Source organism: Mesoflavibacter sp. CH_XMU1404-2 (genome assembly GCF_037029465.1).
Lineage (GTDB): Bacteria > Bacteroidota > Bacteroidia > Flavobacteriales > Flavobacteriaceae > Mesoflavibacter.
On record NZ_JAYMEM010000004.1, the window covers coordinates 1 to 57,671 of the forward strand.

Annotated in this window: 46 protein-coding genes; 26 read left to right on the forward strand and 20 right to left on the reverse strand. The window is 32.6% G+C overall.

The genetic code is table 11. The features are described 5' to 3' along the window. The 4 genes from WA327_RS03000 to WA327_RS03015 form a co-directional block, all read right to left on the reverse strand. The coding region (locus WA327_RS03000) for a fibronectin type III domain-containing protein (RefSeq protein WP_336066327.1) at nt 1-873 on the reverse strand (873 nt) is incomplete at its 3' end. 145 nt (nt 874-1,018) lie between these two features. Continuing rightward, nucleotides 1,019-2,056 carry an aldo/keto reductase gene (locus WA327_RS03005; protein ID WP_336066330.1) on the reverse strand — a complete coding sequence of 346 codons (1,038 nt, stop codon included), beginning with the start codon at nt 2,054-2,056 and terminating at the stop codon, nt 1,019-1,021. Nucleotides 2,057-2,354: 298 nt separating this feature from the next. Continuing rightward, the gene (locus tag WA327_RS03010) at nt 2,355-3,311 is read right to left on the reverse strand and encodes an OmpA family protein (protein WP_336066332.1); all 957 of its coding nucleotides are present in this window, start codon (nt 3,309-3,311) and stop codon (nt 2,355-2,357) included. Between the two features lie 28 nt (nt 3,312-3,339). Then, entirely contained in the window at nt 3,340-4,101 is a 762-nt protein-coding gene (locus WA327_RS03015) for an exodeoxyribonuclease III (protein ID WP_336066335.1), read from the reverse strand. A gap of 118 nt (nt 4,102-4,219) precedes the next feature. Between WA327_RS03015 and WA327_RS03020 the strand changes: the two genes are divergently transcribed. The 5 genes from WA327_RS03020 (at nt 4,220) to WA327_RS03040 (ending at nt 14,988) form a co-directional block, all read left to right on the forward strand. Next, nucleotides 4,220-7,663, forward strand: coding sequence for a hypothetical protein (locus tag WA327_RS03020; protein ID WP_336066338.1), 3,444 nt, complete (start codon nt 4,220-4,222; stop codon nt 7,661-7,663). 81 nt (nt 7,664-7,744) lie between these two features. Further along, nucleotides 7,745-8,779, forward strand: coding sequence for an NAD(P)/FAD-dependent oxidoreductase (locus WA327_RS03025; protein WP_336066341.1), 1,035 nt, complete (start codon nt 7,745-7,747; stop codon nt 8,777-8,779). A gap of 93 nt (nt 8,780-8,872) precedes the next feature. Next, the gene (locus WA327_RS03030) at nt 8,873-9,262 is read left to right on the forward strand and encodes a hypothetical protein (protein WP_336066344.1); all 390 of its coding nucleotides are present in this window, start codon (nt 8,873-8,875) and stop codon (nt 9,260-9,262) included. Nucleotides 9,263-9,330: 68 nt separating this feature from the next. Continuing rightward, nucleotides 9,331-13,650, forward strand: a complete 4,320-nt coding sequence (locus tag WA327_RS03035; protein WP_336066347.1) for a CusA/CzcA family heavy metal efflux RND transporter — start codon at nt 9,331-9,333, stop codon at nt 13,648-13,650. A gap of 189 nt (nt 13,651-13,839) precedes the next feature. Further along, nucleotides 13,840-14,988, forward strand: coding sequence for an efflux RND transporter periplasmic adaptor subunit (locus WA327_RS03040; RefSeq protein ID WP_336066349.1), 1,149 nt, complete (start codon nt 13,840-13,842; stop codon nt 14,986-14,988). A gap of 69 nt (nt 14,989-15,057) precedes the next feature. Here the strand turns inward: WA327_RS03040 and WA327_RS03045 are convergent, their stop codons facing one another. Both WA327_RS03045 and WA327_RS03050 read right to left on the reverse strand, forming a co-directional pair. Then, a complete protein-coding gene (locus tag WA327_RS03045; RefSeq protein ID WP_336066352.1) occupies nt 15,058-16,602 on the reverse strand; it encodes a glycine--tRNA ligase in 1,545 nt (514 codons plus the stop codon). A 90-nt stretch (nt 16,603-16,692) separates the two neighbouring features. Then, nucleotides 16,693-17,598: a hypothetical protein gene (locus tag WA327_RS03050; protein ID WP_336066355.1), complete on the reverse strand. Its 906-nt coding sequence runs from the start codon at nt 17,596-17,598 to the stop codon at nt 16,693-16,695. Nucleotides 17,599-17,801: 203 nt separating this feature from the next. Between WA327_RS03050 and WA327_RS03055 the strand changes: the two genes are divergently transcribed. Together WA327_RS03055 and WA327_RS03060 are read left to right on the forward strand one after the other, a co-directional pair. Next, nucleotides 17,802-18,491, forward strand: coding sequence for a phosphoribosyltransferase family protein (locus tag WA327_RS03055; protein ID WP_336066357.1), 690 nt, complete (start codon nt 17,802-17,804; stop codon nt 18,489-18,491). Nucleotides 18,492-18,548: 57 nt separating this feature from the next. Continuing rightward, nucleotides 18,549-20,159: an Ig-like domain-containing domain gene (locus tag WA327_RS03060; RefSeq protein ID WP_336066359.1), complete on the forward strand. Its 1,611-nt coding sequence runs from the start codon at nt 18,549-18,551 to the stop codon at nt 20,157-20,159. On the opposite strand, the gene WA327_RS03065 is transcribed toward WA327_RS03060, so the two are convergent. Beyond that, the gene (locus WA327_RS03065) at nt 20,146-20,931 is read right to left on the reverse strand and encodes an amidohydrolase (protein ID WP_336066361.1); all 786 of its coding nucleotides are present in this window, start codon (nt 20,929-20,931) and stop codon (nt 20,146-20,148) included. The two genes, WA327_RS03060 and WA327_RS03065, sit on opposite strands and share 14 nt — an antisense overlap. Continuing rightward, nucleotides 20,931-21,452 carry a hypothetical protein gene (locus WA327_RS03070; RefSeq protein WP_336066363.1) on the reverse strand — a complete coding sequence of 174 codons (522 nt, stop codon included), beginning with the start codon at nt 21,450-21,452 and terminating at the stop codon, nt 20,931-20,933. The genes WA327_RS03065 and WA327_RS03070 overlap by 1 nt, the downstream gene beginning before the upstream one ends. 98 nt (nt 21,453-21,550) lie before the next feature. On the opposite strand from WA327_RS03070, the gene WA327_RS03075 reads away from it, so the two are divergent. Beyond that, complete coding sequence (locus tag WA327_RS03075) at nt 21,551-23,638, forward strand: S46 family peptidase (RefSeq protein WP_336066365.1); 2,088 nt, start codon at nt 21,551-21,553, stop codon at nt 23,636-23,638. A 239-nt stretch (nt 23,639-23,877) separates the two neighbouring features. Here WA327_RS03075 and WA327_RS03080 read toward each other — a convergent pair whose 3' ends face one another. The 8 genes from WA327_RS03080 to WA327_RS03115 all read right to left on the reverse strand — a co-directional run bounded on the left by WA327_RS03080 (nt 23,878) and on the right by WA327_RS03115 (nt 35,263). Further along, on the reverse strand, nt 23,878-24,606 hold the full coding sequence (locus WA327_RS03080) for a response regulator (protein ID WP_336066367.1): 729 nt from the start codon (nt 24,604-24,606) through the stop codon (nt 23,878-23,880). Between the two features lie 91 nt (nt 24,607-24,697). After that, the gene (locus WA327_RS03085) at nt 24,698-26,626 is read right to left on the reverse strand and encodes a sensor histidine kinase (protein WP_336066369.1); all 1,929 of its coding nucleotides are present in this window, start codon (nt 26,624-26,626) and stop codon (nt 24,698-24,700) included. A 2-nt stretch (nt 26,627-26,628) separates the two neighbouring features. After that, nucleotides 26,629-28,398 (reverse strand): MutS-related protein, encoded by a 1,770-nt coding sequence (locus tag WA327_RS03090; RefSeq protein ID WP_336066371.1) that lies wholly within the window; start codon nt 28,396-28,398, stop codon nt 26,629-26,631. Nucleotides 28,399-28,482: 84 nt separating this feature from the next. Beyond that, nucleotides 28,483-29,229, reverse strand: a complete 747-nt coding sequence (locus WA327_RS03095; protein ID WP_336066373.1) for a succinate dehydrogenase/fumarate reductase iron-sulfur subunit — start codon at nt 29,227-29,229, stop codon at nt 28,483-28,485. 21 nt (nt 29,230-29,250) lie between these two features. Beyond that, nucleotides 29,251-29,604 carry a hypothetical protein gene (locus tag WA327_RS03100; protein WP_336066376.1) on the reverse strand — a complete coding sequence of 118 codons (354 nt, stop codon included), beginning with the start codon at nt 29,602-29,604 and terminating at the stop codon, nt 29,251-29,253. A 5-nt stretch (nt 29,605-29,609) separates the two neighbouring features. Next, nucleotides 29,610-31,622 (reverse strand): fumarate reductase/succinate dehydrogenase flavoprotein subunit, encoded by a 2,013-nt coding sequence (locus WA327_RS03105; RefSeq protein ID WP_336066377.1) that lies wholly within the window; start codon nt 31,620-31,622, stop codon nt 29,610-29,612. A gap of 13 nt (nt 31,623-31,635) precedes the next feature. After that, entirely contained in the window at nt 31,636-32,310 is a 675-nt protein-coding gene (locus WA327_RS03110) for a succinate dehydrogenase cytochrome b subunit (RefSeq protein ID WP_336066379.1), read from the reverse strand. 109 nt (nt 32,311-32,419) lie between these two features. Beyond that, nucleotides 32,420-35,263 carry a VPS10 domain-containing protein gene (locus WA327_RS03115; RefSeq protein WP_336066382.1) on the reverse strand — a complete coding sequence of 948 codons (2,844 nt, stop codon included), beginning with the start codon at nt 35,261-35,263 and terminating at the stop codon, nt 32,420-32,422. Between the two features lie 100 nt (nt 35,264-35,363). On the opposite strand from WA327_RS03115, the gene WA327_RS03120 reads away from it, so the two are divergent. Next, nucleotides 35,364-36,656 (forward strand): aminopeptidase P family protein, encoded by a 1,293-nt coding sequence (locus tag WA327_RS03120; RefSeq protein WP_336066385.1) that lies wholly within the window; start codon nt 35,364-35,366, stop codon nt 36,654-36,656. A 59-nt stretch (nt 36,657-36,715) separates the two neighbouring features. Here the strand turns inward: WA327_RS03120 and WA327_RS03125 are convergent, their stop codons facing one another. Next, entirely contained in the window at nt 36,716-38,041 is a 1,326-nt protein-coding gene (locus WA327_RS03125) for an aspartate kinase (RefSeq protein ID WP_336066388.1), read from the reverse strand. A gap of 102 nt (nt 38,042-38,143) precedes the next feature. Between WA327_RS03125 and WA327_RS03130 the strand changes: the two genes are divergently transcribed. Beyond that, a complete protein-coding gene (locus tag WA327_RS03130; protein WP_304141073.1) occupies nt 38,144-38,800 on the forward strand; it encodes a hypothetical protein in 657 nt (218 codons plus the stop codon). 176 nt (nt 38,801-38,976) lie between these two features. Here WA327_RS03130 and WA327_RS03135 read toward each other — a convergent pair whose 3' ends face one another. Further along, on the reverse strand, nt 38,977-39,507 hold the full coding sequence (locus tag WA327_RS03135) for a hypothetical protein (RefSeq protein WP_336066392.1): 531 nt from the start codon (nt 39,505-39,507) through the stop codon (nt 38,977-38,979). A 139-nt stretch (nt 39,508-39,646) separates the two neighbouring features. After that, a complete protein-coding gene (locus WA327_RS03140) occupies nt 39,647-41,197 on the reverse strand; it encodes a serine hydrolase (protein ID WP_336066395.1) in 1,551 nt (516 codons plus the stop codon). A gap of 82 nt (nt 41,198-41,279) precedes the next feature. Here WA327_RS03140 and WA327_RS03145 point away from each other — a divergent pair, with 82 nt between their 5' ends. Together WA327_RS03145 and WA327_RS03150 are read left to right on the forward strand one after the other, a co-directional pair. Beyond that, nucleotides 41,280-42,059 (forward strand): alpha/beta hydrolase, encoded by a 780-nt coding sequence (locus WA327_RS03145; protein WP_336066398.1) that lies wholly within the window; start codon nt 41,280-41,282, stop codon nt 42,057-42,059. Nucleotides 42,060-42,159: 100 nt separating this feature from the next. Then, nucleotides 42,160-42,438 (forward strand): hypothetical protein, encoded by a 279-nt coding sequence (locus tag WA327_RS03150; RefSeq protein ID WP_336066400.1) that lies wholly within the window; start codon nt 42,160-42,162, stop codon nt 42,436-42,438. Here the strand turns inward: WA327_RS03150 and thiL are convergent. Further along, nucleotides 42,435-43,490 carry a thiamine-phosphate kinase gene (gene thiL, locus WA327_RS03155; RefSeq protein ID WP_336066402.1) on the reverse strand — a complete coding sequence of 352 codons (1,056 nt, stop codon included), beginning with the start codon at nt 43,488-43,490 and terminating at the stop codon, nt 42,435-42,437. The genes WA327_RS03150 and thiL overlap by 4 nt on opposite strands. A gap of 157 nt (nt 43,491-43,647) precedes the next feature. Between thiL and WA327_RS03160 the strand changes: the two genes are divergently transcribed. From WA327_RS03160 to WA327_RS03225, 14 genes are all read left to right on the forward strand, one after another. Continuing rightward, on the forward strand, nt 43,648-45,195 hold the full coding sequence (locus tag WA327_RS03160; RefSeq protein WP_336066404.1) for a choice-of-anchor B family protein: 1,548 nt from the start codon (nt 43,648-43,650) through the stop codon (nt 45,193-45,195). 9 nt (nt 45,196-45,204) lie between these two features. Then, nucleotides 45,205-46,476 carry a choice-of-anchor B family protein gene (locus WA327_RS03165; RefSeq protein WP_336066406.1) on the forward strand — a complete coding sequence of 424 codons (1,272 nt, stop codon included), beginning with the start codon at nt 45,205-45,207 and terminating at the stop codon, nt 46,474-46,476. After that, nucleotides 46,477-47,832: a hypothetical protein gene (locus tag WA327_RS03170; protein ID WP_336066408.1), complete on the forward strand. Its 1,356-nt coding sequence runs from the start codon at nt 46,477-46,479 to the stop codon at nt 47,830-47,832. A 1-nt stretch (nt 47,833) separates the two neighbouring features. Beyond that, on the forward strand, nt 47,834-48,607 hold the full coding sequence (locus tag WA327_RS03175; protein ID WP_336066410.1) for an MbnP family protein: 774 nt from the start codon (nt 47,834-47,836) through the stop codon (nt 48,605-48,607). A 3-nt stretch (nt 48,608-48,610) separates the two neighbouring features. Beyond that, the gene (locus tag WA327_RS03180) at nt 48,611-49,687 is read left to right on the forward strand and encodes a cytochrome c peroxidase (protein WP_336066412.1); all 1,077 of its coding nucleotides are present in this window, start codon (nt 48,611-48,613) and stop codon (nt 49,685-49,687) included. Between the two features lie 105 nt (nt 49,688-49,792). Then, nucleotides 49,793-50,122: an iron-sulfur cluster assembly accessory protein gene (locus WA327_RS03185; RefSeq protein WP_336066415.1), complete on the forward strand. Its 330-nt coding sequence runs from the start codon at nt 49,793-49,795 to the stop codon at nt 50,120-50,122. Between the two features lie 39 nt (nt 50,123-50,161). Further along, a complete protein-coding gene (locus WA327_RS03190) occupies nt 50,162-50,533 on the forward strand; it encodes a four helix bundle protein (protein ID WP_336066418.1) in 372 nt (123 codons plus the stop codon). Between the two features lie 30 nt (nt 50,534-50,563). Further along, nucleotides 50,564-52,012 (forward strand): Fe-S cluster assembly protein SufB, encoded by a 1,449-nt coding sequence (gene sufB, locus WA327_RS03195; protein ID WP_336066421.1) that lies wholly within the window; start codon nt 50,564-50,566, stop codon nt 52,010-52,012. Nucleotides 52,013-52,025: 13 nt separating this feature from the next. After that, the gene (locus WA327_RS03200; RefSeq protein WP_336066423.1) at nt 52,026-52,898 is read left to right on the forward strand and encodes an N-acyl homoserine lactonase family protein; all 873 of its coding nucleotides are present in this window, start codon (nt 52,026-52,028) and stop codon (nt 52,896-52,898) included. Between the two features lie 6 nt (nt 52,899-52,904). Further along, on the forward strand, nt 52,905-53,291 hold the full coding sequence (locus WA327_RS03205) for a hypothetical protein (RefSeq protein WP_336066425.1): 387 nt from the start codon (nt 52,905-52,907) through the stop codon (nt 53,289-53,291). A 5-nt stretch (nt 53,292-53,296) separates the two neighbouring features. Further along, entirely contained in the window at nt 53,297-54,049 is a 753-nt protein-coding gene (gene sufC, locus WA327_RS03210) for a Fe-S cluster assembly ATPase SufC (protein ID WP_336066427.1), read from the forward strand. A 90-nt stretch (nt 54,050-54,139) separates the two neighbouring features. Then, nucleotides 54,140-55,453, forward strand: coding sequence for a Fe-S cluster assembly protein SufD (gene sufD, locus WA327_RS03215; RefSeq protein ID WP_336066428.1), 1,314 nt, complete (start codon nt 54,140-54,142; stop codon nt 55,451-55,453). Nucleotides 55,454-55,564: 111 nt separating this feature from the next. Further along, nucleotides 55,565-56,374: a hypothetical protein gene (locus WA327_RS03220; RefSeq protein WP_336066430.1), complete on the forward strand. Its 810-nt coding sequence runs from the start codon at nt 55,565-55,567 to the stop codon at nt 56,372-56,374. A gap of 57 nt (nt 56,375-56,431) precedes the next feature. Beyond that, nucleotides 56,432-57,646, forward strand: a complete 1,215-nt coding sequence (locus WA327_RS03225) for a cysteine desulfurase (RefSeq protein ID WP_336066434.1) — start codon at nt 56,432-56,434, stop codon at nt 57,644-57,646. The last annotated feature ends 25 nt before the right edge of the window (nt 57,647-57,671 follow it).

Here is a 57,671-nt window from a genome sequence, read left to right on the forward strand (position 1 = left end):
CCAATTGCTAAATCCATCTGCATTACAATTTGCTCTTACATATACTTCGTAAGCTGTACTTGGTGTTAAACCTGTTGCTGGGTAAGGATCATTAGTTGAAGTTACAACACCATCTGTGGTTGGTACTCCTGTTCCTGCTGGTTGTACCCAAATTTGCCACTCTGTCTCTGATCCGCCTGCTAACCATGTTATATCTGCTGCATTTTCACTAAGCGTAGTTGCTGTTAAATTTAAAGGATCTGGACATGTAACTTCAAAAATTGAAACATCATCAAATGCAAATCCTTCATCTTGTACAGACCCATCAGATCCAAATGCTATTCTAAATTGCACACTACTCTGACCTGCTAATCCTACTAAAGCATGACGCGCAATTACCCATCCGTTAGAACCGGAACCATCTCTTCCTGTCCATCCTTCTTGTTGTCCTCCTGGCGCGCCATTAATGGTTGTATCTGTATACCAGTTGTTGGGATCTCCAAATGCTCCTACATTTTGCCATGTTGCTCCTCCATCTATTGATGATTGTAAAACTGTTCCGTCCCAACTAAATTCTGATTCCCACCATATACTCATCTCAATACTTGGGGCTGTCAAAGCTGATAAATCAAATATTGGACTTGTTACAAAAGAGTCTTCGTTATTGTTGTAGTTTCCTGTTAGGTTGGTTGCCCATGAGTTAACACCTGATGCAGCACTATTTATAACTGTTGCTGCTGGTGTACCTAAAGCCCATGTACCTGTACCGCTTGCTGTCCAGCCTCCATCACCAGATTCGAAATCTTCTGAGTAAGGATAACTGGTAATTTGTGAAAATGATTGTATGCTCGAAAATAAAGCAATCAAACAAATTAGTAGAGTAGTTTTTTTCATATTAATTAATGAGATGTTTAGTTTTAGAAACATCTAAGCTATTAAAAAAAACCTACTACTACTTGCCCTAAATAGTTAATATAGATAAAATGTTTTAATTTATCGTTTAAAAGAAAACAGCGACTAATCCTTTAATGACTATCGATTAAGGGGCAGGATTAGGTGTTACGGAATGAATTTGATTTATTTTTTCTAAAATTTCTGAAGATAATTCAATATTAATGCTTGAAATATTTTCTTTAAGTTGCTCTAAATTAGTTGCTCCAATAATATTACTAGTTATAAATGGTCTTTGATTAACAAAAGCCAATGCCATTTGCGCTAAGCTAAGATTATTAGCTTCTGCTAGCTCTAGATATTTTTTTGTTGCAATTGTTGAATTTTCACTACTGTATCTAGCAAATCTTGGAAACAATTTTAATCTAGAGTTTTCTGCAGCTGTTCCTTTTATATATTTTCCAGATAATACACCAAATGCCATCGGCGAATAAGCCAACAACCCTATATTTTCTCTTATAGAAATTTCAGCCATGTCTCCTTCAAAAACTCGGTTAATTAATGAGTAAGCATTTTGAATGGTTATCGGTCTTATTAAATTATGCTTTTTAGACTCTTCTAAATAGCGCATTGTTCCCCATGCTTTTTCATTAGAAAGTCCTGCAAAACGGATTTTCCCTTCTTTTTTTACAGCCTCTAACTGCTCTAAAACGTCTTTAAAATTATCTTCCCATTGGTCATTTGGATTATGATTATAATCTCTTACCCCAAACGTATTAGTTTGTCGTTCTGGCCAATGTAATTGAAATACATCTATATAATCTGTTTGAAGTCGTTTTAGTTCTTTTTCTACAGCATCTTTAATTGATCCTTTTTGAAATCCTGATGTACGTATGTGCGCTGTATAATCTCCTGGTCCAGCTATTTTGGATGCGATAACAACTTTTTCTCTATGTCCTGTTTTTTTAAGCCATGCCCCTATTATTTCACTAGTTCTTCCTTGTGTTTTTGCTTCGGCAGGAACTGGATATAGCTCTGCTGTATCTATAAAATTCACGCCTTGTTCTAACGCATAATCTAATTGCGCATGACCTTCTTGTTCGGTGTTTTGATTTCCCCAAGTCATAGTACCTAGGCAAATTTTACTTACTTTTATATCTGTGTTTGGAAGCGTTGTATATTTCATTTTTTGGATAGTTTACTTTTTAACAAATATAAAAAGACCTTTAATTAAATAATTTAACTAAAGGTCTAAATGTTTGTTAAGAAATTTTTACTGAAAGTTGGCTGAAAATTTTAGTCCTATTTTTATTAAAGAACCTTTACTTAAGCCTGCACTTCGACTGCGCTCAGTGTGACACGTTAGGGATTATTCATTATTATTTATTTCAAATTAACGTATTCATGATTACTTCGTAGTTGAGCAATTGTTGGAGCACATCTTTGATTGCGACTTGCGAAAGCCCGACCCTTGTGTTAACGCCCTAATTATTTAACAACTCTGTGATTTTGTCTAATTTTGGTGTTAAAATAACCTCTATACGACGGTTTTTTGCTTTTCCTTCTGCTGTGTCGTTAGTTGCAACAGGAGCATACTCGCCACGACCTGCAGCTGTTAAACTTTCTGGATTGATATTTTTATTTTCTTGAAGAATATTTACTATAGCTGTAGCACGTTTAGTCGATAAATCCCAATTGTTTTTAACGTTTCCGTTACCAGAATACGGATCATTATCTGTATGTCCTTCTATCAATACTGAAATATCTGGATTATCTGCCAACACAGTTCCTAACTGCTTTACTGCTTGTTTACCTTGTGTTCCTACTGCCCAACTACCAGATTGAAATAACAATTTATTTTCCATAGATACATAAACTTTTCCGTTACGTTTTTCTACGGTTAAACCTTTACCTTCAAAATCTACTAACGCGCTTGAAATAGCATCTTTTAATGCATTCATTTCGGCTTCTTTTGCAGATATTATAGCCTCAAGATCTGCTACGCGTTGCGATCTTGCTTCAAGTTCTTTTTTTAACTGCTCTAATCTAGCGTTTTCAGAAGCTAATGCTTGCTCTTTAGCTTCTAATTGCGCTAATAATTCTCTGTTCTTTTTTGTATTTGCTGCAATTGCAGAACTACTATTAGCTTCTAAAGCGTCATAAGATGCTTTTAAAGTATCATAATTAGTTTTTGTTGCTGCTAGATCTGCTTGTAATTGGTCGCGTTTTGCTACAGCTTCGTCATATTTTGCTTGTAATGAAGCTAAGTCATTTTCAGCTTGATTTTTTGCTTTTAGCAAATCGTTATTTTGGTCTTTTAAAGATCTATTTTCTTTCTTTAAATCTGCATATTTACTTTCTAGCTCTTTGTACACTTTTGGCGATACACAACTTGATAATACAAAAGTTGAAAGCATTAAAGTTAAAAAGGTGTTTTTCATTGTTTAATTTATTTGGGATTGTTGTTTATTAGTTTTCTAGTTCTAGCAAAATTGGACAATGGTCACTATGTTTTGCTTCTTGTAATATAACTGCTCTTTTTATTTTTTGTTGTAATGGCTCGCTAACCATTGCGTAATCTAAACGCCATCCTTTATTGTTTGCTCTTGCATTGGCCCGGTAGCTCCACCAAGAATATTCTTGCCTTTCTGGATGAAGATATCTAAAAGAATCAATAAAACCGCTATCTATAAAGCTTGTTAACCACTCGCGCTCTTCGGGTAAAAACCCTGAAACGCCTTTCATTTTTGGGTTATGAATATCTATTTCTTCATGACAAATATTGTAATCTCCGCAAACAACTAGGTTTGGTCGTTCTTGGCGTAAATCATTTAAATATTGATGAATCATGTCCATATATTCAAATTTGTGCGATAATCTAGCATCGTTTGTTCCAGAAGGCAAATACATGCTCATCACCGATAAATGTCCAAAATCTACACGCAAGTTTCTACCTTCAAAATCCATAGATTCTATTCCGGTTCCAAATTCGACATGATCTGGTTCGGTTTTACACAACACTGCTACACCGCTATAGCCTTTTTTTTGTGCGCTAAACCAATAATTATAATGGTAACCGGCTTCTTTAAACAAGTCCAAATCTAGCTGTTCTTCCATTGCTTTTATCTCTTGCAAACACAAAATATCTGGATTTGCACTTTTTAACCAATCTATAAATCCTTTGTTTATTGCGGCTCTAATTCCGTTTACGTTGTACGAGATAATTTTCATCTTAATTATTAATTTCTGCTAAAATAAATAATGCTTTACTTTTACAAGATGAATTATCGCCTTTTTAACCAAAAAATATTAACAAAATAAAGTAACAATTTTGCTGTTATAGCTATAGATGAAACATTGCTTTACCATTTTTATTTTCTTGTCAGTCGTTTTTGCTTTTGGGCAAGACCAAGATGCTTTTTTGGTAAAGAAAACCTTCGCCGTTAAAGACACCATAAAAGTGGATAGCGTAAGTATTAATTCTAATTTTTTTGAACTAAAAACTAAAAGCAATCAGGTTTTAGATTCTACGTATTATGCTATTGATTTTGCAACGTCAACGCTTCAACTTTTAAAACCTATTGAAGGAGATTCTGTAATAGTAAGCTACCAAAAATATCCTGAATTTTTAACTAGAACTTACCAACAATTTGACAAAAGCGTTATTGTAGAAAGTACTGCAAATGTTGATAAACTTGTACAACTTAGGCAACCCAACATCACTAACACTTTTACGCCTTTTGATGGCTTAACCACTACTGGTAGTATAAGTCGTGGCGTCACTATTGGTAACAACCAAAATTCAGTTTTGAATAGCGAATTAGATTTGCAAATCACTGGTAAATTAAACGACAAAGTCTCACTGCGCGCCAGCATACAAGATGCCAACATACCATTACAAGAAAGTGGTTACTCACAGCGTTTAGACGAGTTTGACCAAGTGTTTTTAGAGCTTTTTAGTGACCGTTGGGCAATACGCGCTGGAGATATCGATTTACAAAACAACAACTCTTATTTTGCTAGTTTTTCTAAGCGTGTACAAGGCTTACAAATAAGAGCTAGCTTGGGTAACGAAGACCATCAAACCAATCTTTTTGCGTCTGGCGCTTTGGTACGCGGACAATTTACAAACTATCAATTTACTGCTCAAGAAGGTAATCAAGGTCCGTATAAGTTGCAAGGTCCAAGTGGAGAGCTATTTGTACTTATCGTTTCTGGAAGTGAAACCGTTTACGTAAATGGCGTACCGCTAAAAAGAGGAGAAAACGAAGATTATATTATAGATTACAATGCAGGTGAAATTATTTTCAACGCAACATATCCAGTAACTTCAGAAATGAGAATTAGTGTCGATTTTCAATATTCTGAAAGAAATTATTCTAGAATTGTCGCTTTTGGAGGTGGAAATTACAGCAGTGAAAAACTGAAAATTGGCGCTTCTGTCTATTCAGAAAACGACTCTAAAAACAATCCGTTACAGCAAAATATTTCTCAAGCACAAGCTGAAATTTTAAGCAACGCAGGTGATGATCAAAATCTAATGACAGCGCCTTCTGAAGTCCCAGAAGCCTATAATGAAAATAGAATTTTATATAGAAAAGAGATTATTAACGGAGAAGAAATTTACATATTCTCTAACAATCCAGATGACGAGCTTTACAGCGTTACCTTTACTTTAGTTGGAGACAACCAAGGTGATTATGAGTTATCATCGTCAAATGCCATTAATAATATTTATGAATACGTTGTGCCAATAAACGGCATACCACAGGGTAATTACGCACCTGTAGTACAATTAGTAGCGCCAACACTTTTACAAATTGCTGTGATAAATGGAGAATACGCGCCAAGTGAAAAAACAAACGTTAGTTTTGAATTAGCCGGTAGCAAAAACGACCTTAACTTATTTTCTAATTTAGATGATGAAAACAATAATGGTTATGCAGGTAAATTAACCGTACAACAGTCCATAATCAAACAAGATAGTCTTTGGAATCTAAGTGCAATAGCAGATGTAGATTACATCAATCAAGATTTTAAAACTATACAACGTTTATACCGACCAGAATTTAATCGCGACTGGAATTTAAGTCAAAACAGCACTAATCTTCAAAATACAACCTTAGGAAATCAAGCTTTAATTTCGGCAGGTTTTGAGGCTTTTCACCCAGAAAAAGGAAATGCTAGCTACAACTTTCAGCATTTAAATTACTCTGGAACATTTATTGGAAGCAAACACAATTTAAACACCAATTTAAGACTTAAAAAACTTAATATTTCATCACAAACAAGTCTGTTAAATTCGGATGGAACGCTAAACGAATCTCGATTTTTCAGAACCTACAACAAAGCCATTTACACCTTAAAAAAGCAATGGTTTGGGACTGGTTTTTCTACTGAGGAAAACAAAGAGCGTATTAAAGAAACACAAGCTTTTACAGATCTATCTCAACGTTTTACAGCTTATCAAGCCTTTACAGGAATTGGTGACAGCACCAATGTTTTTGCAGAAGTTGGTTATAAATTTAGGGTTAATGACAGTATTCAAAATCAAAAATTAACTCGCGTTAACACCTCTAATACATACTATTTAGATTCACGTTTGATAAGTAACAAAAACACCAATCTATCAATGTATGTTAATTACCGTACGTTGACTTATGAAGATGAAGACATTGCTGACGAAAACTCTTTAAACTCACGCATATTATTCAACCAAAAGTTCTTAAAAAATGGCATTATTTGGAACACTGCTTTCGAGACTAATTCTGGTTCCTTACCGCAACAAGACTACACTTACGTGCAAGTAGAACCAGGTCAAGGTGCATACACTTGGATTGATTACAATAATAACGGCATACAAGAATTAGAAGAATTTGAAATTGCTCAATTTACCGATCAAGGTGAGTATATTCGTGTGTTATTACCTAATCAAATTTATATAAAAACACACCAAAATAGATTGAGCCAAACCTTAACTTTAAATCCTATAAATTGGGTAAATTCTGAGCAAAAAGGAAAAAAATTATTGTCTAAATTTTATAATCAAACCAGTTATTTAATTGATAGAAAAATTAAAAGAAACGGTGATAATTTTGATTTAAATCCTTTTAAAAAAGACGAAGAAAATCAATTAGGACTTAACCAAAATTTTAGAAATGTACTGTTTTTTAATCGTGGCAAGCAACGCTATACAACGTCTTACACCTATTTAAACAATCAATCTAAAAGCACACTAAGTTTTGGTTTTATAGAAAACGAATTGAAAAGTCACCAATTAAATTTCACGCACAAAATAGCTAATAGTTGGTTGGTTACTTTAACGTCTACTTTAGAAAATCAATTTAATAGAAGCGAAAACTTTAGCAGTAAAAATTTCGATTTAGATACCGAAGCTTTCAACCCTAAATTATCATATTTATTAAATGATAATGTACAGTTTGACCTGTTTTATCAATACACAAACAAAGAAAACACCATTAATAATTTAGAAACTTTACAGCAGCAAAAATATGGTTTATCCTTTGCTTTTTCGCCTAAAAACAATGCGCAATCTGGTGCAATTTCTGCTGAATTTAACGTATTCAATAACGATTTTACAGGCAACGCCAACAGTCCTGTTGCCTATCAATTATTAGAAGGTTTACAACCAGGAAAAAACTTTACTTGGACACTTTTAGCGCAAAAAAAGCTGACTAAATTTTTAGATTTAAATCTTAATTATTTTGGTAGAAAAACTGAAACTTCCAAAACCATTCATACCGGTAATGTACAGTTAAAAGCTTATTTTTAAGCATTTACGTGTTTTAAAAACTTCCATTTGCTAAAACCCTTTAAAAAACGTATACTATGGCAATAACCACAATACGTTTTAATGAAAGATTTTATAATTATTGGCGCAGCTCAAGCAGGATTATCTATGGCTTATCATTTAAAGAAAAATCAAAAAGATTTTTTAATAATTGATAAAGAAGACCAAATTGGTGCCTCTTGGCTTAACCGTTGGAACTCGTTAAAACTATTCACACCAACCGAATTTAATCATCTTGCAGGAATGCCTTTTCCTGCACCTAAAGGACATTATCCAGACAAATACGAAGTCGCAGATTATTTTAAAGCTTATGTAGAAAAATTTGATTTCCCGTTACAATTAAACACACATGCAGAACGCATAGAAAAAGAAGACAATCATTTCACTGTAAAAACTAATAAAGGTGATTTAAAATGTAAAGAAGTTATTGTAGCTACTGGACCGTTTCACATTCCATACACGCCAAAATTTCATAATAATCTTTCCGAAGATATTTTTCAAATACATAGTAATTACTACAAAAATCCAGACCAACTCAAAGATGGTGCAACTTTGGTTGTTGGTGGCGGCGATAGCGGATTTCAAATTCTAGATGAAATTTCAGAAAAAACTAATAGAAAAACATACTTCTCAGGAAATACAGACATCAAAACTTTACCTCAAGAAATATTAGGAAAAACGCTTTGGTGGTGGTTTACCGTAACTGGCTTTTTAAGCTTTAGCAAAGACTCTTGGATTGGTAAAAAGATTAGCAAATCTAAACAACCAATTATTGGTACAGATGTAAAATCTATTATCAAAAGAGATAATGTTATACCAGTTGGATACACACTTGATGCAGAAGAAAACACTATTAAAACATCAAAAAAAACAATAAAAGATGTAAAAAATATTGTTTGGGCAACAGGTTATAAACCTAACTTTAATTGGATAAAAAACATCGAATTAACCCAAAATGGTTATCCTAAACACCACCGTGGAATTAGCACAACAGACGGACTATATTTTATTGGTTTACCGTGGTTACACACACGTGGATCTGCCACTTTAGGAGGTATAAAAAAGGACGCTAATTACTTAGCTAATAATATTTTATAAATAGAAATTCTTAATTAAAAACATTCTATATTAGCTGTCATATGTAACTTTTGTAACAGTTTAATAGCTGAAATTTTGTAATTTCGTATCGGTATGAGTAAAATTTTGGCATTAACATATTCGTTTTTGATTCTTATTCAAAGTTTCAACATTAACTTAGACGACATTTCTAAGATTAATGCCTTAATAGATCATGCACAATTTCATAAAGAAATGTATGGCGATTCTTTTTTTGATTTTTTAGCTGAACATTATGGAGAAGCTAGAGATAATCATGAAAGTGATCATAAAGAGCATGAAGACTTACCTTTTAAAGACAATCACCACATGTGTACACACATTAACTTGTCTTTTATAAGTCCAAATATTTCTTTTAAAATAAGTAATGAAGAATTTATAGAAATCCCATTCAATTTTTTCTACAAAGATTCTTTTACTTCATTCGAAAAATCTTCTATTTTTCAGCCTCCAAAACACGCATAATTTATTAAAACTTAGTTCTGATTTTTTGTTAAATCAGTCACATTTAAATGTTTAATTAATTATGAATTATGTTAGAAAAAATCATAAAATCAAGCTTAAATAATAAGCTTATTATTTTCCTTTTTACAGCATTTATTATTGGTTTCGGAATTTTCTCTTTGACCCAAATTCCTATTGGCGCTGTACCAGATATTACCAATAATCAAGTCCAAGTGATTACTACATCACGTAATTTATCAACCCAAGATGTTGAACAGTTTATTACTTATCCTGTCGAGCTAGAGATGGCAAATTTACCAGGCGTAGAAGAGATAAGATCAGTTTCAAAATTTGGTCTTTCTGTGGTAACGATTGTTTTTGAAGATAATATGGGCACTTACCTACCAAGACAATTAATTGCCGAAAAAATCAAGTCAGCTTCAGAAGTAATTCCAGATGGTTTTGGCTCTCCAGAAATGGGACCAATCACCACAGGTTTGGGTGAAATTTACCAGTATATTCTTGATGTTAAACCTGGCTACGAAGATCAATATACCACAACAGAACTGCGTACCATTCAAGATTGGATAGTAAGACGTCAACTATCAGGTATTCCTGGTGTTGTTGAAGTAAATACTTGGGGCGGATATTTAAAGCAATACGAAGTTGCTATTAACCCAAATAAGCTAAATGCAATGAATATTTCGGTATCCGAAATTTACGACGCATTAGAAAAAAACAATAGTGTTGCTGGTGGTGGTTATATTGAAAAAACTAATGAAGCCTATTTTATTCGTGGAGAAGGTTTGGTTAAAAACCTTGAAGATATAGAGCAAATCGTAGTAAAAAATGAAGGCGCGCCAATTTATATTAAAGACGTTGCTAAAGTAGGTTTTGGAAGCGCCACACGTTTTGGTGCCATTACTGGTAACGGTGAAGGCGAAAAAGTACTTGGGCAAATTATGATGCTTAAAGATGGTAACTCTAAAGCCATTATCGACGCCGTAAAAGAACGCGTAAAAGACATACAAAAAAGCTTACCCGAAGGTGTTTACATCAACGGATTTTTAGAACGTAGTGAGCTGATTGGAAAAACGACCTTTACCGTATCAGAAAACCTAATTTTAGGATCATTAATCGTCATATTTGTCGTGGTTTTATTACTTGGTAATTTGCGTTCAGGTTTGGTCGTTGCGTCTGTTATTCCGTTGAGTCTGTTATTCGCCATTTCGATGATGAACATCTTTGGTGTAGATGCCAATTTAATGAGTCTTGGTGCAATAGATTTTGGGATTATTATTGATGGCGCTGTAATTATTGTCGAGTTTATTGCTTTTAGAATTATTACCGAAAGTGAAAAACTAAAATTACTCACAAAAGAGGCAAAACAGTCTGAAATTGACCAAATTACGTTAAAAAGCGCCTCAAAAATGATGAATTCTGCCATTTTTGGACAATTAATCATCTTAATTGTATTCATTCCTATTTTATCATTAAGCGGTGTAGAAGGCAAAATGTTTAAGCCTATGGCGCTAACATTCAGCTTTGCTTTAATTGGTGCCATGTTACTGTGTTTAACTTACGTTCCAGTAGTATCATCTTTATTTTTGAAACCGAAAAAGCCAAGCGAAAAAAATATTTCCGTTAGGTTAATGAAAGCGCTTAACTCTTGGTACAAACCATCAATACATTGGGCGTTACAAAACAAAAAAATCGTGGTGAGTTTAGCCGGAATTCTACTAGCTATCAGCATCTTTTTATTTAGTAAAATGGGTGGTGAATTTGTGCCAACTTTAGATGAAGGCGACTTCGTAATTCAACCGGTTTTAAAAACAGGAACATCACTTGGAAAAACCATCGAAATCACAACCAAAATCGAGAATATTCTTTTAGAAAATTTCCCAGAAGTTGACCAAGTAGTAAGTCGTATTGGTGCTGCCGAAGTCCCAACAGATCCTATGTCTATGGAAGAAAGTGATGTGATTATAAAACTGAAACCAAAGGACGAATGGGTAAGCGCAGAAAGTAAAGACGAATTAGCCGATAAGTTTAAAGAAGCTCTAAGCATCATTCCTGGTATGGAAGTGGAATTTACGCAACCTATCGAAATGCGTTTTAACGAGCTAATTACTGGTGTTAGAGCCGATGTTGCTATTAAAATTTTCGGTGAAGATTTATCCATTTTAGCCAATAAAGCAGACGAAGTCAAAGAATTGATTAAAAATGTTGAAGGTGCTTCAGATATTATCATTGAAAAAGTAGAAGGTTTACCACAAATGAGTGTGTCTTTCAACCGAAGTAAAATTGCGCGTTACGGACTAAATATTTCAGATGTTAATCAAGTAATTTCAATGGGATTTGCTGGCGGAACTGTTGGGCAAGTTTTTGAAGGTGAAAAGCGCTTTGATTTAGTGATGCGTTTAGACCAAAACAATAGAAAAAATCTAGCCAGTCTTCAAAATTTATATGTCGATACACCAAGTGGAACAAAAATTCCGCTTAGCGAATTAGCTGAAATCACATACACCACTGGACCTGCAAAAATTTCAAGAGACGATACTAAACGTCGTATTGTAGTTGGTATTAATGTTCGTAATCGCGATTTACAGTCAGTGGTAGATGATGTAAGAACTATTCTTGACCAACAACTAAAATTACCTGTTGGTTACAACGTGACTTATGGCGGACAATTTGAAAATTTACAAAGTGCCAAAGCACGTTTAATGATTGCGGTACCAATTGCCTTAGCCTTAATTTTCTTACTACTGTATTTTGCATTTGGCTCAGCAAAAGAAGCCTTATTGGTATACTCTGCTATTCCATTATCTGCTGTTGGTGGCGTATTGCTTTTATGGCTGCGAGATTTACCGTTTAGCATCTCGGCAGGTGTTGGTTTTATTGCGCTTTTTGGAATTGCGGTACTTAACGGTATTGTACTTATCGAGCATTTTAAAGAATTAAAAGAACACGGTATGGATGATATTGAAGAACGCATAAAACGTGGTACTTCAGAGCGTTTGCGACCTGTTTTACTAACCGCAGCAGCAGCAGCTTTAGGGTTTTTACCTATGGCTGTTTCGACCAATGCTGGCGCCGAAGTTCAACGTCCATTAGCAACAGTAGTTGTTGGCGGATTAGTCACTGCAACCGTATTAACCCTTATTGTGTTACCCGTTTTATACGCGTGGTTTGAAACTAAAAAAGAGATTAAAATGAATAAAACAGCAATCGTTACCATTCTCGGTTTCTTTTTTATGATGAATGCTAACGCTCAAAATCCATTAACCATTGAAGAAACCTTAGCGTTAGCTATAGAAAACAATGCTAGTTTAAAAGCTTCAAATCTTAAAGTAGATGAAAGTAATGCTTTAATAGGAAGTGCTTTTAGTTTTGATAAAACGTCTATTTATTACAGTTATGACGAAAATAATTTAGCCATAAACAATCAACCTTTAAAGGTGTTTGGTATTGCTCAAGATTTTAAGTTTCCGACGGTATATTTTGCCGAAAAGAAGATGAATAAAGCAAAAGCTAGTTTAGAGGAAACTCATTATAATCTCAGGTTTGAGCAATTACAGCAAGTGATTTACGCCAACTATTATCAATTAAGTTACGCTAAAAACAAAGCAAAAACTTACAAATATTTAGATAGTCTATATCAAGATTTTGCCAATAAATCTGAACGTCGTTTTGAACTTGGTGAAACTAATTATTTAGAAATGATTACCGCCAAATCCAAACAAAAACAGTTAGAAACCTTGTACAAACAAGCACTTAAAGAAGTTGCATTTTCTAAAGAGCAATTAAAAAGTGTTGTACAAGTTGATAGTTTAGAGATTGTTGACCAACCGCTTGAACAATTACAAATTGAAACTATTTCAACACAAAATAATGTTGGTTTACACTATTTTGAACAAGCTAAAAACTATCAAAACGCCATCTATCAACAAGAAAAACAAAACCTATTACCCGACATTAGTGTAGAGTATTTTCAGGGTACAAACGATCAATTAAACACCAATATAAAAGGGTATCAATTAGGGTTGAAAATTCCGTTATTGTTTTCTGGCAATGCTTCAAAAATAAAAGCTTCAAAAATTGCTAAAGACATTATTACAGAGCAACAACAAGATTACAAAACCAAGTTAAACACTAAGTACAATGCGCTTTTGGCGACTTTAGCGCAATACGAAGAAGCTGTAAATTACTATAATAATGAAGGTGAAGACCTTAAAAATCAAATTATAAAAACAGCAAATCGTACGTTTAAAGAAGGTGAAATTGACTTTTTTCAATACATACAAAGTCTTGAAACCGCTAGCGAAATTGAATTATCGTATTTGGAAAATTTAAACGCTTACAATCAAACCGTAATACAAATTAATCACTTGACATTAAATATCAACTAAAATGAATGAAACTGTATGAAAAGTAAAATAAGTGTCATTCTGAATTCATTTCAGAATCTAAATGTATTGATTTTAATGATGCTTAAGAATCTGAAACAAGTTCAGATTGACAAAACCAAGATTTTTCAGACAGTTTCTAATAGCAAACAACAAATAACCGAACCAATGGTTCTTGAAAATTTTAAACCTATGAAACACACATATATACTTCTTTTTTCGCTTTTATTTTTAGCCTGCGGAAATAAAGAAAATAAGACAGAAACGGTTGAAAACACGGCAACCAAAAAAAATATTATAACCGTAACTAAAGCTCAATTTGAAAGTGAACAAATGGTTTTAGACACATTGAAAACACTTAATTTTTCAACAGGAATTGCTGTTACCGGAATGATAGATGTACCACCAAAAAACAAATCGAGTATCACAACTTTTATTGGTGGATATATTACAAACACACCACTTTTAGTTGGTGACGAAGTTAAAAAAGGACAACTTTTAGTCAGTTTAAAAAATCCTGAATATGTTGAAATTCAGCAAAACTATCTAGAAATCGCAGAGCAACTTAATTACTTAAAAGCTGAATTTAACAGACAAAAAACGTTGTTTGATGAAGAAATAACTTCAGAAAAAAACTACCTAAAAGCACAAAGCACTTATAAAAGTAGTTTGGCTACTTACAACGGACTAAAGAAAAAACTACAAATGATGAATATTAGTCCAGCTGCTGTAGAACAAGGAAATATCACCTCAACCATTAGTCTATATGCGCCAATTAACGGAAACGTAACAAAAGTAAATGTAAGTAATGGCACTTATGTTGCGCCAAACGATGTGATATTAGAAATTGTAGATATTGACCATATTCATTTGGAATTATCGGTATTTGAAAAAGACATTATGCACATTAAAAAAGGTCAAAAAATACAGTTTAAAATTCCTGAAGCTTCAGAAAAAACTTTTGAAGCAGACGTGCATTTAGTTGGCACTACCATTGATGAAACTACAAGACGTGTTAAAGTTCACGGACACGTAGATAAAGACTTAGCTAATTTTATTGTTGGTATGTTTGTAGAAGCTAACATTATTACAGACAGTAAAAAAGGTCTTGGCTTGCCAAACGAAGCTATTGTAAGTGAAGACAAAAATAATTATGTGCTTGTTTTAGATGAAACAACTACTGATGGCTATCAATTTAAAAAGCTAAAAGTAAACATAGGACAACAAGACGAAAATGCTACAGAAATTTTAAATCCTGACATTTTACAAAACAAACAAATATTAGTTAAAGGTATTGGAATGTTACTTGAAGAAAGTGGTGAAGGTGGACATAGTCATTAAACTAAAAACGCCCAAAACGAAAAGTTTTGGGCGTTTTTTTATTTATAAATTTCTGCTTTTACAGGAATTTTACATCTTCATTAACCATTCTTTTACGTCAACTTCTTTTTTAATGATGTCGCGTAATTCTTCAATTCTAACACGCTTTTGTTCCATAGTATCTCTATGACGTATCGTTACAGTGTTATCTTCTAGACTTTCGCCATCTACTGTGATACAAAATGGTGTACCTGCTGCATCTTGACGACGGTAACGTCTACCAACTGCATCCTTTTCATCATAAGTAACATTGAAGTCCCATTTTAAATCATCTACAATGTCTTTTGCCATTTTAGTTAAACCTTCATCTTTTCTAACTAATGGTAAAATTGCTGCTTTTGTTGGTGCTAAAACTGCTGGTAATTTTAAAACAGTTCTTTCACTTCCATCTTCTAAAGTTTCATCTTGTAAACTATTAGAAAACACTGCTAAAAACATACGGTCTAAACCAATTGAAGTTTCTAAAACATAAGGTGTATAACTTATATTGTCTTCGTGATCGAAATACTGAAGTTTTTTACCAGAATACTCTTCGTGTTGTTTTAAATCGAAATCTGTACGAGAGTGAATTCCTTCTAATTCTTTAAATCCGAATGGGAATTTAAACTCGATATCTGTAGCTGCATCTGCGTAATGTGCTAATTTTTCGTGATCATGGAAACGGTAATTTTCTTCGCCTAAACCAAGTGATTTATGCCATTTAAGACGTGTTTCTTTCCAGTAATCAAACCATTCTTTTTGTGTTCCTGGTTTGATAAAATATTGCATTTCCATTTGTTCAAACTCGCGCATTCTAAAGATAAATTGTCTTGCAACAATTTCGTTTCTAAAGGCTTTTCCTGTTTGAGCAATACCGAAAGGAATTTTCATACGTCCTGTTTTTTGAACGTTTAGGAAGTTTACAAAAATACCTTGTGCTGTTTCTGGACGTAAGTATAAATCCATTGCGCTTTCTGCGCTTGCACCTAATTTGGTGCCAAACATTAAGTTGAATTGCTTAACGTCTGTCCAGTTTTTACTTCCTGTTAAAGGATCTGCAATTTCTAATTCTTCAATTAAGGCTTTTACATCTGCTAAATCTTCATTTTCTAAAGATTTACCAAGACGTTTTAGGATGGTATCAATTTTTTCTTGATAGCCTAAAACACGACCGTTTGTGCTTAAAAATTCTTCTTTATTAAAAGCATCGCCAAAACGTTTTTCGGCTTTTTTAACTTCTTTATCAATTTTAGCTTCGATTTTTGCGCAATAATCTTCAACTAAAACATCTGCACGATAGCGCTTTTTTGAGTCTTTGTTATCAATTAATGGATCATTAAAAGCATCTACGTGTCCAGACGCTTTCCAAGTGGTTGGATGCATAAAAATTGCAGCATCTAATCCTACAATATTATCGTGCATTTGCACCATTGCGCGCCACCAATAGTCGCGTATGTTTTTCTTTAATTCTACACCGTTTTGTGCGTAGTCGTAAACTGCGCTTAGCCCATCGTAAATTTCGCTACTCTGGAACACGTAACCATACTCTTTTGCGTGAGAGATTACTTTTTTAAATTGATCGTCGTTGTTTGCCATAATACAGCAAAGATAAACGTTTATAAAAAGTTTACAATATAATTTTTGGCTGTTTTAAGCTTAAAAGGAATGTGGTGATTTTTTATGAAGTTAGTCCAACAAAATTGAGATACTTGCTAAGCGATTTTCTTTATTAAAAACGTTTACAAAATAGACGCCTTCTTTAAAAGGCTCATCTTCATCAGCTTCTATAAATGTTGAAACTTCTACGTCTTGGTTAGTAAAATTAACATCTAACTTTTTACTATAAATTAATGTTTGTTTACCAAATTTAACTTCGTCTTTATTTGAAACTACATTATTGTTAGGGTTTACTATCTGAATGTAGATATCTTTTACACCTGTTGTTACCAAATTATTTTTAGGGATAATAAATTCTACCAACAACTTATTTGTTCTTTTTGCTTTATCTGTAGTTACCACTCTATTTCTTCCAACACGCTTAACTGCTTTTGCATCAAGCATTGTTACTTGCATTTGACTTGCAGAAACAATTTGCTTCTTTAATGTTTTATTGTCTTTTTCTAACTCAACATTAGTATCCTTTAATGTAACTGCTAAATTTTTTACGCTTGTTAGCTGCTGCTTTGATTGAGCTGCTTCTGTTTGTAAAGTTTTGTTTTTAGACTCTAATTTTTCAACCAGATTAAGGATTTGGTTTCTTTCATCCTTAAGCATCTCTATTTTAGATCTGTAGTGTGTTAATAAATTGGCCGATACTTTTAAAGTTTTTATTGAATCTAATGCTTGTTCTAATTTTAGTTTAGAATCTTCTAATTGTTGACTTAGTTCTTTATTTTCTACATCAATGGTGTCAAACCTTGAAATCATTTCTGACAACTCATTTTGGATTAATTTTTTTTCTTGAGCTAAGTATGAATTGTATTCTTCTAATTTGTTTTGGTTGTGTACTGTAAAAACACCCAAAACAGTTAGCGCTAGTATCAATGAACCAATAATTAACCTGTAGTTGTAAGTTTGAGGGAAAACTATCATAGCTAATTCTTTTTTGCAAAGTAAGCAAGAAGCTTAAAGACCATCAACAATTATCGATAAAATGAAAAAATAATTGATAAACTATGTTAATTGATTATCAAATTTCAATTATTAAAACCTAAATTCAGAAATATATCTAATCATCGATTTTTAATATTAAACATTTATTTATTATTTTCATTGAAGAATAAAACGAATATTCAATGCAAAATATATTAAAAGGCTTTATTAATATTTTCTTCCCTTTAGTTTGTAACGCTTGCAAAAACTTACTGTCTGATAATGAAAACTTTATTTGTACTGACTGCAGACATAAACTACCTGTAACTAACTTTCATCATAATAATGATAAAAGCATAGAAAACGTTTTATATGGTCGTGTTGCTGTAGAAAACGGAACTGCTTTACTTAGGTTTGAAAAACAAGGTACTGTACAATATTTAATACATCAACTTAAATACGGCGGTAATGAAAAAGTAGGCGAATTTTTTGGAAAATGGTTAGGTGCAGAATTGAATAATTTAGAAAATTACGCCAATATAGACATGGTTATACCTGTTCCTTTACATCCAAAAAAACTAAAAAAACGTGGTTATAATCAAGTAGAAAAGTTTGGTAAAGAAATAGCTAATGCCTTGCAAATAAATTACACAGATGATATTTTGATAAAAGTCAGTGCTTCTTTAAAATCTCAAGCCACAAAAAAGCGTCTTGAAAGATGGCAGCTTAATAACGAACTTTTTGATGTTAACAACATTGAACAACTAAACAATAAACACATCCTTTTAGTAGACGATATTATTACTACTGGTAATACTTTAGAATCTTGCTGTATTCAGCTTCAAAAAGCTAAAAATATTAAAATTAGCATAGCTTGTATGGCAATAGCATAAAGGTTTTTTCGTTAAACCATAAATATGTTGTTAATTTGTGCAACTATTTAATTTTTTATGCAAAAACGTTGGATAAATTTTAGTTTTTATTTGGTCTTAGCACTAACTGCAATTAACTGTGCTAACCGAGGATCTATAGGTGGCGGACCAAAAGATGTAACGCCTCCTGAAATCATAAAAACTGTACCAGAAAATTACTCAACAAACTTCACTGCCAACGAAATAAGAATTTACTTTAACGAGTATGTAAAGGTTAAAAACTTACAAAAGCAATTGATTATTTCGCCACCAATGAATACGCAACCAGAAGTAACGCCTTTAAGTTCTGCTAGCGAGTATATAAAAATTAAAATTTTTGACACTTTAAAACCTAATACCACTTACGCCTTTAATTTTGGTAATAGTATTGTTGATAATAATGAAGAAAACCCGTATGAGTACTATCGCTATGTATTTTCTACCGGAGATTACATAGACTCTTTAAACGTAAAAGGTAGTGTAATAGATGCTTTAAATAGGACTACAGAATCGTTTATTTCTATACATCTTTATGAGGTAGATTCTACTTACACAGATTCAATAATTTATAAAGAAAAACCTAAATACGTCACCAACACATTAGATAGTACAACCAATTTTACTATCGAAAATTTAAGAGCAGGCACATATAGATTAATTGCTTTAAAAGACAATAATAGCAACAATTTATATGAGCAACGTAGTGACAAAATTGGATTTTACGAAGATTTTATAACTGTACCAGACACATCTGCAAATTATCAGTTAAAAGTCTTTAAAGAAAACTTAGATTACAAAGCATCAAAACCAAGATTGGTTGCAGGTGAAAAAATTGCTTTTGGTTATCAAGGTGATTATACAAAAACTAAAATTGAACTATTATCTAAAGTACCAGATAGCTTTAGATACAGGATAGTAAAAGAGCAAGACACAGATACATTAAATTATTACTATTCACCTAAATTAGAAGATACAGATTCTTTAATTTTTAAAGTTCAGAATAATAAAATTATAGATACGTTTACGGTAAAACTTAAAGACAATTTAAGGGATTCTTTAAACCTAAAAGCAGAGCCAACAAACACTATTGCTCTTTACGAAAGCTTTAAATTAAAAGCAAACATACCTATTACCAAAGTAAACAAAGACAATATTAGCATCATGAATAAAGACTCTGTTTTTATTGATTTTGATACTAAGTTGGACACTATTTTAAACCATCTTGAAATTAATTTTGATAAGGAAGACAACAGCCAATATAGTATGACTATTTTACCTGAAACTGTTATTGACTTTTTTGAAAACACCAACGATACATTAAACTATAAACTCAAAACACCAGATCCTGAAAGTTTAGGCGAAGCTCGTGTTATTATACAAAACGCTACTTATCCAATTATTGTACAGCTAGTTGATGATAAAAGTGAAGTGAAATACGAAAAGTATAGCACTAAACCAGAACCTTTAGACTTTTTCTATTTAAAGCCTAACAAATACTTTTTAAGAGTTGTTTTTGATACTAACGAAAACGGAGAATATGATACAGGTGATTTTTTAAAGAAAATACAACCAGAGCGTGTTAGTTACCGTAAAAAAGAAGTTGAAGTTAGAATTGGATGGAGTAATATTGAAGAGTTTATTCTAAACTAAAGCTATCCTTATCGTCTAAAAAACGAAGTTTATTTCTTGTATTTTTAATGTGATTTTTATCTAAAACTACAACCTCTACACCTTCATTATTAGGTTGTATTGTAGATAGCTTTTTACCTAAAGCATCATAAACTGCAGAGTGACCTGAATATTCATAATTATTAGCGTCTAAACCAACACGATTAACACCAATACAATAACTCATATTTTCTATTGCTCTTGCTTGTAATAAGACATTCCAAGCATGTACCCTTATTTTTGGCCAATTAGCAACATAGATTAATACATCATAATCTTCTTCAGCTATTCTTGACCAAACAGGAAATCTTAAATCATAACAAATAAGAGGTTGTATTTTAAAACCTTTATAATTTACGATCACTTTAGAATTTCCTCTTTTATAAACCTTATCTTCTCCTGCTAAAGTAAACGTGTGCTTTTTATCGTAAGTGTCTACCAAACCATTTGGATGCACAAAAAATAATCTATTGTAATAATCGCTATTATCTTTAATTGCAACACTTCCAACAATAGCTGCTTGTTTTTGAAAAGCCATTTTTTTCATCCAAATAATAGTCTCTCCTTCTTCTGTTTCGGCAATATGTTCTGGCGTCATAGTAAAACCAGAAGTGAACATTTCTGGTAATACAATTAAGTCTACATCTTGAGTAATTTCTTCAATTTTTTTGGTGAAATTTTCTCTGTTTTGATTAGGATTTTCCCACACCAAATCTGCTTGGATTATCGCAACATGTAGACTGTTTTCTTCCATTACAACTTTTTTAATTTCTTTTCTGCTTTAGCTACTTTATCATTGAGTTTTTCAATTTTTTTAAGCCATTTAGCTTCATCTTCTGTACTTAATTTTCCTTTTTTACTAAGTTTCTCGTACTTAGATTGTGCTTTTTTAGCTTCTTTTTCGGCTTTTGCTAATTGCTTTTCGGCGTTAGCTTTTTTAGCTATTGCATTTTCTTTCTTTTTTAATGCTTTTTGAGTCTTTTTTTGCTGCTTTTCAAGCTTTTTTAGTTGTTTTGACTGTTTTTCGGCTTGTTTTTTAGCTTTTTCAGATGCTTTTTGTTCTAATTCTATCTGTTTTAACTCTTTTTGTTTTACTTCAGCTAAATCAAATATTTTTTGCTGCTGTTCTTCATTTAAAACATTGGTAACATCTTCGCCATTAAACATAATCGTTTTATTGTCTACTTGATAGATTTGATTGTCTAAAGTAACTTCTTGAGCAAAAGAAAAACCTAAACTAAATAGGGTAATAATTAAGGTAAATTTTAATTTCATTTATAAATACATTTAAAATCTAAATATAAGTAAATGAGGTTTGTCAGCTATTGCCTTTAACTAATTTTTTATATTTGAGTTTTAATACACTAAATACAATGAGACTTATAAAATTTTTACTGCTTTTTATCACTTTTAGCGTATCTGCACAGCAAGGTGGTATGTGGATTCCTTCGCTTTTAGAAGGGATGAATGAAATAGAAATGACAAATCTTGGTAGCATGTTAACTGCAGATGATATTTACAGCGTGAATAACTCTAGTTTAAAGGATGCTATTGGACATTTTAATGGCGGTTGTACTACTGAAGTGATCTCGCCAAAGGGTTTAATTTTAACTAATCACCATTGCGGTTATGGTCAGATACAATCACACTCGTCATTAGAAAACGATTACATTAAAAACGGATTTTGGGCAATGAATTTAAATGAAGAATTGCCAAACGAAGGTCTTTTTGTCGAATTTATTGTAAGAATTGAAGATGTGACCAACGATGTTTTAAATGGTGTAACCGATGAAATGTCTGAAAAAGACAAACAATCTTTAATCGATAAGAATAGTAATCAAATTCAATCTAACTCTAAAAAAGAAGCTTGGCAAGACTCTAAAATAAAGGCGTTTTATAAGGGTAATCAGTATTTTTTATTTATCACAGAACGCTTTGAAGATATTAGACTAGTTGGTGCGCCACCAGCAAGTATTGGTAAATTTGGTAGCGATACAGACAATTGGGTGTTCCCAAGACATACTGGTGATTTTTCGTTATTCCGTATTTATGCCAATAAAGACAATAAACCTGCAAAATATAGTGCAGACAATGTACCATATACACCAAAACACTATTTACCAATTTCTTTAGATGGTGTTGAAGAAGATGATTTTACCATGGTATTTGGTTTTCCTGGTCGTACTAACGAGTATTTACCAGCAGTAGCCATACAACACATTACGCAAGAATATAACCCAAGTAATATTGCAATACGCGAAGCCGCTTTAAAAGTTATTGATGCTAATATGAAAGCAAATGATGAAGTACGTATTAAATACGCCTCTAAACAAGCAAGAATTGCTAACGCTTGGAAAAAATGGATTGGAGAAAATTTAGGTATTGAAAAAAGCAATGCAATAGCAGAACGACGTGCTTTTGAAGCTGAATTTACAAAAGCTTTAAAAGACAAAAAATTAGAAAGTAAATACGGAAACATTCTTCCTGAATTTGATCAACTTTATAAAGATTTTGCAGCAATAAATATTAAAAGAAGAAATTTTATTGAAGTATTTATTGTTACCAACGAGTTAATGACCATGACGCTTAGAGCTTATCAAATGGAGCAAGCCATAAATGAAAATCCTGAGAATTTTGAAAAAGCTAAAGCGCGTTTTACTTCAACTTTAAAAGGTATTCATAAAAATTATGATGTAAATGTAGACAAAGGTGTTTTTAAAAACGTTATGTCTTTTTACACAGAAAAAGTAGATGCGTCTATTTATGACAAAACTGTACTTACGGATTTGGATGAAGCATTAAAACTTCTTGAAGGCAAGCCAAAAGACGTACTTAAAAAGTTAAATAACGATGCTGCCTATAAATATGCAAAACCTTTTATAGAAGAATTTTACAGCACAATAAACCAAAAGTTTGAAACTAAAAACGAACCTATTACAGCTTTAGAAAAAGAATACATTAAAGCTTTGATGGAAGCCTTACCTGATGCACGCTATTTCCCTGATGCTAATAGTACAATGCGTGTAACTTATGGAAAAGTAAAAGGCTACTCTCCAAAAGATGCAGTATATTATATGCCTGTTAGCTATTTAGATGGTGTGATTGAAAAATATGTCCCTGGTGATTATGAATTTGATGTACCGCAAAAACTTTTAGATTTATATGAAGCTAAAGATTTTGGTGCTTATGCAGACGCTAACGGTAAAGTTCCTGTTTGTTTTTTAGGGACTAATCACACCACTGGAGGAAATTCTGGTAGTCCTGCAATTGACGCAAATGGAAATTTGATCGGACTAAATTTTGACCGCGTTTGGGAAGGTACAATGAGTGATATGAATTACGACCCTGAAATTTGCAGAAATATTATGGTTGACGCTAGATACGTCTTATTTATCATAGATAAATTTGCTGGTGCAAAACATTTAATTGATGAAATGAAGTTGGTGCATCCAAAACAATAAATAAAATAAAAAGCCTGTAATTAAAATTACAGGCTTTTTTAATCATTTACACACGTGTTTGCTATTAATCAAGTAATATAAAATGAATGTTGTTTTAATTAAAAAACAACAAATAATAAATGGTCGTCTTTTATAAGATTCAAAATTACTTTAATTAATGAGTCTACAACTGTTTTTGTTCTGAACAGCTTATAAATTGTTCTAAAACAACAAAATTGTATTATAAAAGGAGTTTTGAATTAGTTTAAATTAATTTTCTGAAGTATATCTTCTTTATATTTTTTTCCTATTGGCAATTCTTCACCTTTTACATACAGTTTATTACCGTAGACTTGGTCTAAGTGTTTGTAGTTTATAATATAGCCTCTATGTATTCTAATAAACCAGCTATTAAGCCTTGATAATATATCGTTTAAACTTGTTCTTATTACATGCTTCTTTTCGGTGGTCAAAATAATTTCAACATATACATGATCACTTTTTACATACAGAATATCTTCAAATCTTATCTTAATAAACATTCCGTTTTCCTTAATAAAAAGTGAATCTTTAGCTAAAGCTTTATTGTTGTCTATCTTAGAATTGTCTAAACTTTTATTGAAATTAGAAAGTGCTATTTCTATTGTGGTGAATAACTCTTCTTGTGTGAAAGGCTTGACTAAATAGGCTTGCGGTTGTACCTCTTTTGCTAATGTTACCGTATCTTTATCTGCGTTTGAAGTTAGGAATATAAAAGGTATATCGAAGTTGTTATTAATTTTTTTTGCAATGTCTATACCTGATTTTAAACCTGATAAATTAATATCTAAAATAGCTATATCTGGACTTTCTTCTTCTAAAATTGAAATTGCTTCTGTGTAATTTAAAGCAGGCTCGTAGGTGTAATAACCTAGGTCTGTTAATGTATCACAAATATTATCGGCAATTAATATTTCGTCTTCAACTACTAAGATTTTGACTTGACTCATCACTATTCAAAATTTATTAAAAATATTGATTATATTCTAAAAGTGCTTAAAAATGTTCTGAGACAGCCTTAACATGTTCTTAATTTAAGATTCAACGTATTTGTTTTCTCATGAACAGATCTTTAAAAGTCAAAGTGAAAACAGCTCCGTTTTCGTATTTATATGACAATGTTCCTTGAAGTTGTCTAGTTAGCCTACTTATTAGTTTTAAACCTAAACTTTTTGATTTTTTTATATCAACACCCTTACTTAGTCCACGTCCGTTATCTGAAAAAACCATTTTATAAATTCCATTTTCTTCTTTATCAACTTCTATATTTATAATATTTTTTTTATCCTCTATTAAACCATACTTAAAAGTATTTGTTAGCAACTCATTTACTATTAAACCTAATGGTAAAGCAGTATCTACATCTAAATTTAACGCTTCTGTTTTAATATTAACTTCTACATCTTTATCGTCTTTAAATAAAGATTGTATTTGGTTTACTAATATTTTTAGATAATCAGAAAAGTCTATTAACCCATCTTCTTTTTGATATAGTTTTTGATGGATCAATGCCATAGATTTTATTCGGTTCTGTCCTTCTTTGGCTAACTCTTTTGCTTTAGCGTCTTCAATGTCTCTTGTTTGAAGATCTAAAAGACTTGACACCATCTGAAAATTATTTTTTACTCGGTGATGTATTTCTTTTACTAGTAATTTATTTTCGTTTAAAGCTTCATTAATTTGTTTATTCTGCTTATCAAGTTGTTTAGTTTGTTTTTTATTTTTAATTAGAAACAATGCTGTAAAAAACAATGCTAATCCAATTAATGATGCAATAACGATATAGAGTTGTAATTTTTTCTCGGCAAATTCTAATTCTAATTCTTTTTCTTTAACAGCTTGCTGTGTTTGAAAATTAGCAAGTGCTTTAGACAAGTCTTCTGAGTAAATTTGCTTATTCAACACAACTGCATCTCTTTGATATTCTAGCGCTTCTTTTAAATAACCGTGTTGCTCTAAAGCTTCACCCATATCATAATAAATATAATAGTAATCATTAGCGTTTAATTTTGGCTTTGCTAGCACTTTTATCTTTTCGCCAAACTCTAATATGTTATTAACTTCAAACTGATTAAAAATCTTATTTACTCTTTCACTTTCTAAAGAAAGGTACTTTAAATATTTAGCATAAAATGCATAGCTATCTTCTCTGGTTTTAGGATTGCTATACAATTTAAGTAGCAAAGTATCTACTTCATTTTCATATCCTCCTTTATAAACATAAGCATCAATTGTGTTCATTAAAGTACCTCTGTAATATTGAGAATGCTGTGGTAGTTTTTCTTCTAATTTTAAAATTGACTCGCAAGTATTTATATACTCTTGAAGGTTCTGAACATTCATATAATAGTTGCAAGAATAGTACAATGAAGCTATTTGTAATGGCTTATCATTAAACTTTTTAGCAACACTTAAATTATTATCTAATAGTGCTTTTGCTTCTTCATTTTTATTTTGAATTAAGAATAATACAATATCATGAAAATCTAAATAAGCATTTGCAATAATTACTTCTTGCTTACTTTGATTAAGATTTTGTACGTATTTTTCTAACTCTTCATTAATCTTTGACGATTGATCTATCGTCTTAGCATCATCACGTAAGACAGAAATCTGATTTAATTTAATGTAAAAATAATCCTCGTTAAACACATTAGAAGCTGGTTGCTTAATCGAATTATCTATAAAATTTGAAACTAAATTGTATTGATGAAATTGTGAATTTGACACACTATCAATAAACACCCTATAAGAAGATATTTTAGAGATATTACCATTTATAACATCATTTAATATTGATGTATAATCAGAGTTGTCTTTAATTTTTGAAAAATATACTTTAGCCGAATCTTTTTGTTGCTGAAGAATATATTGCTCAACTTTTTCAATATTACTTTTTTCTGTTTGCGCGTTTACTTGAAAAAAAAACACACTAAAAAAAAGAAATAGAAAGCACTTAATTTTGTTCATATTTATACAATTTCCATCTTTTTTAATAAAAAGCTAGCATTCATGTTTTGACAAATTCCCTTTTTAAAGGTGTAATCAAAATACAGTTCGTCATTAACAATTTGAGCATCAAAATAATAATTTTTTACAGCTTCTAATTCTTTTTCTATCTCACACAAACTTAAATCGTGTGTAGCAATTATACCTGTTGCGTTACTAGCTACTAGCTTTTCTACAAACTTCCTACTACCAATAGCTTTATCTGTACTATTTGTACCTTTTAAAATTTCATCTAAAATGATAAAATAATCATCTGTTTTTATAGCTTCAACTATATATTTAAGTCTGGTTAATTCGCTAAAAAAGTATGAACTATCATCGGTTAAAGAATCTGTTGTACGCATACTTGTTATTAACTTTACTGGACTATATTCACTTGATTTTGCACAAACTGGCAAACCAATATTAGCCATAACAATATGTAGAGAAACCGTGCGCAAAAAAGTACTTTTTCCAGCCATATTAGCACCAGTGATGATAAAAAATTGCTGATTATTAATTTCAAAATCGTTATCAACACGCTTTTCTGTCTTTAATAAAGGATGACCTAATTGATTAACTTTAGTGGTTTGTTTGGTGTCTAAAATCTTTGGAAAGATATATTGTGGATGATTAAACGCATAGTTACCAAAACTGTTGTAAGCATCAAAAAAGCTAACGACTTCAAACCACTGCTCTACGGTGTCATGATAATTTTCTATCCATTTTTCAATAGAAAAACTGTGTTTAACGTCGGTTAAAAAATAACCATTACCAAAAATGGCAGAAATAAAGTTATTACGATTATCTAAAGCATCCATTGCTTTGGATAATTCGGTTAAAATATCTGAAGCTTTTTTAGATTCTTGTTTTATCTTTTGTTGTTTATCTTTTAATAAAGACGCTTTAAATTCTTCGTTTTCAATTAGCTTAAGTAACAACGCGTATTGTCTAAATGTATCTCTTATTTTATCTGTGTTTGAAGCTAAACTGCTTATCTTTTTTAAATATTTACCAGTAATAAAAAAACCAACAAAAATCCAGTATCCAAAATATTGTGGCTCTACAATTTTAAAAATCACTGATGCTAATAACACTAAAGATGTAATTCCAAAAACTAGTGGAATATACTTCATCCATTTTGGTAAAAACCTCTTATGATTTTTTAGAAAATAAACCACTTGACTAACATCGGTTTCTACATGTATTAAACTTGCTGTTGCTTGATATTCTTGACGCCAGCTAGGTTTTTCTGCCAACTCTTTTATAACTTGTTGCCTATCTTTTATTTGTTTTATTTGATTTGCTTTTAAAGCATTTGCTAGTTTTTTCTGTCCTTCTTTTGTAGCTGTTCTATCTAAAAACTGAAAAAATGAGCCTCTACCAAATAAATCAATATCTAAAGCGTAATTATGGTTGGCGTCTTGATAGATTTCACCTTTGTCTTTGTAGAAAAAATCTCCTGATGCAATTTTAATTTCTTCTTCATTAATAGCAACTAATTGTTTCTTTAAAAGATACTGTTTTTTAATATTGGTATATTTAGATAATAGCAATAAAAAAAGAGATATTCCTACAATTAAAATTACAAAAAACAGTGTCCAGTTTTCAAAAAAAGTATATAACCCAAAAGCGGTAAGCACAAATACTGTAATACGTAAAAGACTTAAACTAAACAACTGCTTGTTGAGTTTAGATACCTCATCAGAAAAAGTCACAATACTGTTTTTATAAAAAGAGATAGGTTGCTGCATGATTAAAATTATATAAGTAAAGAAACAAAAAAATCTCAAGAAGCAAGCCTCTTGAGATTTTTAAAAACTTTTATTTGGATTGGTCTAGCCTTTAAGGCTTGCCTTAAGATATTCGCTATTCATACGAGCAATGTTTTCTAAAGAAATTCCTTTAGGACATTCAATCTCGCAAGCTCCGGTATTGGTACAGTTACCAAAACCTTCTTCATCCATTTGCTTAACCATATTTAGAACACGGTCTGTAGCTTCTACTTGACCTTGTGGTAATAATGCAAATTGAGACACTTTAGCACCAACAAAAAGCATTGCACTAGAGTTTTTACAAGTTGCTACACAAGCACCACAACCAATACACGTTGCTGCTGCAAACGCATCGTCTGCGTCATGTTTATTTACAGGAATTGCATTAGCATCTATAGTATTACCAGATGTGTTTACAGAAATAAATCCACCTGCATGTTGTATACGGTCAAAAGCACTTCTATCTACAACTAAATCTTTAATTACAGGGAATGCTTTGGCTCTAAATGGTTCGATGAAAATGGTATCACCGTCTTTAAACATACGCATGTGTAATTGACAGGTTGTTATGCCTCTATCAGGTCCGTGTGCTTCACCATTAATGTATAACGAACACATACCGCAAATACCTTCACGACAATCATGATCAAACGCTACAGGCTCTTCACCTTTGTTAATCAATTGTTCGTTTAATACGTCTAACATTTCTAAAAAAGACATATCTGGTGAAATATCGCTAACTTGATAGTCAACCATTTTTCCTTTATCGTTAGCGTTTTTTTGACGCCATATTTTTAATGTTAAATTCATAACAATTGTTTTTTATTGATCTTAACGGTGTTGGTTACTTCCTATTTCTTGAATGCCTAAACCAGCTTTTTCAAAGTCAATATCCAAACCGCCTGTTTTTTTAAGTATAAAATTAATTATTGCTGTTGTTATTAGCGTAACAATAAACACCATAATCCCATAAAAGATTGGTGCAAGAATGATTACGAATAATCCACCTCCTATAATTGCTGCGCCAGGACCAAAATCTTGACTAGCACCAACTGCAGAAAATAACAACATAAATGGAACAAAAATAACAAGCATAATTAATGCGGTTGCTATAGCTGCTATAGTCGCATATTTTACTGGATCTATACGCATTAAGCGTAATGTCATTCTGTTACTTGTATCCATCTTTATTATTTGTAACTTCTTTGTTTTAACTCGATATCGTTAAACTCAAGTTGTTCTTTGTGTAATTGCGCTTCACTTGGTTGTCCTTTGTATTCCCAAGCAGCAACGTAAGCAAAGTTTTCGTCATCACGTTTTGCTTCACCTTTTTGCTCTCCACTTTCTTCAACAAAGTCTTCTCTAAAGTGTCCACCACAAGATTCTTCACGATGTAATGCATCTTTAGCAAATAACTCTCCTAATTCTAAGAAATCTGCTACACGACCAGCTTTAGCTAACTCTTCGTTAAATTCGTCTGCTGTTCCTGGTACTCTTACTTCTTTCCAGAATTCTTCACGTAAAGCTTTTATTTCTGAAATAGCTTCAGTTAAACCTTTTACATTACGTGCCATACCAACTTTGTTCCACATGATTTTTCCTAATTTCTTGTGGAAATAATCTACAGAATGCTTTCCTTCATTATTTATAAAGAAATCGATACTATCACGTACATTTTTCTCTGCTTCTTCAAATTCTTTTGAATCTGTAGAAATTGGTCCTGTTCTAATATCGTGTGATAAATAATCACCGATAGTATAAGGTAACACAAAATAACCGTCTGCTAATCCTTGCATTAAAGCAGATGCACCTAAACGGTTGGCACCATGATCAGAGAAGTTAGCTTCTCCAATTGCATATAATCCAGAAACGGTTGTTTGTAAGTTATAATCTACCCAAAGTCCACCCATTGTATAGTGTACTGCAGGATAAATCATCATCGGAGTTTCATATGGGTTTTGATCTACGATTTTTTCGTACATCTGGAATAAGTTACCGTATTTAGTTTTGATAACTTCTTGTCCTAATTTTTTAACTAAAGCAGCATCGCTTTCATCTAAACCTTTAACGTGTGCTTGCTCTTTACCGTAACGTGTTATTGCAGAAGCAAAGTCTAAGTAAACTGCTTCTCCTGTTGCGTTTACACCGTAACCTGCATCACAACGCTCTTTTGCCGCACGAGAGGCAACATCACGAGGGACAAGGTTACCAAATGCTGGATAACGACGCTCTAAGTAATAATCTCTATTTTCTTCAGCAATTTCAGTTGGTTTTAATCGTCCTTCTCTAATTGCTTTTACATCTTCAATGTTTTTTGGTACCCAAATACGTCCGTCATTACGTAACGACTCAGACATTAATGTTAATTTAGATTGGTGATCTCCTGTAACAGGAATACATGTTGGGTGAATTTGCGTGTAACATGGGTTTGCAAAATAAGCACCACGTTTGTGCGCTTTCCAAGCTGCTGTTACGTTACTACCCATTGCATTTGTTGATAAGAAAAATACATTACCGTATCCACCAGTACCTAAAACTACTGCGTGAGCTGAGTGACGCTCGATTTCACCTGTAACTAAATTACGAGTAATGATACCTCTTGCTTTACCGTCTACAATTACTACATCTAGCATTTCATGACGGTTGTACATTTTTATTTTTCCACGTCCTATTTGACGGTTCATTGCAGAGTAAGCTCCTAATAATAATTGCTGACCTGTTTGTCCTGCTGCGTAAAATGTACGAGATACTAACACTCCACCAAAAGAACGGTTGTCTAATAATCCACCATATTCACGTGCAAAAGGAACACCTTGTGCTACACATTGGTCAATAATATTTGCAGAAACTTCTGCTAAACGATATACGTTTGCTTCTCTAGAACGGTAATCTCCTCCTTTTACAGTATCGTAAAATAAACGATAGTTTGAGTCACCATCTCCTTGATAATTTTTGGCAGCATTAATACCACCTTGCGCTGCAATAGAGTGCGCACGTCTTGGTGAATCCTGAAAGCAAAATGCTTTCACATTATAACCTAACTCTGCCAAAGTAGCAGCAGCAGATCCACCAGCTAATCCAGTACCAACAACAATAACATCTATAAGACGCTTGTTAGCTGGGTTAACTAAATTGATTTTATTTTTATGATTAGTCCATTTGTCTGCAATTGGACCTTTAGGTACTTTTGAATCTAAACTCATAGTCAACTATTTTTTAGTGATTAAAATGGTGAAACAATGCAATAAAAATAAATCCTAACGGAATTAATATAGCATAGGCTTTACCAAAACCTTTTAATCCTTTTGTATATTTATTGTTAGCTCCAACCGACTGGAATGCCGAGTTAAAACCGTGAAGTAAATGCAGTGCTAAGAACACAAAACCTAAACAGTATAAAGCTACTCTCCAGATTGGCTCAAATTTATGCACTAACTCTTCATAGTATCTAAACTCACCGTTTGGTAAAGTTCCAGACATATCACCAACAATATACTTGGTATTGATTTCTGGAAACCAAAAATCGATAAAGTGAATAACTAAAAACACTAAGATGAAACCTCCGCTCCAAATCATGTTTCTACTCATCCAAGTAGAGTTTGCACTACCATTGTTTTTTGCATAGCTAATTTGGCGTGCTTTCTTATTTTTTATTTCTAACACAAATCCCATGATGAAGTGAAATACCACACCAAAAATTAAAACAGGCTGCAATACAAACTGTATTAACCAAAACGTACCCATGAAGTGAGAAACTTCATTAAAAGTGTCTGGACTAAAAACAGATAAAATATTGATTGCGAAGTGTTGAAGAATAAAAATCATAAGAAAGAATGCCGAAAGTGCCATAGCAACCTTTCTTCCTATTGAAGAATTTAAAATTCCGCTCATTGTATATATGGTTAATTTTTTCTTTTTACAAAGATAAGCCTCAGAGCAATTTATAGCAAATTAAAAGCAGTATTTACGCTATTTAGAATGAGTTTAATTAATTTGAAACTTACTTTACTTCAAACGTTTTAGTTGTGTCATTAATTTTGATTGAGTATTTCCCTTTTGGCAAGTAAAATTTTCCGTTTTTAGCTTTGTTAATGATTAAAGACGAATTCTCTTTTAACAACTTTTCTTTAGCTTCTTCGGTAATATCTAAACCGTATTCAAGATAATTAAAACCTTTAATTGCGTAAACAGATGTTGTTTGTAACACTGTGTTTTCTTCGGTTAGTATTTGAAATTCGGTTTTTCCCGTAAAGTTGCTATAATATTCTACAGCTAATTTTGGTTCAAATGGTTTTGCCCATTTGCTCCAACTACTTCCCCAACGTCCAGAATATCTTACATCATTTACATCAAAAATTGAAATATTTTGAGACGCACTTTCAACCTCATCATATTTTTGAAGATTTGCCACATTGGTTTTATAAATACTTCTTCCGTGTGTTGCTAATAACAAATCATTAGTGTCTTTTTGAATCACCAAATCATGTACTGCAACTGCTGGTAAACCTTTAGAAAATGCTTGCCATGCTTCACCTTTATTAAAAGATACATACACGCCATTATCGGTTCCTAAATACAACATACTTTGATTTACAGGATCTTCTTTAATCACGTTTACTGGAGACATCGGTACGTTTGAAGAAATATCTTTCCACGTTTGACCAAAGTCATCAGACCTATAAATGTATGTTGAAAAATCGTCCCAACGGTAACCGTTTAACGTTACATAAACACGTTCTTTTTTATGTGAAGACGCTATAACGCGACTTACCCATAAATCTTTTGGAAATGAGGTTGAAATGTTTTGCCAATTCGCTCCACCATTTTTAGTCACGTGTAATAACCCATCATCACTACCTGCGTAAATTAATCCAAATTGAAATGGCGATTCGCTAATACTTGTTAAAGTACCGTAGGCAACATTTCCTTTTTTGCCTCCATTGGTTAAATCGTCACTAATAGCTTCCCAAGTATTTCCTTGGTCTAAAGATCGCATTAATTTATTACCACCTAAATACAAAATATCTTGATTGTGGCTAGAAAGTTCTATTGGTGTTTGCCAGTTAAAACGATACGGACTTTCACCTAATTGATGTTTTGGTTGTATGTAAGTTTGGTCTTCAGTTTCAAAATTTAATCGATAATAATTACCAAATTGGTAACCTGTGTAAATAATATTTGGATTGCGGTTATCAATTTCTATTTGCATACCATCTCCGCCCATAATCATTTCCCAAGGATATTGCCCGTATTGCTGCCAACCTCTATCTTCTGGAGCATTATTTGCACCTTTCCAAACACCATTATCCTGTAAGCCACCATACACATTGTAAGGCGTTTGATTGTCAACGTTTATAGCATAAAATTGCCCAACAGATGGCGAGTTGTTTTTAATCCAGGTTTCGCCATCATCATAAGTAATGTTTACGCCTCCATCATTACCATTAATTAAATGATTTGGGTTTTTAGGATTAATCCACAGCGCATGATGATCTGCATGGACATTTTCTGCATCTATAGATGTAAATGTTTTACCACCATCTTTAGATTTTAAAATTGGAACACCATAAATATACACGTGTTCTTGATTGGCTGGCGACACGTAAATATGTCCAAAATAATAGCCGTAACTGTAATATAAATCGTCTATATAATCGTCATGCGTTTTACGCCAAGTTAATCCTCCATCTGTACTTTTATACACTTCTGCTCCAATAACTGGCGTGTCAAATAACATAGAGTTGGCATCTTCTAAATAAGTTGCTAAATCGGCAGGTTTTACATTACCGCTACGTACCATTTGTTTAACATTTTCGGCACGGTATTTTTCTTGAAAACCGTTAGTCTTTAAAAAATTATTCAGTTTTTTATCTTCTAATTTTAAAAATGCATCTGTACTCATCGATTTAAAATCGTCTTTCTGCAAGCCGTTACTTTCATCTTTTTTAGCTTCAGAAGGTCTTCTAAATTGACTATCATGTATTGCATAAACAATATTATTATCGTAAACTGCCAATCCTATTCGGCCAACACCATTTCCTGTAGGGAAACCACTTTCTTTAGTAGATACTTTTTGCCAAGTTTCACCTGCATCTGTACTTTTATAAATTGCAGAGTTATTTCCGCTTCCGTCAAAATTCCAAGCTTTTCTGTCTTTAGTCCAAGATGATGCAAACATGGTGTTATAATCGTTTGGTGAATGTTGCACATCTATAATTCCGCTAACTTCATCCACAAACAAGGTTTTTGTCCACGTTTTTCCGCCATCTTTAGTTTTATAAATACCTCTATCTTTGCTTTTAGAGTACAAGCTACCAGTGACACCAACAACCACTTCTTCAGGATTGTTTGGATTAATTAAGATACGTCCAACGTGCTGCGAGTTTGGTAAACCAACATGCTGCCAAGTATTACCATTGTTATTAGATTTAAGCATACCAATACCAGCATAAGAAGAACGTGACGCATTGTTTTCTCCTGTTCCAACCCAAATGGTATTGCTATTCCAATCTACAGCAATATCACCTACATTTTGGGTTTGCGCACTATCTAAAATTGGCGTAAAAGACGTACCGTTATTTGTGGTATGCCAAACGCCACCAGATGCGTAGCCTACATAAAATTCGGTTGGATTTTCTGGATTTACAGCCAAATCTACCACACGACCGCTCATTACCGTTGGTCCTATATTTTCAAATGGCACATTTTTGACAAGAGAACTATTTATAAGCTCTTTTTTAGCCTCTAAAGCTTGTTGTACTTTATTAGATGCTGTTGGTTTTTGTTGCGCATTGGCATTAAAAACAAAAAGTGTAAGTAAGATTAACAGAAGTTTAAGTCGCATAGTTAGTATAATTTTCTTTAAAGATAATTAATCTTCTTATTTTTGAAGAAATAAATAGATAATACCTTTTCGCTTTCGCGGAAAGCAAAATAATATCCTAATGAAATACCACAAAATAGACTCAGAACTGTTTGTAAAAAACCGTAAAAATTTTGCTGCAAAAATGCTTCCTAGCAGTTTAGCCGTATTTAATTCTAACGATATTTATCCAATTGGTGCAGATAGCACGCTACCTTTTCAGCAAAACCGTGATCTTTTTTATTTAAGCGGTGTTGATCAAGAAGAAAGTGTACTTGTTATTTTTCCTGATTGCCCAAATCCAAAACACCGTGAAATCTTATTTTTAAAAGAAACTAACGAGCATATTGCTGTTTGGGAAGGCGAAAAATTAACTAAAGAAAAAGCGTTTGAAACTAGCGGTATCAAAACCGTGTATTGGTTACAAGATTTAGATAAAATCTTATTCGAAATCATGACGCAATGCGATACTGTTTACATTAATACTAACGAGCATTACCGTGCCAATGTAGAAACCGAAACACGAGAAGACCGTTTTACAAAAAAACTTAAAGACCGTTTTCCTGCGCATCGTGTGGCTAAAAGCAACCCAATTTTACAACGTTTACGTTCTGTAAAAGATCAAATTGAAATTGACTTAATACAAAACGCTTGTAACATTACCGAAAAAGGTTTTAGACGTATTTTAGAGTTTGTAAAACCTGGCGTTATGGAATTTAACATTGAAGCCGAGTTTATGCATGAGTTTTTAAACAATCGTTCTCGTGGTTTTGCCTACACACCAATTGTTGCATCTGGAAACAATGCAAACGTATTACACTACATAGAAAATAATCAAGAGTGTAAAGCTGGTGATTTAATCCTTTTAGACATTGGTGCAGAATATGCTAATTATAGCAGTGATATGTCACGTACCATACCTGTATCTGGTAAATTTACAGCACGTCAAAAAGAAGTATACAACGCTGTAAACCGCGTAAAAAATGAAGCTACAAAAATGCTTACACCAGGAACCATTTGGGCAGATTACCACGTAGAAGTTGGTAAATTAATGACTAGCGAGTTAATAGGTTTAGGCTTATTAGACAAAGCAGATGTACAAAACGAAAACCCAGATTGGCCAGCTTATAAAAAATACTTTATGCATGGTACATCTCACCATATGGGATTAGACACGCATGATTATGGTATTTTAACAGAGCCTATGCAAGCTAACATGGTCTTTACTGTAGAGCCAGGTATTTATATACCAGATGAAGGTTTTGGTATTAGACTAGAAGACGATGTAGTTATCCAAGAAACTGGAGAACCTTTTAACTTAATGAGAAATATCCCAATTGAAGCTGATGAAATTGAGGAGATTATGAATAAATAATAGTCTTTAGTAGAGATTTTAAAAAGCGAACCAAATGGTTCGCTTTTTTACAAATCAACTTAAACTAAAATTTGGTTATTTTCAAAGACATAGCGTTGTAGCTTTTTAAGAGTCTCTACTTTATCGCTAGTATTAATTAATAGTGAGATATTATTATTGCTTCCGCCGTAAGAAATCATTCTTACATTAACATCTTGTAAAATCTGGAATAAATTTGGCGTATCTGGATGATACACTATTGCATTTCCTACCAAACATACAATACTCATATAATCATCCACTTCTACGTGTGCAAAGGTTTTAAGCTCGTTAACAATTGCATTTAAAGCTGTGGTATTGTCTATGGTTAATGATACTGCAATTTCAGACGTAGTAATCATATCTATAGACGTTTCGTAACGCTCAAAAATTTCAAAAACTTTCTTTAAAAATCCATGTGCTAACAACATTCTAGCCGACTTAATTTTGATAGCCGTAATACCATCTTTTGCAGCTATTGCTTTAATACCTTCGCCATGTACTTGGTTAGTAATTAACGTACCGTGTGCATTTGGCGACATGGTGTTTTTTAATCGCACAGGTATATCAAAAGCGCTAACTGGCATTACCGTTTGTGGATGCAGAATTTTAGCTCCAAAATAAGCCAACTCTGCAGACTCGTCAAAAGACAGATTAGAAATAGCTTTGGTGTTTTCTACAAAACGCGGATCGTTGTTATGAAATCCATCAATATCGGTCCAAATTTGTACTTCTTCGGCTCTTAACACTGCACCAATAATGGTTGCGGTATAATCGCTTCCTCCACGTTGTAGGTTGGCAATATTACCTTCGGCATCACGACAAATAAAGCCTTGCGTGATGTAAATATCGGCTGAGTTTTCAGAAAGAATTCTATTTAAATTCTGATTAATATAAAAATTATCAGGTTCGTTAGTTTTATCAATACGCATAAAATCTAATGCTGGCAACAAACTTGCGTTAATGCCTTCTTGCATTAAAAATCGGCTAAAAATAAATGTCGATAATAATTCGCCCTGCGCCACCAAAGTATTATATGTTAATGCTGTAAATGGCTGATTGATTTGCGCCTCTACACCAGAGAACACAGAAGCAACATAAGCAGTTACCTCAGCATTAATCTCTTTATTAGTTAAAAGCGTGTTTATCGTGTTTGCGTAATGTACTTTTAATTGGTCAATTACAGTTTGCGCTGTGTCTTGTTGACCTGTTTTTATGGCTTCAGAAATATTAACCAACGCATTGGTTGTGCCCGACATTGCTGATAAAACAACTACTTTTTTCTGACCGTCATTGATAATGTTTTTTACATTAATCATGTTCTCTACACTACCAACAGATGTTCCGCCAAACTTTAATACTAGCATTTTTTTATTTTTTAGACCGCTAAACTACTATTAACCTTAGTAATAGCCTTAAAAATGAAAAATTTATACTACTTTTGCACAAATTGTTAAATAATTAACATTATGAAAACTATTTCATCTTGCGTTGAAGATATCTTAATTGCACAACCTTTTTTAGAAGAAGCTTTAACACGTAGTATTATAAATTATTCTGCTTTAGCAGAAGAACTACGCGAACCTATAAGTAATATGCTAAGAAAACCCGTAAAATCTGGCGCTATTATGATGGCATTAAGACGTTATAACACACCAAATAATTTACGCCATTCTTTAAAACTAAAAACAACACTTCAAAAACTGGGTGATATTACGGTACGTTCTAACCTTAGTGATTTTACGTTTCAAAACTCGGAAACCTTAATACAATGTCACACCAAAATTTTAGAACAAGTTGAAACGAACAAAGACATTTTTTATGCGTTTACTAGAGGTATTTACGAGAGCAACATTATTATTTCCAGCTCTGAAAACAAGCAAGTTTTAAAACGTTTTAAAGATGAAATTCAAATAGGGCTGCAAGAAGGTTTATCTGCTATTAGTGTAAGATTGCCTAAAGACAACTCTAAAGTATCTGGTTTGTATTATCAAATTTTTAAGCGCTTAGCTTGGGAAAACATCCCAATTTACGAAGTGGTTTCTACTACCAATGAGTTTACTGTATTGGTTGAAGATCACGTGGTAGACAAAGCATTTTCTGTGATTAAAAATTTGAAGAATTGATTTAGGGTTTTTTGTTTAATTTACTTTTAGTAACTGTTGGTGGAAAACACCAACAGTGGCGAATATCTATTGATCTGGTTATATTTGTATGATTTTGTCGGTGTTTTACACCAACATGTATTAATTTTTTCTAAAATCTATTTTAAGCCTTTGTTGGTGTTTTCCACCAACAAATATTAACCGTTCCTGAATTCTGTTAGTATATTAAATTCATCTCCTAATTCACTGTAAAATCTAGCAGATGAAAAGCGGTAATCTTGAGGGTTTTTACAAATTTGTGCTTTTACAGGATTTTGATGAATATAATTTAATTTTTGCTCAATAATTTTTTCATTCAATAAATCGACACAAAGTGGATTTCGTTTCCAAAATTGATATTTTCGGTCTTTAGCTTCAACATAAAAATCATCCAAATAAATAGAGTTATTATTTTGTAATTCTCTTTTTAATCGTTGCGCTGTAAACTTCATAAAACTAAGCTGAGTATGTTGTAACGAATACAGTTTAGTTGGTTTCCAAACGATATGAATATGGTTATCCATAATTACATAACCATAAATAATGACTCTGTTTTCTTTAACTAAATATTGTAAAGATTCAATAAGAATCAACTTGTGTCTGTCTGAATTCAAAAGAAATTTACCCTTAATAATAGATGCCGTATAAAACTGTGGAACATCTTCTATTTTTAAAGGCTTTAATTTCATTTCTTTTATAAGTTTATATTATTGTTGGTGGGAAACACCAACATTAGCGGATTTTGGGAACAAAATACCAAAATAAGGAGAGCTTTTGATAACTGTTGGTGAAAAACACCAACAGTGGCAAATAATTCTCAAAAAGTTTTTACTCCGTTCTCTTTAAAAATAAATCTTCAAAATCGTAACTAAAATCTGTAATTGGTGCAATTGGTTTTAGTGTAGCGCTTTGTGCCTTTCCTTTTTCATCAAAAGTAAATTGCATAAAACAATCGGCATCATAACTACGATTATCCCATTTTACAACAAATGTTGTGGCGTTATAGGGTAATAATTGACCTTTAATAGTTTTAGAGTTTTCTGCTAAAATTCTTAAATCTTCACCTTCTTTTTTAATCACCATATCACCAAACCAAGCATCGGTAAACGTACCTGTAATTTGTTCTGGTTTAGGTATGATTGGGCTTGATTTCATCATTTCAACTTTATTAAATACTTCGGTTTTAATACTATCGTTGTACTTGTACCAATCTTCGTTACTTTGCCCTAATTTATCCAACCAATGTCTGTCTTCGTAACCTAAATACGTATCTTTAATGGTGTTGGTTATAGTGGTAAATGCAGAACCATTCATTTGATTAGTCAACACTACAATTGCCAAATCTAAATCTGGTATCATAGTAAATTGGGTCACTGTACCTAATAATCCGCCAGTGTGATAAACTTGTTTGTATCCGCCTTTTACATCGGTTACAAACCAACCTAAACCATAACCTCTAAAATTAGAGTTGTAGCTATCATTGGCTCTAACTTTTAGTGGCATTTGCAGTTGCCAAAGCTCGTGTAATTGTTTTTCGCTAAGTAAACGTTCTCCGTTTTTGGTTACGGCATCATTCATTAAAAATTTTGCCCAAGTTAGCATATCGGTAACGTTACTTACAATTCCTCCAGCAGCATTTGCGGTGTCGTCCCAATCATGTGGAATTTCTTCTAATTTACCATCAGCCATAGTATGCGCTTCTATGATATTTGATTTATCGGTCACACGACTGTAAGCTGCTTTACTGTTAGTCATCCCAACAGGTTTTAAGATTTTTGTTTCTATAAAATCTTCCCATGATAATCCGCTAACGCGTTTTAAAACTTCACCAGCAACGATAAACATATTGTTATTGTACTCAAACGTACTTCTAAACGAGGTACTTGGCTCGATATACTTTAAATTATCAATTACTTTTTGCACATCAAAATGGTCGTTTTCTGGAAAAAACATTAAATCTCCTGCGCCTAAACCAAGTCCGCTTCTGTGCGTTACTAAATCTCTAACCGTAAAATTTTGGGTTACCCAAGCATCGTGTAGTCTAAATTCAGGAATGTGTTTTGTGACTTTATCGTCCCAACTTAATTTACCTTCGTCTACCATCATTGCCAATGCAAAACAGGTAAATCCTTTACTGTTTGAGGCAATACCGACTAAGGTGTTTTCATTCATTTCTTTTTTAGTAGACAATGCTCTTACACCATGTCCTTTGGCGTAAACAACGTTGCCATCTTTTAAAATTCCGACAGAAATACCAGGAACATCAAAGGTTTTTAAGGTTTTTTCTACTAATTTATCTAATTGCTTTTCTTCGATTTGAGCTTGTAAAAACAAACATGTAAAAAAGACAAAAATGAAGGTGATTTTATTAAGTTTCATTTTAAAAATTTTAAGTTGAAAGTCTTCAAATATAATAAATCCGTAAGCTACTTTTTAGACCATTAACTTATATTTGCAAACTATGACAACAGCCTACAAAAACATTACGGTTTCTTATAACGATATTGGTCAAGGTGACACTGTATTATTAATCCATGGATTTTTAGAAAACAGTACCATGTGGGATGCTGTAATTGATGTTTTAAAATACACCAACAGAATAATTACTGTTGATTTATTGGGTCACGGTCAAACAGATTGCTTGGGTTACATCCATACTATGGAAGACAATGCAGACATGATACACGCATTGATTACCCGATTAAATATTAAAAACTTTACAGTAATCGGTCACTCTTTAGGAGGTTACGTTGCATTGGCTTTCGCCGAAAAACATCCAGAATTCATCAATGGATTATGTTTAATGAACTCGACACCATTTGCCGATAGCCAATTACGTTATGAAACAAGAACGCGAGCGATAAAAGCAGCAAAGAAAAACTACGAAAGTTTGGTTAGCATGTCTATTAGTAATTTATTCTATGAAAAAAATAGAGAATTATTTAGTGAAGATATTGAAGCCTTAAAAACAGAAGCTTTAAAAACACCTTTGCAAGGTTATATTGCCACACAAGAAGGCATGAAGCTTAGAAAAGATAGAACCGAAATTTTGAAACAACTTAACTGCAAAAAACTAATTATTGCTGGTAAAAACGATCCTATTTTAAGCTTAGAAGATCTTGAGACTTTAAAACCTATTAAGCAATTAACCATTAGCGTTTTAGAAGGCGGACACATGTCTTATATTGAAAATAAAAGTAATTTCTTACAAGAGATTACGCATTTCATCGAAAAAACATAACTTTTTATCGGTTTTTAGATTTTTATTTTTTACATTCGGATTGTTAACTACTACATTTTTAATTATTTAGCCCAAAGCTAACTAAAACAAACCTACACCGATGAAAAAAGTAGACAACCAAACATCCAATCACAGCAGTTTATACTGCACCTTTTTTGGTCATAATTTTCAGGTGAGCAAAAAAGTAACCTATCATGTTAAAGAGTACAAATGCTGCAACTGTAAAAAAGAAATGACAACCAACAGTAATGGCAACTTGACGGAATTAACACCAAAATTTAGAGAGATAAATTCGGTTTTAGAGCGAATTCACAACAATAAGTTAATCAGACTTTCTAGACAAAGAATTGATTATCCTCAATTTAAAATGACGTCTTAATCTTCTGTAGACTTAAAGCTTTTCCATCCTTGAGCTTGCAATTCAATTTTTTGTTCTGCTCTTGTGACTAAATGTGCGCCTGCATTTTTTTCAGTAATGTAACCGATTACTGTTAAATTTGGGTTGGCTTTAATTTTAGGATAATCTTCTTGACTAATCGTCATTAGTAATTCATAATCTTCTCCTCCATTTAAAGCAATAGTTGTACTGTCTATATTAAATTCTTCACAAACAGCAATAACTTGTGGATCTAATGGGATTTTAGTTTCATATAAATCACAACCTACATCACTATTTTTACATAGATGAAGAATTTCTGAAGACAAACCATCACTAATATCAATCATAGAGGTTGGTTTTACTTTTAAATCTTGTAAAAGTTTAACGATGTCTTTTCTTGCTTCAGGTTTTAATTGTCTTTCAATTAAGTATGTATATTGATCTAAATCTGGCTGATTTTGAGGGTTTACTTTAAAGACTTCTTTTTCGCGTTCAAGCACTTGAAGCCCTAAATATGCAGCACCTAAATCACCGGTAACTACTAGCAAATCGTTTGGTTTTGCACCACTACGATAAACTTCCTCGTCTTTTTTAACATGACCAATTGCTGTCACCGAAATGATTAATCCAGAAGTAGAACTAGTTGTATCACCTCCAACTAAATCTACACCATAAATTTTACAAGCGGTTTGTATACCAGCGTACAATTCTTCTACCGCTTCTAAAGGAAATCTATTAGAAACTGCAATAGAAACAGTAACTTGAGAAGCTTCTGCATTCATTGCATAAATATCAGATAAATTAACCATTACAGATTTGTAACCTAAATGCTTTAAAGGCATGTAGGATAGATCAAAATGAACACCTTCAACTAAAAAATCGGTTGAAACTACAACTCGTTCTCCTTTAAAATCTAAAACAGCAGCATCATCACCAATTCCTTTAATAGTTGAGGATTGTTTTATTTCAAAATTCTTAGCTAAATGGTCAATTAAACCAAACTCACCTATTTGGCCTAAATCTGTACGTTGTTGATTTTTATCTTCTATCATAGTGCAAAAATACTAAGGCTATTTTAAAAGGTAGGGAAAAAGTGAAATTAATTGTTTAATAATAAATAAGGTATTATCTAAATTAACGACAAATTTTACTTAATTATCAGTATTTCTGTTAAATTTGCTAAAATCTCAATTTTACAACTTAACCCTAATGAACTATTTAAAAAAATTACTTTTTTTAACCCTTACCATTTTTAGTTATTCTGCTAACGCGCAAAGCCCATGCGTTAATGGTTTTGCAACATATACAGTAGAAGGTGTTACTACTTCTTATCCTTGTAATGATTACGATTTAATGTCCAGAGTACCTATTTCGGTTTTAGCAACAACTTTAGGCACTGAAGAAGGTAGTGATATTTGGGGATGGACAGATCCTTTAGACGGAAAAGAATACGCTATTGTTGGTACAACAAATAGTACCGCTTTTGTTGATGTATCTGATCCTATAAATCCTATTTTTTTAGGAAGAATTGAAACCGCAAACGGAAATACTTCTTATTGGAGAGATGTAAAAGTTTATAACAACCATGCTTATATAGTTGCAGATGGTGTTGGTAACCATGGTATGCAAGTCTTTGACTTAACCAATTTAAGAACTGGACCAAACCCAGATTTAACTTATACCAGCACTGTAAATGATGGTGAAGTTATTGTCTTTAGTGGCGATAACGGAATAAACATTGGTAGCTGCCATAATGTGGTTATAAATGAAGATGATGCAACTGCTTATTTAGTAGGTTGCAATGCTGTAAGTGGCGGACCGATTTTTGTTGATATTTCTGACCCTACGGCTCCAACCATAAGTGGTAGTTATGCAGCAAGTGGATATACTCACGATGCACAAGTTATAACATACAATGGACCAGATACCAATGCTAGTAATGTTTCTGGAGTTTCAAGTTATGTTGGTAGACAAATTTTAGCAGCAAGTAATGGCGGCTCTAATGATAAAGTCGTGTTTTTGGATGTTACCGATAAAAGTAATCCTCAATTTATTTCAGAAATCACATACTCTAACCCTGGTTATGCACACCAAGGATGGTTTACAGAAGATCATAAATATTTCATTTTTGGTGATGAAACTGATGAAATGAGCTATGGTAACAACACCAGAACTTTAGTGTTTGATGTTAACGATTTAGATAACCCATCATTATTATCAACTTATTTCGGACCTTTTACAGCAATAGACCATAATGGGTATGTTGATGGTGATAAGTTTTACTTGGCTAATTACCGTGCTGGTATGCGTGTAGTAGATATTTCTACCGTTGATACGCCTTCAAATACGATGACAGAAATAGGTTATTTCGATACTTATCCATCTAGTAACAGCACAGCCTTTAATGGTGCGTGGAGTATCTATCCTTATTTTGCCAGCGGAAATATTATTATTTGCGATATAGAAAGCGGGTTATTTGTAGTTAGACAAAGCAATACATTAAGTACTTCAGAATTTGAAATTGATAACAATTTTACAATGTCACCCAACCCTACAAAAGAGAATGCTAAACTTACAAGTAGTAACACTAATAAAATTCAATCTGTTCAAATATTTAATGTGCTAGGTAAAAAGATGTTTAGTAAAAACAATATCAACTCAACAAGTTTCGTTTTACCAACAAACAATTATAGTAGTGGTATTTACATTGTAAAAATTAACAATACAACTTCTAAAAAATTAATCATTAATAAATAAATTATGATAATGAACAATTCTAAGATTAAAGCAAAGTATTGGTTAAAAACATTAGCTTTTTCAGCTATGCTTAGTTTAGGTCTTGGTTGTTCTAGTGAAGAAAACTCAGGAATTAATACTCCCGACAATAACAATATACAAAACTCTCAATTTCCATGTGAAAATGGTATGGCTGGCATATATCCATGTAATGGTTATGATTTAATGGCAGAAATAGATGTACTATCATTAAGTGGTTCTTCAGCCGAGAGAGGTAGCGATATTTGGGGCTGGACAGATCCTTCAACCCAAAAAGAATATGCTATAGTCGCTTTAACCAATAGTACTGCTTTTGTAGACGTGACCGATGCTACAAATCCTATTTTTTTAGGAAGAATAGAAACAAATACAAACACAAGTATTTGGAGAGATGTAAAAGTCTACAATAACTACGCCTTTATTGTTGCAGATAATGCCGGACCACATGGTATACAAGTCTTTGACTTAACTAGATTAAGAAATTTAACATCAATACCAACTACTTTCACTCCAGACACCACTTTTAACGGAGTAGATAGTTGCCACAATATTGTCATCAATGAAAACGAAGGTGTTGCTTATCTTGTAGGTTGTAGCAATAATGGTGGCGGACCTATCTTTGTTGATGTTACTGACCCTTTAAACCCAACCTATTTAGGAGAATATACCTCAGCAGGATATTCTCATGACGCACAAGTTGTTACTTATAGTGGACCAGATACAGATTATACTGGTCATCAAATTTACATTGGTAGCAATGGTAATTCTGACCAAGTAGTAATACTTGATGTTACAGATAAAAACAACGTTATTCAAATTAGTAGTTTAACTTACCCACAAACAGCATATGCACACCAAGGTTGGTTTACAGAAGATCAATCCTATTTTATTTTAGGAGATGAAGTAGATGAAATTAATTATGGATTTAACACAAAAACATTAGTATTTGATTTTACAGATTTAGACAATCCATCACTGTCATCAACTTATTTTGGACCAACTCCTGCTATAGATCACAATGGTTATGTTAAAGGAGACGAATACTACCTTGCCAACTATCGTGCTGGATTAAGAGTTTTAGATATTAGTAATATTTCTGCTTCATCAAATGCTTTAGTCGAAACAGGATATTTCGATTCTTATCCAGCAGATGATAACCCAGATTTTAATGGTGCATGGAGTGTTTATCCTTATTTTGAAAGTGGAAATATCATCATTGGTGATATTGATGCTGGATTACTAATTGTTAGAAAAAATAATTAGATGAAATATTTCGTCCTAAAAATATTAGCCTTATTGTTCATTTTTACATCTTGTAAGTCTGAAGACGACTCACCTCAACCTCAACAAGAACCAGAAATTCCAGAGTTTGAAACAACAGGTAGTATAGAAAGTATTTCAACTTTTGGAGGCACAAAAAATGAAAGTGCCGAAACAGTTATAAAAACATCAGATGGAGGTTACGCTGTGGTTGGCTTTACACAATCTATGGATGGTGATGTTACTGATAAATCTAATGAAAGTTATGACGCTTGGTTACTAAAATTTGATGCAGATAACAACCTATTGTGGAATAAGACTTACGGCGGATCTAACGACGAAAAAGCAAATGACATTATCCAAACCAATGATGGTGGTTTTGTCGTTATTGGTTACACATTTAGTAATGATGGCGATGTAAGTAATAATGCTGGACAACAAGATTTTTGGGTGTTTAAAACAGATGCACAAGGCAATATCCAATGGGAAAAAACCTTTGGCTATGCTGGTTTAGATTATGGATTATCAATTATTCAAACCAATGATAATGGCTATTTTCTAACAGGTGTGTTAGACGTTACTGGTTCTGGCGGAGAAGGTAACACAAGAAGCAGCCAAACACTTCATGCTGGTGGAGATTATTGGGCTTTAAAATTAGACACTAACGGAGATTTACAATGGAGTAAATACTTTGGCGGCTATTTTACTGACAGTGCATTTGATGGTATCCAAACTGATGATAACGGATTTTTAATCATCGGCTCTTCAGATAGTGAAGATGTAGATATTTCAGACAATATTGGCTCTTACGACTTTTGGGTTGTAAAAGTTAATAGTTACGGTATCTTAGAATGGGAAAATAATTATGGTGGCTCTCAAATAGACGAAGCTCATAAAATTATAAAAACCGATGATGGCAACTTTTTAATTGTTGGCGATACCAGAAGTGAAGATGTAAATATTTCTAATAGTCTAGGTGCTGCAGATGTTTGGGCAATAAAAATTTCTCCAACCGGTCAACTTTTAGAAGAAACCAGTTATGGTGGAGAAAGTTTTGATGTTGGTCGTTCAGTTATTTCAGATATTGAAAATGGATATATTATCTGCGGAAGTTCAAGAAGTGGTACAGGACAGCTTACACAAAACAATGGACAAAACGACGTTTGGGTGTTTAAAACCGAAGCAAATGGAAACTTAAAATGGCAAACATCTATTGGAGGAAGTGATGTAGATTATGCTTACGGAGTTGCACAATTAGATAACGGAAAAATTATTGTTGTTGGAGAATCTAGCAGTAACGATTTTGACGTACCAGAAAACAAAGGTTTTACCGATTTAATAATTACAACTTTAAATTAAAATGAAAAAAATATTAGTTCTATTAATAGCAATTTCAACTATTTTTTCCTGTAGTGAAGATGCAGATGATAATGTTGTACTACAAAATAATGCTAGTGTTAATTTCAAATTTTCTCATCATTGGGACGGAACAGCTTTAAACAGTTCTAACTACGAAAATTTAGATTTAACTAATGAAAATGGTGAAGTGATAAACATAGACAGAATTAGGTATCTCATCTCTCGTGTTGAGTTAATCAATACAGCAACCGGTCTACGTTATTTATTTGATGGTTATAAATTTACAGACATCTCAAACGAAGACACATATAATTTTTCGCCAGAAATTAACACAATACCAACCGGTAGCTATGCTTTAAAATTTGTTTGGGGGTTTAATGAAGAAGACAACACAGATGGCGCTTACCCAGATTTAAACTCAGCATCTTGGAACTGGCCAGCTATGCTTGGTGGCGGTTATCACTTTTTACAATTTGATGGTATTTACAATGTAGATACAACAAATCCATCTGCATTTAATTATCATAATGGTACAGCAAGAGTAAGTGATGGCGTTTTTGAACAAAACTTTGCTATCATAAACCTTTCAGGACCTTTTATGATTACAAATAACGCAACTATTGAAGTAAAAATGAATATAGCTGAGTTTTTTAAAAACCCAAACACTTGGGATTTAAACGTACTAGACACGCCTTTAATGCCTAATTACACAGCGCAAAAAATGATGCAAGAAAACGTAATGTCTGTTTTTAGTTTAGGTGAAATCACACAATAAAAAATGAAACACTGGATAACATATAGTTTTTTAGCCATTCTTATTTGGTCGTGTTCTAAATCTGAAGACACACCAGATACAGGCGATTATGTTCCTGTGCCTTATCAACTAGATATTCCAGCTCATTTTGACCAATTATTAATAGATCCTGTCATTCCGTTTAACAATCCAATGACCGAAGAAGGCGTTGCTTTGGGAAAACGTTTGTTTTACGACCGTATACTTTCAGTAGATAATAGTAAAGCTTGTGCTAGTTGTCACATGCCACAAAATGCATTCTCAGACTCAAACCAATTTAGCGCTGGCGTATCAGGTAATATTGGCACAAGAAACAGTATGCCCTTATTTAATCTAGCTTGGAATTTTGACGATAACTACTTTTGGGACGGACGTGCTTTGGGCTTAGAACATCAAGCGTTAGAACCAGTAACCAATCCTATTGAGTTAGAAAACCAATCATGGACAGAAGTAGAAAACAGGCTTAATAATCACCCAGAATACCCTAACCTTTTTAATCAAGCATTTGGCACATCAACTATAACAAAAAACCTTGTATCAAAAGCAATTGCACAGTTTGAGCGTACTTTAATTTCTGGAAACTCAAAATTTGACCGTTACCTATTAGGACAAGCTACACTAACACCACAAGAACAAGAAGGTTTAAATATTTTTATGGATGAAGATCGTGGCGACTGTTTTCATTGTCATGGTAACCCAAATAATCCGCTTTGGACAGACAACCAATTTCACAACAACGGTTTAGATGCTACTTTTACAGATTTAGGCTTAGGAGCAGTAACTGGTAATCATAACGATGATGGTAAATTTAGATCTCCTTCATTACGTAACCTTGCATATACAGCACCTTATATGCACGATGGTAGATTTGCTACTTTAGATGAAGTTATAGAACACTACAGTACAGGTTTACAAGACTCAGACACTATTGACACTTTAATGAAAAAAGTAGATGAAGGTGGCGTACAACTTTCAGAAGTTGATAAAGCCAATTTAAAAGCCTTTTTATTATCACTTTCTGACCCTTCATTTTTAAACAATCCTGCATTTCTTCCTCAATAAGAAAAATCAATTAACCTATTTATTAATATAATGTTACTAAATATGGTAAACAGAGACTTAAATTGTATCTTTGCACTCTATTTAGATAAATTCTAATTAACAGGTATGATAAAAGTTTCTGATACAGCAAAAAAGAAAGTCATCGAATTGATGAATGAAGATGGCTTTAACCCAAGCACAGACTACGTTAGAGTTGGTGTTAAAAGTGGTGGTTGCTCTGGCTTATCTTACGATTTAAAGTTTGACAAAACCAAAGCAGAAGAAGATAAAGTTTTTGAAGATAATGAGGTAAAAATTATTGTTGACAAAAAGAGTTTTTTATACCTAATTGGTACCACTTTAGAATATTCTGGAGGATTAAACGGAACTGGTTTTGTGTTTAATAATCCAAACGCTAACCGAACTTGTGGTTGTGGTGAATCGTTTTCACTATAAACAAGTTTTAAAGTAGAAAGTAAAAAAGTTTAAAAGTAAATGGCAAAATTTAGTTCTTTTGAAGAAATTATTTCTTGGCAAAAATCTAGAGAATTAAACAAAGACATTTACAACATAACAAATAAAAACAGCTCTTTCTCTAAAGATTTTGGATTAAGAGATCAAATTAGAAGGTGTAGTATTTCTATTTCTTCAAATATTGCTGAAGGATTTGAAAGAGAGACCACAAAAGAGTTCATCAGATTTTTGTATATCGCTAAAGCGTCTTCTGGAGAGTTTAGATCTCAGTTGTATTTAGCTTTTGATTTAGATTACATTACTAAAGATGAGTTCTCAACATTAAATTTAAAAGTAAATGAAGTTTCTAAGTTAATAAGTGGTTTAATTAAATATTTAAACTCAACTTTATAACTTTAAACTTTACAACATTTATACTTATATATGAGTAAATATACTGAAGACGATTTAAGAGAAGAATTAAAAACTAAAGAATACGAATACGGTTTTTATACAGATATTGAATCTGATACCTTTCCTGTAGGCTTAAACGAGGATATTGTTCGTGCTATTTCGGTTAAAAAAGAAGAACCAGAATGGATGACTGAATGGCGTCTTGATGCCTTTAGATCATGGAAAGAAATGACAGAACCAGAATGGGCAAATGTACATTACGAAAAACCAGATTTTCAAGCTATTTCTTATTATTCGGCTCCAAACAATAAGCCTAAATATGATAGTTTAGACGAAGTTGATCCAGAATTATTAGACACGTTTAATAAACTTGGTATCTCTTTAGACGAGCAAAAAAAATTAGCTGGTGTAGCTATGGATGTAGTTGTAGACTCTGTTTCTGTAGCAACAACGTTTAAAAAGACATTAGCTGAGAAAGGTATTATTTTCTGTTCTATCTCTGAAGCTATTCGCGAATATCCAGATTTAGTAAAAAAATATATTGGTACCGTTGTACCTAAAAAAGATAATTTTTATGCGGCATTAAATAGCGCTGTATTTAGCGATGGTAGTTTTTGCTATATCCCTAAAGGTGTTAGATGCCCAATGGAATTATCTACCTATTTCCGAATTAATCAGGCAGGAACAGGACAGTTTGAGCGTACATTAGTTGTAGCAGATCAAGGTAGTTACGTAAGTTACCTAGAAGGTTGTACTGCACCAAGTCGTGACGAAAACCAACTACACGCCGCAGTTGTAGAGCTTATTGCTTTAGATGACGCCGAAATAAAATACAGTACCGTACAAAACTGGTTTCCTGGAAATGCAGAAGGAAAAGGTGGTGTTTACAATTTTGTGACCAAACGTGGATTGTGCGAGAAAAACGCAAAAATTTCTTGGACACAAGTAGAAACTGGTAGTGCTGTAACTTGGAAGTATCCAAGCTGCGTATTAAAAGGAGATAATTCGGTGGGCGAGTTTTACTCAATCGCTGTAACTAATAATTTCCAGCAAGCAGATACGGGTACTAAGATGATTCATCTTGGAAAAAACACTAAATCTACGATTATTTCTAAAGGAATTTCTGCAGGAAAATCTCAAAACTCATATCGCGGATTAGTACAAATTGCAGGTCGTGCCGATAATGCACGTAACTTCTCGCAATGCGATAGTTTACTAATGGGTAACGAATGTGGCGCACATACATTCCCGTATATAGAAGCAAAAAATAAATCGGCACAAATAGAACACGAAGCTACAACCAGTAAGATTGGAGAAGACCAAATCTTTTATTGTAACCAACGTGGTATTGATACCGAAAAAGCAATTGCTTTAATCGTAAACGGTTTTAGTAAAGAAGTATTAAATAAATTGCCTATGGAATTTGCAGTAGAAGCACAAAAGCTTTTAGAAATTTCATTAGAAGGTTCTGTTGGATAATCAATTTTTAACTATGAAAAAACTAATCATTCTTCTTATTACCCTTTCTTTATTTGTTGCTTGTAAAAAAGACAAAAAAGAACCTATTGTAGAGCAAACAGAAACTGAGGTTAAAAAAGAGCCTATCAAAATGTTTATGTTTGATGGTGGAACTGTACAAGTAAACATGCTTGATATTTTTTCTCAAGATGATGCTTACAAAGGACAATCAAAAACCTTTGCAGATGCTATATATTTAATTCAGCATCCTGACGGTAACTTATTATGGGACGCAGGATTGTCTGAAGATTTATTAGATAAAGAACCTTACACAACACCAGAAGGCGCTTTTACTGTTAGTAGAAAAAAGGGAATTGAAGAACAGTTAAAATCAATTGGTTTATCAACTGATGATGTAAAATATATTGCATTATCACATACACATTTTGATCATTCAGGATCGGCGTCTAAATTACCAAAAGCGATTTGGATTGTTCAAGAAGATGAATACAATTTTGTAACTAGCGAAGAACAAAAAAAGGAAAACCCAGCACATTATGACGCCATAAAAAACTTAAAAGGTTTAAAGAAAATTAATGGCAATTTTGACGTGTTTGGAGATGGTAGAGTTGTAATAGTTTCTACACCTGGTCATACGCCAGGTCACCAATCTTTATTTGTAGATTTAGAACAAGAAGGGCCATTAATGCTTACTGGTGATGTATATCATATGGAAGAAAGCAGAGAAAATGCAAGAGTACCAAAATTCAACTTTGACGTAGAGAAAACATTAAACTCTATGGAGGTTTTTGAAACATTTGCAGAACAAAAAGGCGCACGTGTTATCATTCAACATTCGCTAAAAGATTTCAATAGTTTAAATCACGCACCAGAACCAATTCAATAGTAAAAAATGAAAAAATTAATTCTTATTTGTGCTATCATTTTAGCTTTTGGTTGTAAAGACGAAAAGAAAGAAACCGAAACCACTTCAACAGAAACCAATGTTGAAACAAAAAGATTGGTTGGCGAGTTTGTATATTATGCAGACGCAGCAGTTTTTCAAGTAAAAAATGATATTTACGGTGTTATTTTAGATGAAAAATCTGAAGCTTTAAACAAAGAAGCACAACCATACAAAAATGAAGCTACAGATATGGTTATGGCAGATGTAGAAGCACAAATCATCCCAAAAGATGACAATGAAGAAGGCTGGCCATACAAACTGAAAATAGAAAAAATATATAGTGTTAAAGCACTAGACCCGAATAAAAACGACGTTATTAAATTAGGAAAATAAACAGTATGTTAAAGATAAATAACTTACACGCAAGCGTAGAAGACAAGTCTATATTAAAAGGTATTAACCTTGAAGTAAAACCAGGTGAAGTACACGCCATTATGGGACCAAACGGTTCTGGTAAAAGTACATTAGCATCTGTAATTGCTGGTAAAGAAGATTACGAAGTTGAAGATGGAGATATCTTTTTAGAAGGAGAAAACATCAATGAGCTTGCTGCAGAAGAGCGCGCACACAAAGGTGTGTTTTTATCGTTTCAATACCCAGTAGAAATTCCTGGTGTATCTGTAACTAATTTTATGAAAACGGCTATTAACGAGACTAGAAAAGCAAAAGGTCTAGAAGAAATGCCAGCTAACGAGATGTTAAAGCTAATTCGTGAAAAATCAGAGTTACTAGAGATAGACCGTAAGTTCTTATCACGTTCTTTAAACGAAGGGTTTTCTGGAGGAGAAAAGAAACGTAACGAGATTTTCCAAATGGCAATGTTAGAACCAAAATTAGCTATTCTTGACGAAACTGATTCTGGTTTAGATATTGACGCTTTACGTATCGTAGCTAACGGTGTAAACAAATTAAAAAGTAAAGACAACGCTGTTGTAGTAATTACACACTACCAACGTTTATTAGATTACATCGTACCAGATTATGTACACGTTTTATTAAATGGTCGTATCGTAAAATCTGGAACTAAAGAATTAGCACACGAGCTAGAAGAAAAAGGTTACGATTGGATTAAAGAAGAGGTTGGTGCTTAAGCACTTTCCGCTAAATTAAAATTATGTAGAATAAAACAGCTTCAAATTGCATCAATTGCATACTGAAGTCTGAATACTGAAACTTAAAAAATGAGTTTAAAAGAAAAATTAGTATCCTCTTTCATGGCGTTTGAAGACCATGTAGATATCGATGCTAAAGTACATGATATTCGCACAGAAGCTATAAAATTATTTGAAGATAAAGGCTTTCCTTCAAAAAAGGATGAAGCTTGGAAATATACCTCTTTAAATAGTATTTTAAAACATGACTACAGTGTGTTTCCTAAGCAAGAAAATGCTTTAGAATATAGTGATGTGAAACAATATTTTATTCACGATATAGACACTTACAAAATTGTTTTTATCGATGGTAAATACTCATCTCACTTATCACAAACTACGCACGAAGGTATGGATGTTTGCTTAATGTCTGCTGCATTAACAAAACCAAAATACCAATTAGTTATAGAAAATTACTTTAACAAAGTAGCAGAAAAAGATGGGTTATCATCTTTAAACACAGCATTTTCTCAAGAAGGTGCATTTATTCATATTCCAAAGAATAAAGTAGTTAACAAACCTATTCAAATTGTACATTTTTCTACAGGTAATGAGTCTGCACTTATGCTCCAACCTCGTAATTTAATTGTGGTTGATGAGAATAGTCATGTTCAAATTATAGAGCGTCATCAAAGTCTTACAGACAATCCTGTATTAACCAATAGTGTTACAGAAATATTTGCAAATAAGCGCGCCATTGTTGATTATTATAAAATTCAAAATGACAATTTAAACGCCTCTTTAATAGATAATACTTTTGTAGAGCAAAAGCAAGAAAGTCACGCATCTGTTCACACCTTTAGTTTTGGTGGCAAATTAACTCGTAATAACCTTAACTATTATCAAAACGGAGAGCGCATAGATTCTACATTAAAAGGAGTAACAATTATTGGTGAAAAACAACATGTAGATCACAATACGTTAGTCCATCATATAGAACCAAATTGCGAAAGTCACCAAGATTACAAAGGTATTTTTGATGATAACGCAACAGGTGTATTTAACGGTAAGGTTATTGTTGAAAAGGAAGCGCAAAAAACAAATGCATTTCAATCTAACAACAACATTTTAATTAGCGATAAAGCTACAATTAACACCAAACCACAATTAGAAATTTTTGCAGACGATGTAAAATGTTCTCATGGTTGTACAATTGGTCAGTTAGACGAAAGCGCTTTATTTTACTTAAAATCTAGAGGTATCCCTGAAAAAGAAGCTAAAGGATTACTAATGTTTGCATTTAGCAATAACGTATTAAGCTCGGTAAAAATTCCAGAACTCAAACAACGAATAACAAAACTTATAGCGCTTAAATTAGGCGTCAATATAGGATTTGACTTATAAAAAAAAGCAGCTAATTAATTAGCTGCTTTTTTTTTACACCAATTTAAAAATACGTCAATTGCCTAATGTTATATGATATTGTCTTCACTTAAATTTGACAAAAACAATATCATGAAATATCTAAGCACATTTATTTGCCTAATCATCACTTCTCTAGCAATAGCGCAAAACAATCCTTTAATTAAAGAAGCTCCTTTAAATCCAATAGTTTTAAAGTACAAACTAGAACATTTCAATTTAGTAGGAAATATTGAAACCGTAACACTTAACAACTCATTCCAGTTACAATTTAATGAAGATGGTTTATTGGTTAAAGTATATAACAATGTATACGATGCTGATAAAAAACTAACCACAGAATATAAGTATCCAAATAAAACAACAATATTAGAGACAAAATATGAAGGAGAAAACGGTGTAATAAACTCTAAATACACGTTAAACAATGACCAAAACATCATTCATTACGAAGTATTGAATACAAAAGACATTCCTGAGTATTATATTTTAGACCCAATCACATACGAGTATAAAGACCAATTACTTGTAAAAGCTTCTTCAGATAAAAGTAAACATAACTATAACTACAAAACTGAAACTACAACTTACAAATACGATAGCGAAAAAAGGCTTATACAAACTAGTTTATTGTATGATAATGAAGAAGACATAAAATTTAGAAACACTTACGATTACTCTAAATTTAATGAAGGAAAAATTTTAATCTTAAGAGACAACGGTTATTACGAGATTAATCAAGAATACAATAGCAAAGGAACATTGACTTATGAGACAGTTAAAGAAAATGGTTACCGTGCAAATCCAAAATCTAAAGTCTACCGCAATCCTAAGTACGATGAATATGGAAATTTATCTACCTTTAGTGATGGAGAATACAGATATACTTTTTTCAAAAAATAATCTCTAAATAAATTATAAAAATTCCATTTTAAGCATTACAAATAGTAAATTTGTAGCATGCTAGATGTAAATAAAATAAGACAAGATTTTCCAATACTTAACAGACAAGTAAACGGCAAACCTTTAGTGTATTTTGACAATGCTGCAACATCGCAAACACCACAACAAGTTATAGATGTTATTGTAGATTATTATTCTAATTACAATGCAAACATACATCGTGGTGTACACGCGTTAAGCCAAGAAGCAACAGATAAATACGAAGCTGCACGTAAAACTATCCAAAATCATTTTAATGCAAAACACATCTATGAAGTTATTTTAACTTCAGGAACAACACACAGCATTAACTTGGTTGCAAATGGATTTGCTTCACTTTTAAATGAAAAAGATGAACTTATTGTATCTGCATTAGAACATCATAGTAACATAGTTCCTTGGCAAATGCTTTGCGAAAAAACAGGCGCAACACTTAAAGTTATTCCAATGAATAATCACGGTGAATTAGATATGGATGCCTACACTAATTTACTTTCTAAAAACACAAAATTAGTCTTTGTTAATCATATTTCTAACGCATTAGGAACCATTAATCCAATTGAGACTATTATTGAAAAAGCACATCAAGTTGGTGCTGCTGTTTTAATAGATGGTGCACAAGCTTGTCCACATATAAAAACAGATGTTCAAGCATTAGATGTCGATTTTTATGTGGCATCAGCACACAAAATGTGTGGACCAACAGGTGTTGGTATGCTTTACGGAAAAGAAGAATGGTTAAAAAAACTTCCACCTTACCAAGGTGGCGGAGAAATGATTAACCAAGTTACTTTTGAAAAAACAACATACGCAGGTTTACCTCATAAATTTGAAGCAGGAACACCAAACATTTGTGGCGGCATTGCTTTTGGAGCCGCAATAGATTATATGAATGCTATCGGCTTTGATAACATTTCTAATTATGAGCATGAGCTTTTAGAATACGGCACACAAAAACTTTTAGAAATTGAAGGCTTAAAAATCTACGGAACTTCAAAAAACAAAACATCGGTAATATCTTTTAACTTAGAAAGTATACATCCTTATGATGTTGGTACGTTATTAGATAAAATGGGTATTGCTGTTCGTACAGGTCATCATTGTACACAACCTATAATGGATTTTTATAAAATACCTGGTACAGTAAGAGCTTCATTTGCATTTTACAACACCAGAGAAGAAATAGATGCTTTGGTTACTGCAGTTAAAAAAGCAAAAATGATGTTAAGCTAAACTCGTCTAAAAAAACATATTTCAA

What these genes read in the sequence shown, in the direction of transcription:
- WA327_RS03005 (WP_336066330.1), bottom strand. Translation starts at nt 2,056, where the DNA reads ATGAAATATACAACGCTTCCAAACACAGATATAAAAGTAAGTAAAATT.
- WA327_RS03010 (WP_336066332.1), bottom strand. Translation starts at nt 3,311, where the DNA reads ATGAAAAACACCTTTTTAACTTTAATGCTTTCAACTTTTGTATTATCA.
- WA327_RS03015 (WP_336066335.1), bottom strand. Translation starts at nt 4,101, where the DNA reads ATGAAAATTATCTCGTACAACGTAAACGGAATTAGAGCCGCAATAAAC.
- WA327_RS03020 (WP_336066338.1), top strand. Translation starts at nt 4,220, where the DNA reads ATGAAACATTGCTTTACCATTTTTATTTTCTTGTCAGTCGTTTTTGCT.
- WA327_RS03025 (WP_336066341.1), top strand. Translation starts at nt 7,745, where the DNA reads ATGAAAGATTTTATAATTATTGGCGCAGCTCAAGCAGGATTATCTATG.
- WA327_RS03030 (WP_336066344.1), top strand. Translation starts at nt 8,873, where the DNA reads ATGAGTAAAATTTTGGCATTAACATATTCGTTTTTGATTCTTATTCAA.
- WA327_RS03035 (WP_336066347.1), top strand. Translation starts at nt 9,331, where the DNA reads ATGTTAGAAAAAATCATAAAATCAAGCTTAAATAATAAGCTTATTATT.
- WA327_RS03040 (WP_336066349.1), top strand. Translation starts at nt 13,840, where the DNA reads ATGAAACACACATATATACTTCTTTTTTCGCTTTTATTTTTAGCCTGC.
- WA327_RS03045 (WP_336066352.1), bottom strand. Translation starts at nt 16,602, where the DNA reads ATGGCAAACAACGACGATCAATTTAAAAAAGTAATCTCTCACGCAAAA.
- WA327_RS03050 (WP_336066355.1), bottom strand. Translation starts at nt 17,598, where the DNA reads ATGATAGTTTTCCCTCAAACTTACAACTACAGGTTAATTATTGGTTCA.
- WA327_RS03055 (WP_336066357.1), top strand. Translation starts at nt 17,802, where the DNA reads ATGCAAAATATATTAAAAGGCTTTATTAATATTTTCTTCCCTTTAGTT.
- WA327_RS03060 (WP_336066359.1), top strand. Translation starts at nt 18,549, where the DNA reads ATGCAAAAACGTTGGATAAATTTTAGTTTTTATTTGGTCTTAGCACTA.
- WA327_RS03065 (WP_336066361.1), bottom strand. Translation starts at nt 20,931, where the DNA reads ATGGAAGAAAACAGTCTACATGTTGCGATAATCCAAGCAGATTTGGTG.
- WA327_RS03070 (WP_336066363.1), bottom strand. Translation starts at nt 21,452, where the DNA reads ATGAAATTAAAATTTACCTTAATTATTACCCTATTTAGTTTAGGTTTT.
- WA327_RS03075 (WP_336066365.1), top strand. Translation starts at nt 21,551, where the DNA reads ATGAGACTTATAAAATTTTTACTGCTTTTTATCACTTTTAGCGTATCT.
- WA327_RS03080 (WP_336066367.1), bottom strand. Translation starts at nt 24,606, where the DNA reads ATGAGTCAAGTCAAAATCTTAGTAGTTGAAGACGAAATATTAATTGCC.
- WA327_RS03085 (WP_336066369.1), bottom strand. Translation starts at nt 26,626, where the DNA reads ATGAACAAAATTAAGTGCTTTCTATTTCTTTTTTTTAGTGTGTTTTTT.
- WA327_RS03090 (WP_336066371.1), bottom strand. Translation starts at nt 28,398, where the DNA reads ATGCAGCAACCTATCTCTTTTTATAAAAACAGTATTGTGACTTTTTCT.
- WA327_RS03095 (WP_336066373.1), bottom strand. Translation starts at nt 29,229, where the DNA reads ATGAATTTAACATTAAAAATATGGCGTCAAAAAAACGCTAACGATAAA.
- WA327_RS03100 (WP_336066376.1), bottom strand. Translation starts at nt 29,604, where the DNA reads ATGGATACAAGTAACAGAATGACATTACGCTTAATGCGTATAGATCCA.
- WA327_RS03105 (WP_336066377.1), bottom strand. Translation starts at nt 31,622, where the DNA reads ATGAGTTTAGATTCAAAAGTACCTAAAGGTCCAATTGCAGACAAATGG.
- WA327_RS03110 (WP_336066379.1), bottom strand. Translation starts at nt 32,310, where the DNA reads ATGAGCGGAATTTTAAATTCTTCAATAGGAAGAAAGGTTGCTATGGCA.
- WA327_RS03115 (WP_336066382.1), bottom strand. Translation starts at nt 35,263, where the DNA reads ATGCGACTTAAACTTCTGTTAATCTTACTTACACTTTTTGTTTTTAAT.
- WA327_RS03120 (WP_336066385.1), top strand. Translation starts at nt 35,364, where the DNA reads ATGAAATACCACAAAATAGACTCAGAACTGTTTGTAAAAAACCGTAAA.
- WA327_RS03125 (WP_336066388.1), bottom strand. Translation starts at nt 38,041, where the DNA reads ATGCTAGTATTAAAGTTTGGCGGAACATCTGTTGGTAGTGTAGAGAAC.
- WA327_RS03130 (WP_304141073.1), top strand. Translation starts at nt 38,144, where the DNA reads ATGAAAACTATTTCATCTTGCGTTGAAGATATCTTAATTGCACAACCT.
- WA327_RS03135 (WP_336066392.1), bottom strand. Translation starts at nt 39,507, where the DNA reads ATGAAATTAAAGCCTTTAAAAATAGAAGATGTTCCACAGTTTTATACG.
- WA327_RS03140 (WP_336066395.1), bottom strand. Translation starts at nt 41,197, where the DNA reads ATGAAACTTAATAAAATCACCTTCATTTTTGTCTTTTTTACATGTTTG.
- WA327_RS03145 (WP_336066398.1), top strand. Translation starts at nt 41,280, where the DNA reads ATGACAACAGCCTACAAAAACATTACGGTTTCTTATAACGATATTGGT.
- WA327_RS03150 (WP_336066400.1), top strand. Translation starts at nt 42,160, where the DNA reads ATGAAAAAAGTAGACAACCAAACATCCAATCACAGCAGTTTATACTGC.
- thiL (WP_336066402.1), bottom strand. Translation starts at nt 43,490, where the DNA reads ATGATAGAAGATAAAAATCAACAACGTACAGATTTAGGCCAAATAGGT.
- WA327_RS03160 (WP_336066404.1), top strand. Translation starts at nt 43,648, where the DNA reads ATGAACTATTTAAAAAAATTACTTTTTTTAACCCTTACCATTTTTAGT.
- WA327_RS03165 (WP_336066406.1), top strand. Translation starts at nt 45,205, where the DNA reads ATGAACAATTCTAAGATTAAAGCAAAGTATTGGTTAAAAACATTAGCT.
- WA327_RS03170 (WP_336066408.1), top strand. Translation starts at nt 46,477, where the DNA reads ATGAAATATTTCGTCCTAAAAATATTAGCCTTATTGTTCATTTTTACA.
- WA327_RS03175 (WP_336066410.1), top strand. Translation starts at nt 47,834, where the DNA reads ATGAAAAAAATATTAGTTCTATTAATAGCAATTTCAACTATTTTTTCC.
- WA327_RS03180 (WP_336066412.1), top strand. Translation starts at nt 48,611, where the DNA reads ATGAAACACTGGATAACATATAGTTTTTTAGCCATTCTTATTTGGTCG.
- WA327_RS03185 (WP_336066415.1), top strand. Translation starts at nt 49,793, where the DNA reads ATGATAAAAGTTTCTGATACAGCAAAAAAGAAAGTCATCGAATTGATG.
- WA327_RS03190 (WP_336066418.1), top strand. Translation starts at nt 50,162, where the DNA reads ATGGCAAAATTTAGTTCTTTTGAAGAAATTATTTCTTGGCAAAAATCT.
- sufB (WP_336066421.1), top strand. Translation starts at nt 50,564, where the DNA reads ATGAGTAAATATACTGAAGACGATTTAAGAGAAGAATTAAAAACTAAA.
- WA327_RS03200 (WP_336066423.1), top strand. Translation starts at nt 52,026, where the DNA reads ATGAAAAAACTAATCATTCTTCTTATTACCCTTTCTTTATTTGTTGCT.
- WA327_RS03205 (WP_336066425.1), top strand. Translation starts at nt 52,905, where the DNA reads ATGAAAAAATTAATTCTTATTTGTGCTATCATTTTAGCTTTTGGTTGT.
- sufC (WP_336066427.1), top strand. Translation starts at nt 53,297, where the DNA reads ATGTTAAAGATAAATAACTTACACGCAAGCGTAGAAGACAAGTCTATA.
- sufD (WP_336066428.1), top strand. Translation starts at nt 54,140, where the DNA reads ATGAGTTTAAAAGAAAAATTAGTATCCTCTTTCATGGCGTTTGAAGAC.
- WA327_RS03220 (WP_336066430.1), top strand. Translation starts at nt 55,565, where the DNA reads ATGAAATATCTAAGCACATTTATTTGCCTAATCATCACTTCTCTAGCA.
- WA327_RS03225 (WP_336066434.1), top strand. Translation starts at nt 56,432, where the DNA reads ATGCTAGATGTAAATAAAATAAGACAAGATTTTCCAATACTTAACAGA.